Source organism: Exiguobacterium sp. s122, from assembly GCF_018618475.1.
GTDB lineage: Bacteria > Bacillota > Bacilli > Exiguobacteriales > Exiguobacteriaceae > Exiguobacterium > Exiguobacterium himgiriensis.
In genome coordinates this window covers 1-56,050 of record NZ_JACSMD010000002.1, presented here as the reverse complement: position 1 = coordinate 56,050, position 56,050 = coordinate 1, and the positions used below count along the sequence as shown (strand labels likewise).

Genomic DNA, 56,050 nt, shown 5'->3' with positions numbered 1-56,050 from the left:
TTTTCTGTACGCAAAAACCGCTCCATTACATGAAGCGGCTCAAATAGTGTTTCGCCTCAAGCTCAAGTGTCGTGACGCGGTGCGCGTAAAGACAGAGCTTCAAGACGTGAATGATGTTCGGATGAGAATGTCCCATCTTCTCGACCGAGCGTTTCGCCCGGGTATCGAGCAAATCGATTGGACTCGTCGACTTCGCGTATTCGGCGTATAAGCGATAAAAGTCGATTGGGGAGATGAAGTCGTCTTCGTCACGGTCTGGGTTGTTGAAGATAAGTGCGAGCAGCGAGCTCGTCTCTTCGAGCGAGAATAAGTGCTTCAAGTCGTCGAGCAAATAGATGATGGCCGCTTGCTGCAAAGAATACTTTTTGCCGACACGTGGGACGCCGATAATTTTACGGACTTCACGCTTCGTCCAGTTTTGAATCGTCGTTGCCGATAAGTGTTCGCCCGTCAACGTGTTAGCGAGTGCGACGATTTGATTGATAGACAGTCCGTTCTTTTCAATATGAAACAAATGGATTTTACGGAGCTCTTTCGGAAAGTGGTCTCGGACGTCTTCCGGAAATAGGGCGATGGCCCGATCGACGTCCCCAACTTGCATATAGTGAAGGCAGTCCGCCAAAGTTTGAATTGAAGTTGCGTCGCGCATACAGCCACCCTTTCTATAGCCGGCTTCGATCGCCGTCTATACAGTCATTTGACCTCATTCTACCAAATGTTTGAAAAGGAAGCTAGGTTCAGAGCTGATTAAGGTATAATGAAAACGTAGAAAAACTGTAGCTAAAGGTGGTCTATCGATGAATGAATGGGTCAGCTCTATCTTATCAATCGTCATTGTCCTCATTTTCCTCGTCGGACTCGAACAAGTCGGCAAGCGTCTAGGCTGGACGGACGAAACAATTCGGAAAAGTGTACATATCGCGGTCGGACACTGGTCCCTCCTCGCCGTTTGGCTCATGGAGACGTGGTACGTCGCAGCAATCCCGCTCGTGTTCTTCACGTTCGCGAACGCGTTTCTTCTTTATAAGAGTCCGTCACCGGTTCATCAAACCGAGCGGAAATCACTCGGCACCGTCTATTATCCGATTGCGTTGCTCGTCATCTTGTATTTCTTTTTCGAATCAGAACCGATTGCTTTCTTGGCCGGTTCACTCGTCTTAGCATGGGGAGACGGCTTAGCGGCGCTCATCGGACGCAAATACGGCACGGTGACGTATGACTTATATGGTCAAAAGCGTTCGTTCCAAGGCAGTATGGCGATGTTCCTCAGCTCCTATGCCGTTCTCTTTTTATTGTTTTTGTGGGATGATGTTCCACTTTGGCAAGTGGTAACATATGGATTCATTATTTCCATCGTCGCGACGCTAACAGAAGCGATTTCGTATCGTGATTGGGATAACTTTACAATTCCAATTGTCGTCGCTGTTGCCACATCGTTATTGTTGTAAATCATTCACTCGATTGTAAAGAAAACGTTGCTTGTCACTCCCGGCAAACATTTGTATACTGTGATTCGTACTGAAACCATTCAGCAGCGTGCGTCGAAGCGATTCAACGCATTCATTAGATAAAAATAGAACGTAAAGGATTGAGTGAACGCATGAGCTTTTTAAATCAATTATTAACGATTCTCCCAGCCGATCGCGTCAAACAAGACGAGCCCTTGTCGGGACACACGTATACGAAGCTTGGCGGGAACGCAGATTATTTCGTGGCGCCGCACACGTATGAGGAAGTGCAGGCCGTGCTTGAACTCGCACACCGTGAGAGCATGCCGTTCATGATTCTCGGGTTCGGTTCGAACTTGATTGTCCGGGACGGAGGACTCCGCGGGATCGTCTTGAACTTGAATGAGCTGAAGACGATTCGTCGCGAAGGCAATCATGTGATTGCACAGGCTGGAGCGGCCATCATCGATGTGTCGCGCCAAGCGCTCGCGGAAGAACTGTCAGGTCTTGAGTTTGCTTGTGGCATCCCAGGAACGGTCGGGGGAGCGGTCTATATGAACGCCGGTGCCTACGGCGGGGAGACGAAAGACGTGATTGTGAGCGCCGTCGTCTTGACGCCTGAAGGTGAATTGCTCACGCTCACGAAAGAAGAACTCGACCTCGATTATCGCTCGAGTCGCATCGCCACCGAAGGGCTCATCGTGCTCGAAGCGACGTTCGAACTCGAACCGCTCGCGTACGAAGCCATCAAAGAAGTGATGGATGACTTGACGTACAAACGTGAGTCGAAGCAACCGCTCGAGTATCCATCATGTGGGAGCGTGTTTAAACGGCCACCAGGCTATTTCGCAGGCAAGTTGATTCAAGACTGCGGCTTGCAAGGGAAACGCATCGGTGGTGCGGAAGTGTCATTGAAGCATGCTGGGTTTATCGTGAACATTGCCGACGCGACAGCGACCGAATACATCTCCCTCATCCGTCACGTCCAGGCGACGGTGAAAGAGAAGTTCGAGATCGACTTAGAGCCGGAAGTAAAAATCATCGGCGAAGACATCGCCGTCGAGAACGCATAAAAAAGACGCTTGAACGACAATTCGTTCAAGCGTCTTTTGTTTAAGCTTGGAGCTGTTTCGTGACGGCTTCTGAGGCCGGTACGAATGGATACTCGAGGTCACGGGCAACGGCTTCATACGTGACCGTACCATCGATGACGTTCAATCCTTTGAGGAGCGCAACGTTTTCACGGAGCGCTGAGAAGACGCCTTTTTGTGCGCACTCGATAATATACGGCATCGTCGCGTTCGTCAAACCGAGCGTCGATGTGCGTGGGACGGCGCCTGGCATGTTCGCGACCGCGTAGTGCTGAACTCCGAATCGTTCGTATGTCGGTGCGTCATGCGTCGTGATATGGTCAATCGTCTCACAAATCCCACCTTGGTCGATGGCGACGTCGACGATGACTGAGCCCGGCGACATCTGTTGAACCATTTCTTTCGTCACGAGTTTTGGAGCTTTCGCGCCCGGAATCAACACAGCGCCGATGACAAGGTCACTTTCAGCCACTTGTTTAGCGATGTTGTAGCTGTTTGAGATGAGCGTGTTGATCGTATTGCCGAACTGATCATCGATTTGACGAAGACGGGCTGGACTAATATCCATGAGCGTCACGTTTGCACCGAGGCCGATGGCGATGCGAGCTGCGTTCGTTCCGACGACCCCGCCGCCGATGACGGTCACGTTTGCGCGCGGGACGCCAGGGAGACCAGATAAGAGAATGCCTTTTCCGCCGTGCGGTTTCTCTAAGATCTGTGCCCCGATTTGAGCAGCCATTCGGCCAGCAACTTCGCTCATCGGTGTGAGGAGCGGGAGCGTCCGATCAACTTCCACCGTCTCATAGGCGATTGCCGTCATCCCTGAGTCGACGAGTGCTTTCGTCAATTCAGGTTCTGCCGCCAAATGGAGGTACGTGAAGAGGGTTAAATCACGACGGAAGTAACGATATTCTGACGCTTGCGGCTCTTTTACTTTGAGCGCGAGTTCCACATTGTTCCATACTTCGCCTGCCGAATCGACGATCGTCGCACCGGCATCCACGTATTCCATGTTCGAGAAGCCGCTCCCCACGCCAGATTCTGTCTCGACTAATACCTCATGCCCGAGTTCCGTTAACACAGATGCTCCCATCGGCGTCAGTGCGACACGGTTCTCGTTGTTTTTAATTTCTTTCAATACCCCGATTTTCATGATCCGTTCCCCTTTCAAGTCCTTGACACAATTTGTTCACACTTCTAGTATAGACCGTTCCGAAAACGCTGTCTTTATCCCACATTCTAAAAACGAAGACCTTCACCTTGTGAAAAAACACAAAGTGAAGGTCGCGTGTCTCAACGGTATTGGTCGGCTTTAATCGCCAAATAAATGGTGGCCCGGTCAGGGAGCGATGCCCGCGTAATTTGCGTCAATTCTTCAATCCGTCGCACCCGGTACAAGACCGTGTTCGGATGGATGTGAAGATGGGCAGCAACCTGTTTCACGTTCCCGTCAAAGTAAAAGTACCACTCAAGTGTCGTCACAAGCTCGGTCTGATAAGTCTGGTCGTACGCTTTGAGTCGTTCGAGCGTCGGATGTGTCTCAAGGCGAAGCGTGATGCGTCGGGCGAGGTCGGGGACGAGTTGATAGATTCCGATTTGTTCGAACGCCCGGGCGTCCCTCAATTCAAGTGGGAATTTTCGTCGCAACGAAGTGACACGGCGCGCTTCCTCCGCAGCAGAATAGAGCATCTCGCTTTCAAAAAAACGACGACTGATCCCAAGGGTCGGTGTGGCCTCCGGGAACTTGTCTCGTAATAATGTCTCGAACCGCTCGGCCCACTCGAGAAGCATGCCTTCTTCCTCCGCTAACTCTGTTTTCATATAGTGCCAGACAAGCAACTGTTGTCCATCAATCGCTTGCAGGACGACCTCGATGGTTTGCTGGGTTGCCAGTGCATAGAAGAGTCGTTCAGCAAATTGTGGGGTAATCGGTTGTAGACAGTCGATGACTGTCAATCGACTGGCCACGGCAATCGGTGCGAGTTCGTCCAATCGTTCCTGATTGGATGGACTGAGGTTTGGTGTCGCTAACACATCCAAGAAAAACCGTTCGAGCTCGGCATCGATCCGGCGTTCGTGCATCGCGATCGTCATGAGTAACTTCTTGGCAATGGAAGCCCCTTCTTTTAAGACGGTCAGTTCTTGTTCCGAGAACGGCGTGGGTCGGGCCAAACTCCAAATATAGCCGAGCACGTCGTCGTGCTGTTTAATGACGATGGCCGCCCGTTCGCCTAGCCCGACCGCGAGTCGTGCCGGAATGACGACAGGGTCGTCGCTGTCGATAATTTGTCGCAACATCCCACTCTCCCATAAGTCTTCGATGACCGTCTCCGGGACACGGCGACCGATAATGGTCGCGATGCGAGCCGGATCGGTCGAGTCGGGATGGGTGCTATAGGCGAGCAACTGGTGATGGCGGTTCTCAATCGTGATTGGTGCACGAATCGCTTGGCCAATCGCTTCGGCGAGCGTGTCGAGCGATTCATAGGACTTCTGCAAAAAAGGCATGTCGATTCCTCCTCTCTTTTGAGTATACCGTCTCTGTTGTGAAACTTCACAAAAAGATGGGGAGAAGGAATGGACATGCCTGTTTAATTAAATTGGGAAGAAGAAACCGACGACAAGACCGAGCAAGGCACCGACGATGACTTGGAACGGGGTATGGCCGACGAGTTCGTTCAAAATTGGCGTCTCATGCTTGATTCCTTTGAAATAATCGTTTAAAAGGCGCGCCTGGAATCCGACCGCTTGGCGGACACCGGTCGCGTCGTACATGACGATTGTCGCAAAAATCAAGGCGAGGGCGAACATGCTGGAGTCAAGCCCTTCCATTCGTCCGATTACGGTCGCGAGCGCGACGACGGTCGAAGAGTGGGAGCTCGGCATGCCGCCTGAGGCGAACATGATTTGCAGTTCGAAGTCTCTCGTTTTAATGAGTTCTGTCACAAGTTTGGCTGCCTGCGCGATGAACCACGCGAGGAGGGCAGCGAGTAAAGGTTCGTTAAACAGCATCAATTCACTTCCCGTCTGACAATGGTATCTTCACTATACCCGATATAACGTCACCGTAGACGTAAAGATTTCGTCAAAAAAAGCGCCAGTGGCGGAAGCCATCTGACACTTTCTGGTCGATTTTTGTTACCCGACGACGCCTTCAGTTTCCTGAAGTTTGTCCGCGATATTCTCAATGATATAGCGGTTGCGTGGATGCTCTTGACACTCTTTTGAGCATGAGCGCATTTGTTTTGGCTCACACTCTTCACAACAGAAGTGCTGGGCATTACACACCGGGTTGGCACAATTAACGTATCGGACCGTCTTTGTTCCGCAGTGCATGCACGCAGAGACGATCGACGGGTTGACGGCGTTAACCGGGACGTTGATGCGCTCGTCAAAGACGTAAAGCTCACCTTCCCAGTCTTCGCCTTTTGTCGCCTCGTCTTTTCCGTACATGACGACGCCACCTTTTAAGTGGAAAATGTTGTCGTGACCTTGGTCACGCATATATGCTGTAAATTTCTCGCAACGGACCCCTCCGGTACAATACGTGAGAAGGGTTTTCCCTTCGTACAGGTCTTTATTCGCTTCCAGCCATTCCGGCATGTCGCGTGAAGCCTCTACATCGATTTTGATCGCATTTTTGAAATGGCCAAGATCGTATTCATAGTTGTTTCGAACGTCAAGAATGACCACATCATCGCGATGCATCATCTCTTTCCATTCTTCCGGTTCGAGGTATGCTCCGTGTTGCTTCGGCACATCAAACTCGCCGTCGAAGCGCCACGTCACGAGCTCTTTCTTATGACGAACAAAAATTTTCGAGAACGCATGCTTTTCGACTTCATCGATTTTGAACTCGATGTCATGGAATAGTGGGTTCGCTTTCAAATCGTTCATGTATTGCTCGGTCTGTTCCCACGTCCCAGAGCACGTCCCGTTGATTCCTTCCGCAGAAATCAAAATCCGTCCTTTGATGCCGAGGTCCTTGCAATACTTCAGGTGCTCTTGTGTGAGCGCTTCTGGGTCTTCGATGTTGACGTACTTATAGTACAGCAAGACCCGCATTGGTTTTGTTTCCATTTGTGTTACTCCCCTGTGTTCAGTTTTTTGCAGGAAAACGAACGTTGGGTTGTGTCGTTCGACGAACGGACTTGCCTGCAACCACAAGTCCATATTATATGATAGATATCACAGCTACTTTTCGCAAATATTTTTTGATTTTTTTTAAGGCAGGCAGGGGGAAGTGTCCGCTAGCACGAATTCGGGTACAAAGCAGTAATGAAAGCCGAAGGTGGAAATCGATATGCTGACATCACTCCAACAATATATTTTGAACTTGATTGAATGGTTGCAGGCGCTTCCGGGTGGGCCTTGGGCCGGGCTCGGGGCACCCTTCTTAGAAGCGATTTTTCCGTTTCTCCCGCTTGTCTTAATCATTTCAGCCAATGCGGCGACATACGGCTTTTGGCTCGGGACGTTATTGTCCTGGGTCGGTAGCTTGCTCGGGACAATTCTCGTCTTCACGGCCGTTCGTTACGTTTTCCGAAAACCGATGACGCGGTGGCTCGAGAAACATAAGCAAGGGGTCTATTGGCTCGAACGGATTAATCATATGAGTCCAATCTCACTCGGGTTTCTCTATTCACTCCCGTTCATCCCTGTTAGTTTGATCACGTACTTACTCGCCTTGATTCAAATGCCGCTTCGGACGTTCATTTTAGCGGCTGGATTCGGTAAACTGCTCGTCGTATTGATTTTCTCGGTCATCGGTGATCAATGGGAAGAGTTCATCCAAAGTCCGTTCCGTCTGTCGATGCTCGGATTATTGCTCTTCGTCCTATGGGCGATCAGCCGCGGACTCGAGGAACTGCTCAAACGCCGGGCCTTTAAAAAACGAAACGAACAGCTCAAGCAGGAACTTGAGGCAAAACGAACGACCCTTTGAATGCAAAGGGTCGTTTTTGGTCAGGCTTTTTTCTTAAAGCGCGGGAAATTGAACGCAATGGCGAGTCCGCCGCAGATGAATAAGAGGAACGGGTAGAACATGAACGGAACGAGCGCAGGGGAGGCGGTGTTCGTCAACTCGGCGGCGATGAGGAGCTGTGCCCCGTAAGGCAGGAGCCCTTGTACCCCACACGAGAAGATGTCGAGCACGCTTGCCGACTTTTTCCGCTCAATCTCATACGTATCGGCAATGTTCGCTGCGAGCGGTCCCGCGACGAGAATGGAGATTGTATTGTTGGCCGTGGCGACGTTCGTCGCACTGACAAGTCCGGCAATACTCCACTCAGCGCCAGCACGTCGCTGAATCCGCGAAGTAAGGGCGTCACGCAAGTAGGTGAGTCCGCCGTTGTGAGAGATTAGACCGACAAGCCCGCCCATGAAGAGCGTCAAAATTGAAATCTCGGCCATCCCAATCATGCCGTCCGCCACGGCCGTGACGAACGCAGTCACCGACAAGCTACCGTCAAGTAGACCGATGATGCCGGTCAACACGATGCCACCAAGCAAGACGAGAATGACGTTCAACCCAATCAAGGCGAGGGCGATGACGGCGAGATACGGAATAAGTTTATACCAGTCGAACGAAGCAATCTCGACAGAAGACACTGTGCCACTCGATAACGTGGCAAGGAGAACCGTCGTGATGATGGCGGCCGGCAAGACGATCCAAAAGTTCGTGCGGAATTTGTCGCGCATGTTCGTCCGTTGCGTTCGGACGGCGGCAATCGTCGTGTCAGAGATGAACGACAAGTTATCCCCAAACATGGCGCCACCGACGACGGCTGCCGCGGCGATGGCGATATTGACGCCGCTCTCTTCGTGAATCCCGAGTGCGATCGGGGCAAGGGCGGCAATCGTACCGGTCGATGTCCCCATCGCCATCGAGATGAAGGCGGCGATGACGAACAGCCCGCTCAGTAGAAGCGAAGGCGGGAGCAACGTGAGCGCCGCGTTGACGGTCGCATCAATCGCTCCAATCTCACCTGCGACGTTCGAGAACGCGCCGGCAAGAAGGAAGATGAAGATCATGATGATGATGCCTGGGTTTCCGGCGCCTTGGGCAATCCGTTCGACTGTTTGCGTGACGCTACCTTTCGTCATCGCGGCCGCGACAATTAAAGCGATGAGCGCCGCGATGAGTACCGGGAACTTATAAAAGTCGCCGTAGAAAATGCCGGCCCCGATAAAGAAGGCGAGAAAGACGAGTAAGGGCAAGAGTGCCCATTTGTTTGCAGTTGGTTGTTCCAATCGTTTCACCTCATTCATAAAATAAAAAAGAGAGCCCTTCGAAAAAGGCTCTCTCCCATGTAAGAAGCGCCTTTTTCATCTTTCAAGCACGTGCTTGCTGGATTTGGCACAGGTTCCCCGCTGCCGAGACGTCACAGGGCCAGTCCCTCGGTCTCTCTTGATAAAAAAGTCGGATAATTAAGTTATAAGACACGTTCCCTAACCTATCTGTTTCGAACCGGTTTGTCAATAGAAAATCCCTATGCGTTTCGCATAGGGATAGGTTAGGTCGTTAAATATTGATAATGGGCGACTCGGTTACGACCGGCATACTTGCCCCCGACGTAAAGCGCCCGGTCGGCGTTTCGAATCGTATCGTCGAGCCGCTGATCCCCGAATGATCGAATCGTGTCGACCCCGATCGAGGCGGTCACTTGGATGTCGATGCCGTCGACGTGGAACGGTGTCGCTTCAATCTTTTGACGGATACGCTCGGCAATCTCGACGGCTTGGTCCGTGTCGCAATGGTTCAAGAGGAGAATGAACTCTTCGCCCCCGTAGCGAGCCGCAAAATCTTCGTTCCGCAGCGCCTGACGAATCCTACGACCAAACTCTTGGAGGACGCTGTCACCGACCTGATGGCCGTGTGTATCGTTGATTTTTTTAAAGAAATCGATATCGAGCATAGCGACGGAAATGGGGTACATCGATCCATCTGAAATTTGTTGGATGCCGTACTCGTAAAACGCCCGTGCGTTGGCAAGAAGCGTTAGACTGTCCGTCCGGCTCTCGGTGTACAAGCGGTCTCGTTCATGACAGCGGCTAATCGTCCGATTGAACGATTTGAGCAGCTTGACGATTTCACGCTGGATGATGAGCGGATAGCCGTAAGCGTGCTCCCCTGTCATGACGAGCCATGTGCGAATGCCTTCGATTTCCTCGGAACGGACTGAGATAAAACTATGATAGTCGTCATGGAACTCTTCGGATAATGGAGTGTCCCATTCAAACCGCATCTCGTACTCGACGGACGTTTCGAAAGGATGCGACGTTTCGAGTAAGTCGAACACGCGGGGCCGTTCGATTGGTTGGCGTGTCTTCAAGTCGAAGTAGAGGGAGCGATCGAACAAGGTGAATTCGACGAAGCCAGCGTCATATTGATTCAATCGTTCGCATTGGCTTAAAAACACTTCGATCGCTTGGGCTTCACTTTGTGACAAGGAGACGGCCTCTTTCGCCTCATCGTATTGTTCGATGAGCGATTTGAACGCATCTTGTCGACCTTTTTGGATCAACAACCGTTTGATGAAAAACGTCAAAGCGGCGGCGATGCTACTGACGACAAGCAAGTTCGTCTCGCGGAAAAAGGAAGCGGCCAAAATAAAGACGATACTGACGATATACGTGTAAAATGCGATGCTCAAAAAATCACGGACGGGCACATCGACACGGAACCACCAACCGACTTGATACTTTTGAATGACCGTGTTCACGATGATGGCGAGAATCAGGCCAGCGAGCGGGAGGAATGAATCCTGCGTATAGAAACCGAGACCGGTCTGTCCTCCAAGCGCCAAGTAGACACCTGCCGGGATGGCGAGCTCTAACAGAGAGGTGATCGCGTTCCATGGATACGTGAAACGGAAGCGTCGGAGCGCGACGCGCGGCTTCAAGTTGACGAACTGGAAGACGAGCAAGCCGATTTGATTGACGAACAGTGCCGTCTCGAAATCGAAGAATAAAAAGATAATGAGGACGATACTTTCAGAAAATGTGAAATAGACGCCTTTTCGCTCGATTGAGTCCATTTGGAAGATGATGACGAGTAACGCAATCAAGATGAACGGCAACGGCTCAATCGCCGGGACATTCAATACGCCTGTCGCGAACAACGTAATGGTCAACAGAAGAAAGAAACTCCAAATACTCCAACCGAGGGCGGACATCTTAAGGAAATGGTTCATGGCCCCTCCTACTGTGGGAAATCGATGATGTATCGTAAAAATTCGGCATGATGAGGCGACAGTCCTGCCTAATCCTCATCATGGCGGAATTCTAGCATTGAGTCTACAGGAATTATCCTCTATAATGAAATTGCTTTTCAACCACATAGACGAAAGTCGATGAAAAAGAGAGTAACGATTGTTAAGTCAACAAAGCGACCTAGGGATTGGTGAGAGCCTAGGCTGACAGACATCGCGAAACGCACTTTTGAGATGCTACCTGAAGCGAGTAGGCGTAGCCGGGGGACCCCCGTTATCACCGATAAAGCGGTCTGCGTGAAGCAGGCAAGAAGAGTGGTACCGCGGGCCATCCCGTCTCTTTGCATCTGTGCAAAGGGCGTTTTTTTTATGTTGTGAATGAAGATGAAGGAGGAAATAAAATGAGTTATGAACGTAAGTATGCGGAAGCCTTATCCCGTGTCATCGGAGACGAACTGACCGTCGACCAAATCGAGGATTTGATTGAAAAACCAAAACACGAAGCACACGGAGACCTTGCCTTCCCTTGTTTCCAACTCGCGAAAGCGTACCGGAAAGCACCCGTCATGATTGCGAACGACATCGCTGGCGAATTAAAAGATGAATTGTTCACAAAAGTAGAGGCGGCAGGTCCTTATGTCAACGTCTTCTTGAGCCGTGACGTCGTCTCCCAAGAAATCATCAATACGGTAATCGAGGAAAAAGCGGATTATGCGACGCACGCGACTCGTAACGAAACAATCGTAACGGACTTCTCGTCACCGAACATCGCCAAACCGTTCTCGATGGGCCACTTGCGCTCGACCGTGATCGGAAATGCGATTAACCAAATCGCGCGTAAAAACGGATACGATGTCGTCGGTGTCAACCACCTCGGCGACTGGGGCACGCAGTTCGGCAAGCTCATGGTCGCCTACAAGAAGTGGGGGGACGAAGAAGCAGTACGTGCCAACCCGATTGCGGAGCTGTTGAAATTATACGTTCATTTCCATGAAGAAGCGAAGACGCAACCTGAACTTGAAGACGAAGGCCGCGCTTGGTTCAAAAAACTCGAGGACGGAAACGAAGAAGCGACCGAGCTTTGGCAATGGTTCCGTGACGAGTCACTGAAAGAGTTCCAAAAAGTATACGACCTACTTGGTGTCGAGTTCGATAGCTTTAACGGCGAGGCGTTCTATAACGATAAAATGGATCGGATCGTAGCCATGCTTGAAGAGAAGAATCTTCTTGTCGAGAGTGAAGGGGCGATGGTCGTCTCACTCGAAGACGAGAACTTGCCACCGTGCTTAATCAAGAAAAAAGACGGTGCAACGCTTTATGCGACGCGTGACCTCGCGGCAGCCGTATATCGTCATGAGACGTACAACTTCGTCCAAGCGAACTACGTCGTCGGTGGCGAACAGGCGCTTCACTTCAAGCAGCTGTTCTCCGTGCTCCGTAAACTTGGCTGCGACTTCGTCGATGGGATGCACCATGTCCCGTTCGGCTTGATTTTGCAAGAAGGGAAGAAGATGTCGACGCGTAAAGGTCGCATCGTCCTCCTTGAGGAAGTGTTGAAAGAGGCGATTGAAAAAGCGCAAGCAAACATCGCCCAGAAGAACCCGGAACTTGCGAACGCGGACGACGTGGCGCGCATGGTCGGTGTCGGTGCGGTCATCTTCCACGATTTGAAGAACGAGCGCATCAACAACATCGAGTTCGACCTCGATAGCATGCTCAAGTTTGAAGGGGAAACAGGTCCGTACGTGCAGTATACGAACGCACGCGCGAACTCGCTTCTTCGTAAAGGGAATTACGACGGATCGACCTTTACCGGTGCGGACGACGATTACACATGGGGTGTCGTGACGATGCTTAACGCCTTCCCACATGTGATCACACGCGCCCACGAGCGTCGTGAACCATCAATCATCAGCCGCTACGTTCTCGATTTGGCACAAGCGTTCAACAAGTACTACGGCCACGTCCGTGTCTTGGAAGAAGACGCCGGCAAACAGTCGCGTCTCGCCCTCGTCAAAGCGGTGACGATTGTATTGACAGAAGGACTCCGGTTGATTGGGGTTCAAGCACCAGAAGAAATGTAAGCATGACAAAAGGGACCTTTTCTCGAGGTCCCTTTTCTTATGCCTTCATCCGTGTCACGGTCCGTGCTTCGGTATCGTACAAACACCATTCCCGATCGAAAATGATCGCGCCGACGTTGATCACGTAGCGTTTCTTTTTCAATTTGAACGGCGTCCCAATCTCCCAAGGTAACGAGCGACCTTTTCGGTAAATGCCGGGGATATGACTGTGCCCGATAAAGACGAGCGGATATTTCCCTTTGGCGATGATGGGTTCCCAATCCTCGTTCCATTTCACTTGATGACCGTGCAAAAATAGCGCCTCATCGAGTGTCGTCTGTTCCGGCAAGAGCGCGATGCGCGTCTTGATCGGGTGCGCCACGACGAGGACTTCATCGATTCGTTCCTCTTGATTGCCACGCAGGCTCGGGAACGTGAGGAGCGCCTCATAGTCCGGGTCGTACGTGACGACATCTGCCACGTCATGGAAGCGTTCATTCCGCCGCTTTTTGCCGATATGGCACTCGTATAAGTCGCCGAGACAGAGAATGTGTTCGGTCTCGCGCCGGACGGATTCGAGGACGGCTTTCAAATCAGCGAACGAACCGTGTGGGTCACTGATGATGGCGAGTTTCATCGGTAATTCGTGAACTGGGCGTCGACCGACAACTCGAGGTCGCGAACGAGTTGCATGACGGCCTGCAGGTCATCGCGCGACTTGCCCGTGACGCGGATTTGGTCGTCTTGAATTTGTGACTTCACTTTCAGTTTCGATTCTTTAATGGCGTTGTTGATTTTCTTCGCGTCATCTTTGTCGATCCCACTCTTCAACTTCACGCGTTGACGGACGGTGCCGCCGAGGGCGCGCTCGACTTTTTGATAGTCGAGGTTTTTCGTTGGGACGCCACGTTTAATCATCTTCGTGATGAGGACGTCTTTTAATTGCTCGAGTTTATAGTCGTCATCTGAGACGAGGACGAGGTCCCCGTTTTCAAGCGACATCTCACTCTTTGAGCCTTTGAAGTCGTAGCGGTTCAAAATTTCTTTTTCAGCGATTTGAATCGCGTTTTTTACTTCTTCGAGGTTCATTTCTGACACGATATCAAAAGAATTGTCTTTTGCCATGTTTCATCCATCCTTTATAAGGGTTTTGTTATAATGATAGCAGATTTGAAGTAGTGAAGGAGTGAAAGAATGGAACGTACTATCGATCAACAGACAAATGTAGATTTAGACCATATGGCTTATCACGGGAAAGACCTCGGGGTGACGTTTAAAGGCGATGTGATTCGCTTACGCGTCTGGTCCCCTGTCGCAAACAGCATGACCGTCAAACTTTTCCGGACGGCAAAAGCCCGTAAGTTCGAGCGAATGGAGCTTGAGCGCGCCGAGAAAGGGACGTGGGTCATCGAGTTAGACCGGGAAACGTTCGAAGGACAGTTTTACGTGTTCGAGGCGGACGTCGACGGCAAACGTGTTGAGTCGCTCGATCCGTATGCGAAAGTCGTCGGTGTGAATGGCAAGCGCGGTGCCTTGCTTGACCCGTCGTCGCTCCAACCGGACCATTGGGTGAAAGAACGACCGCTCTTCCACTCTTCGCAAGAAGCGGTCATCTATGAAGCGCACGTCCGTGACTTGACGAGCCATCCGGATAGCGGTGTCCTGCATCGCGGTAAATTCCTCGGGCTGACGGAGGTCGGCACGAAGACGCCGAACGGTTACCCGACTGGCCTCGACTACATCACTTCGCTCGGCATTACGCACTTGCAGCTCATGCCGTTCTTTGACTACGGCTCGGTCAACGAGGCGAAAGAGAGTGAAGATAACTACAACTGGGGCTATGACCCGGTCCACTATTTCGCTGTCGAAGGCTCATACGCCTCGTCTGCGGACGACCCGGCCGCTCGGATTATCGAGTTGAAGGCGATGATTCAAGCACTTCATGACCGGGGCATTCGCGTCATCATGGATGTCGTGTTCAATCATACGTATGACGCGTTGACGACACCACTCGGTCAGTTCGTACCGGACTATTATTACCGGTTGAACGAAGACGGCACGCTCGCAGACGGTTCAGGTTGTGGCAACGACACGGCGTCGGAGCGGGCGATGATGCGAAAGCTCATCGTCGAATGCGTCACGTATTGGGCGAAAGAGTTCATGATTGACGGATTCCGTTTCGACTTGATGGGACTGCATGACGTCAAGACGATGAACCAAGTTCGCAAAGCGCTCGACCGCGTCGACCCATCGATTCTCGTCATCGGAGAAGGATGGGACCTCGATACGCCACTCTCCGTACGTAAAAAAGCGAATCAACATAACGCCCGGAAGATGCCGCGCATCGCCCAGTTCAACGATGGGATTCGAGATGGCGTCCGGGGTGACGTCTTCATCGAGGACTTACCAGGCTGGGTGAGCGGCAACCTCGACATGACGGCTGATGTGAAACGCGGCATCGCCGGCGCGGTCACGAGTCAAAGTTTTGCCGATGAGCCGAACCAAGTCGTCAACTACGTGGAGTGCCATGACAACTTGACGCTTTGGGACAAGCTTGCCGTGACGAATCCAGACGATGACGATACGACCCGCCGTCGCCGTCACCGACTCGCGACGTCAATCGTACTACTCGGACAAGGCATCCCGTTCCTCCACAGCGGACAGGAATTCTTCCGCACGAAAGACGGGGACGAGAATAGCTTTAACTCTGGAGAAGTCGTCAACCGATTGGACTGGAGTCGAGCCGAAGTCGAGACGCCGAGCGTCGAGTACGTCAAAGGCTTACTCAGTTTGCGCAAACAGTACCCGTTGTTCCGCCTCGAGAATGCGGAGCAGATTCGAAAACATCTTCGCTTCTTCGATGAGGAAGAAGGTGTGATTGCCTATGAGTTACACCGCCACGTCGAAGGGTATGTGGAACGTCACCTCGTTTACCATAACGGACTCGAGGAAGCGGTCGACGTGAAATTGCCTTCTGGAAAGTTTGAAGTGAACGTGGAAGATCATACGGTCAATTTGACGGCGCCGCGTCTCCTTGAAGACCGACACGTGACGATCGCACCCCTTTCGACGCTTGTCGTAACAGAACGCCGTCCGGATTACAGCAAGTATGCGGTCGCCGGTGGGGCAGCGCTCGCGCTTCTTGGTCTCTGGTACGTCACGAAAAAACGAAAGAATAAACAAAAGTAAGCATAAGAAAAGGAGACGTCATTCCGTCTCCTTTTCATCATGTGACTTGGCTTCGTTTGCTTCGAGTTGCATCATTTTTTGGACGAGGATGTGTCTTGGCATATGCATCAGTTCCTCGAGCGGTACGTTTAATTTCTTGGCAAGTTCGACCGCGGTCTCAGGTGATAGTTGAAGTGGGCGCATTCGCTCCCTCCTTTCACTCCATTCGTTACCGTCAGTATACAGCAAAACGGGATAGAATGAGAATGTGTTCGCGGAACACATTGAAAATCGTCAAACGGTTCGGTCGTTGCTAAGCTTAAACTAGGAAGTGATCAAATGTACAAACAAGTCGCAGACTATCAATTTCATCAGACAGTCGAATGGTTAGAGCGTGTCGGTGGAGGATGGATGTTGTATTTGGCGCAAACCGGTTTTCTATTTTTTGACGAGACGTTTCAAATCCAATGGAAACTCGCGTGGGAATGGACGCCGTGCGCACTTTATATAGAGCCACATGGAAAGAAAGCGGTCGCGATGTTCCGCGATCTGCAAACATACGGAGTCCTTGACCTCAAAGCGGGGACAATGGAGTCCCATCCGATACCACGCGTATTTCACGAGGATTGGTTCAGTAATTTATCGCATTGGAATGGGCATGATTTATTTTTATACTCGGCAGAATCGGATATTGTCGCAGTCAATGTTCAGGACAAGACGTTCCGTTACAGTCGTTACGAAGAAGTCCCGACGTTCGGTGCCGTCATCGACTTGGCTTATCAGCCGGATTATGACTTTGAACGCTTCACGGCGCCGGGTCTTGTCACGTTGTATGATGAATTGAATCGACGCTTTCTCGTCGAGGACGTCGTGGCGAAGGAACGGTGGGTCATCCCGTATGGCGGGGAACGTGATACGGTTATCGTCGACCAAGTCGGAAAGACGACCGCCATTACGTCGGAGACATCGTTTCAGTTGTTTGATCGAGAGCACGAACGGTTTTCTTCTGACGTGTGTGTCGAAAACACATTGTTAAAAGTCATGCTATTAGACGAATCGGGAGATCGACTCGTCGTGTTGTCAACGCCGCGCCGCTTTTGCCATAGCTGGATTCAAGTGTTCGAGCGTTGACGTTCCTGAGCCTCATTCAAGGTTCAGGAATTTTTTATGGAGACTCTGATGAAAGACCGTCAAAACGGGAAGAGTCTTGTGAGATGGAGAGGAGAGGACAAGATGGAACGATTAGGACAGCATTTGGTCCGCTGGCGCTACATAGTCGTCGCGATTTGGACCGTACTCTTGGCAGTATCGGTTTATTTCGGGCTACAGCTTCCGGGCGAATTGAGAGGGAACGGCTTTGCGATTCAAGACGGTCGCTTCGAACAAGTTGAGGATACGTTGAACGACCGGTTCGACCGAGCCGGAGCATCGATGATCGTCTTACTCGAAGGGGGAGACCTCGATACGGTGCTCGAAGACCAGCGCGAGCGACTCGAGGCGGTGAATGGCGTCGATGGCGTCCTCACCCCGAATGAAAATCCAGACGCGCGTGCTGGAGACGTCGCGTATTTGTTGCTCGAGTTTAACGACTACGAGACGGCCGAGGCGTCAATTGAGGACGTTCGGAACGCCTTAATTACGAACACCGATACAGACGTGCGTTTGACCGGGGAGCCGGTATTTGCCGACGACTTGAACGAGGCGTCGAAAAACGACTTGATTCGGGCCGAATTGATTGGGATTCCGGTCGCGCTCGTCGTCCTTTTGCTCGTATTCGGGACACCGCTCGCCGCGTTTATGCCGCTCTTCGTCGGAGTGATCACATTCATCGTGGCCGCCGGGGCGCTCTTCTTCTTCGCCCAGTCGATGGAGCTTTCGATTTTTGTATTGAATGCGGTCGCGATGATTGCCATCGCGCTCGGCATTGATTTCTCGCTCCTGCTCGTCAACCGCTATCGTGAAGAGTTGGCACAAGGGAAGTCACGAGAAGCGGCAATCGTGCGGACGGTCGCGACGGCAGGGCGCTCGATTCTTTTCTCAGGACTCTGTGTATTCGTTGGGTTGGCCGGTTTATTGTTCATTCAAGTGGACGTATTCCAAGCGGTCGCACTCGGTGCGCTCATCGCCGTCGCCGGTGCCGTCTTGTCGGCGCTTACCCTGCTGCCGTCAGCGCTGTATATCGTCGGTGACGCCATCAACAAAGGGCGCCTCATCAAAACGAACGAGGTGCGCTCTGAAGTGCGCTGGCAACAGTTGGCCCGTTTCGTGATGAAACGTCCGGTCGTGATGACACTTGTCGCCTTGTTACTTCTATTGCCGAGTCTTTGGTTCGTCCGCGACTTAGAACTCAATATTCCGGACGCCGATGCACTGCCGACGTCATACGAATCACGTGCCGCCTTAGAGCGCTGGGATGAGGTGTTCGGCGCGACTGCGACGGATGCGGTCCTGTTGTTCGAGACGAACGATTTGACCGAATCGATGATTTTAGATGAACTGGTCGCGTTAACCGACGAGTTGAACGAAGACCCGATCGTCGACAATGTGACGACGTTCTTGACGGCGTCCGGACTTGAGCCAGCCGAATTCCAACAGCTCGCGGAGGTCGCACCGGAGCAACTCGAGGCGTTCGACCGACTCCTAACACTCGATGGAAACACGGACCTCGCGCTCATCAACGTCAGTTTCGACGTACCTCCGAGCGATAAAGAAGCGCAGGCTTTCGTCCGTGATTGGCTGGATAAAGGGTTTGCCGTCGGGGGACCGGCTGCGTTCAACGAAGAGATATATGAGGAGATTTATGACAGCATCCCGTATGCGGTCATCACCGTCATCTTGGCGACGTTCGTCATCCTCATGTGGGCGTTCCGTTCCATCTTGATTCCGATTAAAGCGATCATCATGAACGTGCTCGGTCTCGGCGCGACGTTTGGACTCCTCGTTATCATCTTCGAATCGGGTTACGTGTATGATGCGGAGACGATTAGCATTTTGACGCCGGTCTTTATTTTCTCGCTCGTCTTCGGCTTGTCGATGGACTATGAAGTGTTCCTCGTCTCGCGGATTGAAGAATATTATCGGGAAACCGGGGACAACGATTACGCGACGGAGATGGGACTCGCGAAAACGAGTAAAATCATCACGTCTGCGGCGGTCATCATGATCGTCGTGACTGGTGCCTTCGCATTCACCGGCGTCAGTCCGATTAAACAGCTCGGAGTCGGCATCGCGCTCGCCATCTTTATCGATGCGACAATCATCCGGATTTTACTTGTGCCGTCCTTGATGAAACTGTTCGGAGACTGGAACTGGTGGTGGTTCGGCAAGAAAAATTTACCGAAACGTAACTTACACTAAATATACAGTTAATGAAAGAACGCTGATTTTGTGATAAACTATTCCTATCACTACGCGCAATTTTAGAAAGGAAGGGTTTTATGGACACCGAGAGGACGTGGCCTCTGTTCCAACTGCCGGACTTCTAGCGTTGAATTTTTACAGACGAATCTATGTAAAAATCAACAAACGGAAGATCGGAGATGGAACAGATGGAACCGCAGCTACGACTGAGGATCCTCCTCTCCGTTGAAAACGGGGAGGACAATCGGAATGAAACGAGTTGCTACCATAGTGCTCGGAACGCTGATCATGGCGTTCGGTTATTATTATTTGAATGAACAGTTTGGCTTGGCAGAAGGGGGATTTGTCGGACTATCGTTACTCGGTCGCTATTTGTTTGATATCGATCCGGCGATTTCGATGATCGTGCTCGACATCCCATTCTTTTTAGTCGCTTTGTGGTGGAAAGGTTGGCGCTTCGTCGGACAGGCGGTGCTCGCCGCCGCATCGCTCTCGCTCAGTTATGCAATGTGGGATCGACTCGACTTGCTCACGTTTGATGTGCAAGTGTGGCCGGCCACGCTTTTTGCAGCTATCGCGAGTGGGATTGTCACCGGGTACGGTCTCGGTCTCGTCTTGAAATCCGGCGGTGCGACGGGTGGGGACGACCTGTTCGCGCTCGGCTTATCGAATTGGACCGGAATCTCGGTCGGAACGATTCTCATTGCCTTCGATGTCATCGTCTTGGCGATTTCACTCATCTATTTGCCATTATCGAACGCGCTCTATACGCTTATCGCCGTGGCGATTGCAGGACGTGTCGTCACGAAGATGATGACGGACGATGTAGTCGAACAGACGAAGCCCGCAGTCGTTACCACAAAACTTGCACCAAAAAACGATCTCGCGTGAGATCGTTTTTTTGTTTGCACTCATTGTATTGAATTTGCAATCTGGACTAACTCGTCTTTAGTCAGATCTCCTTTATAATCAATCGCATATTCGACGTTTCCCATTTGCCAACTTACTATTTGAGTATCGTCTATCTTATGGAAATAAGCGTCTGACCCGTCCGCTAAAGTGACGTGCTCGTCCCATGTCGCGACATGATTCCAACCGAGGTCTGTCGTCGCCCAGACGGTCAACTGTTCCGCGTCGTTTTTATAAATGAGACGGGCTTGGTTCAATTGAATCACGTTCGCGTAAGTTTCTGTCGCTTCGAATGGGAGATGAGCTGGCTCCGAAAGCTCAAACGGAACAAAAGCGGTCGTGAAAGCGATGGGAAGAGGGACTGAACTGCGCCCGATGAGTAGTAGTGTGAAGGCGAATCCGAACAGATAAAGAAAGACGCGTCTACTTTTTCTTCGTTCATTTGATGGAAACATACAAGGCTACTCCTTTTTGAACAATTGATTGAATCTACGCTCCTCAGTAACAAAGGTCACAGCTTTTTCATCGCAACGTGCTTTACACTCAATGTAGAAGGAGTGAAGCATAATGAAATGGATGATTCCAAAACAGCACGGTGCCTGGTCGATGCTGATTTTACCATTTTTACTCGGTGGCATCGTCGGCGGCTGGACGCTTGCGCACATCCCGTTCGCCATCGCCTGGCTGTTCGTCTACATGGGTACGTTTTTCTTGTTCCAGTACGTGAAGCAACGGAAAAAGTCGCAAGAACTGCTCCGTACCGTGATCCTCTATCTTGGAATTGCAACTATCGCCGCAATCCCTGTCTTCCTGACTGAATGGCATCTCATTTGGTTCGTCTTTGCGATGATTCCGTTCGGTCTTGTCAACGCGTATTTCGCTAAAATGAAGGACGAGCGCAACGTCTGGAACGACGTCAGTGCCGTCACCTCGTTTTGTATCGGCGGGATGGCCAGCTATTACCTCGGCGCACGCGTCGTGGACGGGACGATGGTGTGGCTATTCGTCTTACCGTACTTCTACTTTCTTGGCAGCATCTTTTACGTGAAGACGATGATTCGAGAGAAGAAGAGCCAAACGTATCGAAACGTGTCGTGGGGCTACCACGTCGTGCTCGTTATCGTCTTCATCGTACTCGGTAATCCGTTACTTGCGTTGGCCTATGCGCCGAGTCTCATCCGTGCGATTGGTTTTTACGGGAAACAAGTCCCGATTATGCGCATTGGCATCATTGAAATCGCGAACTCTGTGTTCGTCCTCATCTGTCTGAGCGCCTATTTATATGTATAGAAGGGGAGACCCTTCTTTTTTAGTTGTTCGATGAGGTGCTCGAGATGACGGCCACAGTCGCAGCAGCTGTCGCGGCCTGTTGCATCGCGAGCAAGTGGGCGAACGTGCCATGAAGCAATAGTTCGCTCGCCTCTTCGGTGATGGTGTCGGCGGCGGTGAGCTGTAGGGCGACAGTCAAGCTATGTGTGTTGAACCAGCGTTGCTTCTCAGTTTCGGCACCGACGATGTCGGTCACGGTTTGAATGGTCTCGTCCGTCGGCTCGGCGATGATGGTGAGTAGGGCGAGCGGTGGTAAATGTTCGTTTCGGACCGTGATCTTTTGTTGCTTTAGCCGCTCCCGCCAGTCGAGGAAACGGGCAACGGCCTCGGTCGGGGCGAGTTCGCTGAAAGCGAGCAAATGCGAGACGAGCTGCAGTTCATTCGAGCGGGACACGTGGACCGTTAACGCTTCGTAGTACGCCTCAATTCGCGCATTCAACCCCTCATGGTCGTCAAACGCTTGGACGAGGACGAGGGCGGACAATAAGTCCTCTTCGCTCGTGAGCCATGGATGGTGTTGTTTGAACGTTTGATAGAGGGCTGTCGCCTCGTCGAGTCGGCGTTCCGGGTCATCGACGTTCAGTAGTTGGCTCGCGATGAACGGCCGCAACATGCTGTAACGAAAATGTTTCCGGTCGAGTAAGGCGTCGAGCCGGAGCGCCTCATCGATGGCCGGCGCGACATCTTCATATTTGGCGTCAAGGAACGACAACCAGACAAGACTGTTCGTTCCACGGAACTTCGAGAACATGCTCGTCTTTTGTTTGAGGGCGGCTTGTGCCTGTTCGAAACGTGCTGGATCGAACGGGGTGTCATGAATGGCGTAATGGATAGCCATCACACGTCGAAAGTCATCCGTGAGCGACCATTTTGTGGCTTGTTTAATTGCTTCGAGCGTCTCAACATACCGGGTATAACGCGTCGTCATAATAAAACCTCCTTTTTCTACCTACGACATGAATCCAAAAAATGTTTCATACGTCTCAATCTCCGAAAGAGAGAAAAGGAAGCGTTTAACTGCTGATGAAGAGGGAATCAAATGCATGTCTATCGATCCTAGTTCTAAGCGGGGAGTGAAACGAAATGGAGAGACGTCCTTACACTTACGCATTTCGGAATTTCGGTTCTGGTTTTTTATTTGGTGTCGGGTTTATCGCATTTGTTGATGAAATGGTTTTCCATCAACTTCTTGCCTGGCATCACTTTTATGATAAATCCACTGTCAAGATTGGTTTGTTTTCGGACGGTCTATTTCATGCCTTTAGTTGGTTCGCCACCGTCGCTTCCTTATTTTTGTTAGCTGATTTACGAAGACGACAGTCTTTTTGGATGAAGAGATGGATAAGCGGGTTGCTCATCGGAGTGGGGTTCTTCCAACTATACGATGGAATCATTCAACATAAGGTTTTTCAACTTCATCAAATTCGTTATGGGGTGAACATCCTTCCGTATGATCTTGTCTGGAACACGGCGGCCGTCTTGATTTTGATTAGTGGCCTTATCCTATTCAGTCAGACGCAAAAACAGAAGAGGGAGAAATGATATGCATTCCCATGTTCATGTTTCTGGGAATGGGTATGAAGTCGCTGTCTTCATCTTGTTCCTAATTGGGTTGATTGTTTATCCGTTCGCCGCCATCATGACGAGTCGCCACTACAAAACATGGCCACTTCATCGATACGTTTTTTGGTTTGCCGGCCTATTGATAGCAGGCTGCGTTTTCATCGGACCTTTTGCAACCTATGCCCATGCCCACTTCGTTGGCCATATGATTGGCCATTTGTTTCTTGGAATGTTGGCACCGCTTCTTCTTGCCTTAGCAGCACCGATGACCTTGCTGTTACGTACGTTGCGCACCGGCACGGCGCGACAAATCACCCGGTTGTTAAAAAGTCGCGTATTACGATTTCTCGTGAACCCAGCTATAACCGCCGTACTGAATATCGGTGGATTATATGTGCTCTACATGACGAATCTTTACTCACTTATTCATGAATCACTCTTGCTGTATGGACTCGTTCATCTGCACGTGTTTTTGGCCGGATATTTATTTACGATTTCAATCATTTATGTGGATCTTACGCCACACCGTTATGGCTTTTTTTATCGAGCGACGATAGTGATTCTTGCCTTGGCCGCTCATAAAATATTGGCAAAACTGATTTATGCACATCCCCCTCTTGGAGTACCGAAAGAGGCAGCTGAGACAGGGGCGCTATGGATGTATTACGGGGGTGATGCGGTCGATTTGATCTTGATCATTATTCTATGTCATCAATGGTATAAAGCCACCGCGCCTCGACAATGTACGCTGAGAAACAATGCTTAACGGTAATAAAAAAAGACGATCCCCGATATGTTCGGAGGGATCGTCTTTTTAGGTGTGAAACGATGATTATTGGACTTGTGTGTAAAGCTTCTGCATGTATTCATTCACTTCATCGGCCGCCTGGAACATCATAAACGAATGTTGCAAGATGATTTCCGGTGAGAAGCCGAGGTCGAGGTCGAGTGTCGAGGCGAGTGTGACGTCACGATCGCTGTCGAGGACACAACGGAAGTATTTGAATTCTTGGTTGAATTCGTTCAACGCGTTCAAAATCGGCAAATCTTCAACGTAGTCCGGTACGTGTGTCACCGTCGCGGCATAAAGCTCGGCATCCGTCGTTTTTTTGTTGAAGGCGATAATCATAACGGGCTGAGCCCCGGATTTAGTCGTTTCACGCGTCAAAAACGTGACGTGCGTTTCAGTTTCACTCTCTTTGAACGTCATGTTGCGTTCAGCGACGAGCGCTTTGAATGATTCCACTTTTTCTTCGAAGTTCACAAAGAAGTCCCCCTTAAAAGTCGTTACTCTAACTTTCCCCCATTTGGCTAGGGAAAGCAAGGGGAACTAGCGTTTCATCAACATTTTGATGGCCTCTTCGACCGTTTCAGACGTATCTTCGCCGTCTTGTTGGGCCGTGATGATGCATTGCTCTAAATTTTTCGCGACGATAATGGTGGAGGCGCGATCAATCGCAGAGCGCGCTGCACTCAACTGAGTGACGACGTCGCGGCAGTCTTTCCCTTCTTCCATCATCCGGATAATAGCACGGATTTGCCCTTCCACCCGTTTCATTCGATTCAATACTTTTGTGTCGTATTGATACTGTTCCATAGGATTCACCTCTATATAAAAATCGTTCAGTAACTCGACTATTTCTTTCGTAGTCTCATCTTAATACGTAGGGGAGTATGTGTCGAGCGACAACCCCCAGGCGTTCACCTAATCAAAACTGAACGAATCAGAAAAACATATCACTTGCCTTATAATACCTAAGGGGGTATATTAATAACGTAGACGTTATTTGTTCGATAAATCACAAAGTTTTTTAACGATTCGATGAAGGCAATTAAATATAGGTAGTAAAAAGGATGGAGATTACCGATGAAAGCATCAGCATTAAAACGGTAACTGGATCGTGGAGTCCCTATACACATCGTGGACGTCCGAGAACGCGACGAGTTTCAAGAAGCACACATTGCCGGGTCGACCAATTATCCACTTTCGGAGATGGCCGAGTGGGTGGACGCGCTCGATCCGAATCAAGAATATATCGTGCTCTGTCGCTCCGGCGCTCGAAGCACGCAAGCAACTTGGCAAATGGAAGCGAAAGGCTATAAAGTGGTCAATATAGAAGATGGCTTGATGAGTTGGCCAGGTGAAATCGTCAAAGGAGGCAATACGCAATGAGTAAAAAAATCGTAATCGTCGGCGGTGTGGCTGGTGGTGCTTCGGCGGCCGCCCGCCTCCGTCGTTTGAATGAAGAGAACCACATCGTTATGTTCGACCGGGGGGAGTACATCTCGTTTGCGAACTGTGGACTACCTTACTATATTGGTGACGTCATTCAAGATCGTCAAAAGTTACTCGTTCAAACCGTCGAAGGGATGAACAAGCGTTTCCAACTCGACGTCCGGAACTTGACGGAAGTGATAAAAATCAATCGTGCCGAGAAGACGGTCACAGTACAGCACGTCCGAACGGGTGAGACGTACGATGAGTCCTATGATGTGCTCGTCTTGTCACCGGGCGCGAAACCGATTCGTCCGAACATCCCTGGAATTGTAGAAGCAAAAGACCTCTTCACGCTCCGCAACATTCCGGACACGGATCAAATCCGTAGCTACGTCGACGACAAAGCGCCGAAGCATGCGACGGTCATCGGTGGTGGATTCATCGGTGTCGAGATGGCTGAAAACTTACGGGAACGTGGTGTTGACGTCACCCTCGTTGAGATGGCGGACCAAGTCATGACGCCGCTTGACCGCGAGATGGTAGCGCCGGTTCACGAACATATGCGCCTCCATGGTGTCGAGCTTCAACTCGCCGACGGCGTCGACTCGTTCTCGGAACAAGGGAAGCGGGTCCATTTGAAGAGCGGTCGCGTCGTCGAGACCGATATGGTCGTCTTATCGATTGGCGTCGTGCCGGAGTCATCCATTGCCACAGAAGCAGGCCTTGAGACAGGAATCCGTGGGGCCATTCGCGTCAACGAAAAGATGCTCACGTCTGACCCGAACATCTATGCCATCGGTGACGCGGTCGAGGTGCTTGATTATATCTTTAAAGAGCCGACGGTCGTTCCGCTCGCGTGGCCGGCCAACCGCCAAGGGCGTCTTGTCGCCGATATCATCAACGGCCGTGACGTCCAATATAACGGGACGATGGGGACAGCTATCGCCAAAGTGTTCGATTTAACAGTCGCCTCGACGGGGTGGAATGAAAAACGTTTGATGGCGGCCGGTAAAGCGTTCGAAGCCGTCCACGTGCACCCGGGTTCGCATGCCGGGTATTACCCGGGAGCGACGCCGGTGTCGCTCAAGCTCTTGTTCCATCCGACGACCGGTGAGATTTACGGCGCACAAGGCGTCGGGATGAACGGGGTCGATAAACGGATTGACGTCATTGCGACAGCGATGAAAGGTGGCTTGACGGTCCTCGATCTTCCGGATCTTGAACTCAGCTATGCACCACCGTTCAGCTCGGCGAAAGACCCGGTCAACATGATCGGCTACGTCGCGTCAAACGTCGTCCTCGGCGATAACGAAGTCGTGCATTGGAACGAGATTGACGAGCTTGTGAAGAACGGCGCGACACTTCTCGACGTCCGTGACGAGTCGGAACACGAACTTGGCAAAATTCCAGGCTCCATCAACGTTCCCCTCAACTCGCTACGTGACAACTTAAATGCCTACAGCAAAGACGAAACGATTTACGTGACATGCCAAGTCGGGCTTCGCGGATATCTCGCATCCCGCATCTTGCGTCAAAACGGATTCAAGGTTAAAAACTTAAGCGGTGGCTACAAGACGTGGTCCCAAGTAAAACGTGATGTTGATGCCACTAAGGCAGGGACGCAAGCAGAGCACGAGACTGCCGCTACAGTAACGGAGGAGGCACCACAAGCGATGACGACTCAACCAATCAAAGACCCGATTGTATTAGATACGTGCGGTCTGCAATGTCCGGGACCGATTTTAGAGGTCAATAAAAAAGTCGCTGAGCTCGGTGAAGGCGAGACGCTTCGCGTACTCGCGAGTGACCCTGGATTCTTTGCGGACATCGAAGCATGGGCGAAGAAAACGGGAAATGAGCTCGTCTCCAAACAGCTCGTGAACGGACGCGTCGAAGCGGTCCTTCAAAAAGGTCAAGGTTCTGCGGCCGTCCAAGTGGGCGCGCCAGCAGGCGACGGCGCGTCGATGGTCGTCTTCAGTGGCGACCTCGACCGTGCGCTCGCATCATTCATCATCGCCCAAGGTGCGGCGGCAATGGGGAAAGACGTCACGATGTTCTTCACGTTCTGGGGACTCAACGTCATCCGTAAACCTGATGCACCGGAAGTGAAGAAGCAAGGCCTCGAGAAGATGTTCGGCATGATGATGCCGTCCCACGCGGGTGAGCTTCCGCTTTCGAACATGAACTTCGGTGGCGTCGGTCAGAAAATGATGAAAAAAGTGATGAGTGACAAAAATGTCCCATCACTTGATCAAATGATCAAGTCGGCTCAGGAGGCAGGTGTCAAAATGGTCGCGTGTACGATGTCGATGGACGTCATGGGAATCAAAGAAGAAGAGTTGATTGACGGCATCGATCTCGGAGGTGTGGCAGTCTACCTCGGGGCAGCCGAAGGCGGCAATTTGAACCTTTTCATCTAAAGCAATCTGGAATGAGGAGCAACCGACATCATGTTGGTTGCTCTTTTTATTGATGGCGTTGTTTTTTGAAAATTGTTGAAAAGGATTGCATTCTTCATTCGTTTTTCCTATAATTCAAAACATGTTAAGAAAGTTGACATAACTTTTACTTATGACTAATCATACTTATGGAGGATTAACAGATGGAGAATATGATTGAAAAGTTTGTTGGGCAAGCGAACGACTTATTGTGGTCGTCAGTGCTCATCATCGTACTTGTCGCTCTCGGTCTTTACTTTACGGTTCGCATGGGCTTTGTACAGTTCCGCATGCTTCCGGAGATGTTCCGTCTCTTATTTAAAGACGGCATGAAACGTGAAAAAGGACAGGTCTCGTCGTTCCAGGCATTCGCCATCGGTACGGCAGCACGTGTCGGTACGGGTAACATCGCGGGTGTCGCAACGGCGATTGCACTTGGTGGTCCAGGAGCCGTCTTCTGGATGTGGCTCATTGCCCTCATCGGTTCAGCATCTGCGTTTGTAGAAAGTACGCTCGCGCAAGTGTATAAAGTCCGTGACGGACGTACGTGGCGTGGAGGTCCGGCTTACTACATGGAGCGTGCGCTCGGCCAACGTTGGCTCGGGATTTTGTTCGCCATCCTCATCACGTTCTCGTTCGGCTTCGCCTTCAACTCGGTTCAGTCGAACACGATCTCGCTTTCGATGAGCAACCAGTTCGGCGTCAGCACGACGACGGTCGGGATCATCTTGGCGCTTGTCACGGCAGCCGTCATCTTCGGTGGGATTCAATCAATCGCCATCTTATCGAGTATCATTGTTCCAATCATGGCGGGCGGATACATCTTGCTTGCGCTCTGGATTATGATTTCAAATGCCTCACTATTACCTAGCGTCTTCAGCCTCATCTTCTCAGAAGGTGTGCTCGGGCTTCAGCAATTGTTCGGTGGCGCAATTGGTGCGATGGTGCTTCAAGGAATTCGTCGTGGTCTCTTCTCGAACGAAGCGGGTATGGGTTCGGCTCCGAACGCAGCTGCGACTGCAGAAGTATCACACCCGGTCAAACAAGGGTTGATCCAATCGTTTAGTGTCTTCGTCGATACGTTGATCATCTGTACGTCGACAGCGATGATCATCTTGTTGTCTGGCGTAGCAGGCTCGGAATCGTTTGCCGGTGTCGAATTGACGCAAGCCGCGCTCACGGCAGAAGTTGGTCCAATCGCGACATCGTTCTTGACGATTGCCATCTTCTTGTTCGCATTCAGCTCGATTCTTGGGAACTACTACTATGGTGAGACGAACATCCAGTTCATCTCAGAGAAGAAGATTTACGTCACGATTTACCGAATCGGTGTCGTCGGGATGGTCCTCTTTGGAGCCATCCGTTCGGCCGGCCTCGTCTGGTCAATCGCTGATGTGTTCATGGGTCTCATGGCGCTCGTTAACTTGTACGCGATTTTCCGTCTCTCGAAAGTGGCGCGTCTCGTCCTTGATGATTATTTGGCTCAACGTCGTCAAGGAGCGGATCCGGTCTTCTATGCGGATTCGATTGAAAACCTGCCAGGACGCGAGCATCTCGAAGCGTGGGAAACGGAATCGGAAGAAGTCAAAACCGGTACGATTCGTTCATAATGTTTAAACCGTCTACGACAACACGTAGGCGGTTTTTTTGCGTCAGAAAGAGGGGAAAACGATAGAAAAGGGGGGCCGTTCACTCATGGAGACGACACATTATATACGCATTTCCCCAGAAGTATGGGTCTCATTTGCCCAAGACCCCGATATGATTATGGATTGGCTCCTCCACGTGCACGCGCAAGGTCGTGACACGTATGACACGTTAACGCTGCCGGGGATCGAACGCTTTCAAAAAGTGCTCGGTCAAATCGAGGTGTATCTTGATGGAGACGATATGTACAATTTAGAGATGGCCGTCATTGGGGAGGAGTTGATTGTCAACGAAGAACAGGCGGTCGTCGTCGGCATCTTGACACCGCAACTGCTCAATATCGTCAAGGACGCACTCGGTGCATTTACGAAAGAAGACGTTACCGACATGGCATTCGTCGATCAAGACGGACTCGACGAAATTTGGTTGAAATGGACGTCGCTTCGCCGATTTTGTGAAGCAGCGGCCGAGCGGGACGAGCTCGTCTTGATTTATTATGAATGAGACGAGTGAGATGGTATGATATTGAAAAAATGGATGGTGATTCATGATGGGTGACTTCTTCTTGACGACAGCGTTCTTTTTTTCATTGATTAGTCCAATCTTCGCTTATCGAACGGGACAGAAATGGCTCGGTCGCTTGAATCTGGTCACATTGATCGTATTTATTTTAAGCTTCGTTACCGTGCATGGGTTCGTTCAATTCCATACTTGGTTACTTACGGCTATGTACGCGCTCTTTTATATCAACTTGGTGTTCGCCATCATCACTAGTTCCATGTTTCTACATGATCGACATCCGCGTGCCTCGCTCGTCAAAATCATCGGTCTCGTCAGCGGAATTTTTCTCGCGAGTCTATTGGCACTCTACACGTTAGCGCTCTATGACGTTTGGTGGAAGATGGTGATCGGGGCGACGATCACAACTGTGACACTGTACGTGACGGGCGTCTTGTTGCTTCGTTTGAAACAACTCGATCGTCAGCCAGAAATATAAAGAACGCTCGGTGCCTAAGGCATCGAGCGTTCTTCTCCGTTATTTCAGTGCGATTTCGAGCGCTTTGACGTTTTCACGCATCAAGTCGAAATAGCTTTGTTCCAGCTGCTCTTTCGTGACAGACTCTAAGTTGTAGATGGTCACCGCTTCGGCGCCAATCTCGTTTTTCACGACTTCCGCGACTTTCGGTGTCACCGTGTCTTCAAATGCGATGTGCGTCAAGTCGTGGGCACGCGCTTCTTCGATGACACGTTTCAACGCTTGTTGAGACGGCTCTTCAGACGGAGTCAATCCGGCGATTGGGAGCTGTTCGAAACCGTAACGTTCTGCGAGGTAGCCGTATGCCGCATGTGTGACGAGAAGCTGTTGCTTCGAGCCGGCGTCGACCGCTGCCTGGAGCTCGGCGTCGAGTGTCTCTGCTTCTTCTTTAAAAGCGCTCAACCGGTCGGCAAACTCGTCTTTGTAGTCAGGTGCCTGGTCGGCGAATGAGGCCTCGACCGCTTCTGCCATCGAGACGGCGTTCATCGGATCGAGCCAGACGTGCGGGTCGTATTGACCGTGGCTATGCCCGTGCTCGTCCTCTTCATGAGCATGTGCATCTTCTTCGTGCCCGTGCTCGTCCTCTTCATGAGCATGTGCATCTTCTTCGTGCCCATGCTCGTCCTCTTCATGAGCGTGTGCATCTTCTTCGTGCCCATGTGCGTCTTCTTCATGGCCGTGGTCATCAGCACCGTGAACATGGACCGTCTTGTCGGCATCGAGTAACGTGACGTTTTCGGCCGTTTTGACGAACGTGACATTTTCGTTCGCGAGGCTGTTCTCCATCGACTCGACGTAAGGCTCGAGGTCGTGCCCGACCGTTAAGAACAGATCTGCTTCTGCGATTTGTGTCATTTGACGTGAAGTCGGCTCGTATGTGTGCGGATCAGCACCGGGCGGGATGACCATCTCGACGCGGACACGGTCGCCACCGATTTCTTCTGCGATCGACTTCAAGGCGAACGTCGATGCGTAAACGGTCAATTGATCGCTCGTCTCCTCCGATGCGTTGCTGTCTCCATTGTTGGCACATCCGCCTAAAAACAGTGTCCCGGCAGCGGCGACACTAAGTAACTTTTTATTCATGGGTTTCTCCACCTGTCCTCTCTCTGAAAAACATTAAACCGTAACGGTTACGTTCTGTGATTGCGCCTTATATTATAGGCGGCAGGTTCGCGCACGTCAAGTCCAACTTCCGATGGATGGAATTTTGATAAAAAGGGAATATGATTAAAAAAAGAACGAGGAGTGGATGTATATGAGAAAGGAGACCGCCTGGTTCGTCGGCGGAGCCGCTCTCGCGGCGGCTACTGCGGCCGGTGCCACGGTATGGAATCAGTACGGTTCCCTCGTGCGCTGGCAAGAGCCTGAACTTCCGGTTCAGCACTCGACTCGCAAACGACGAACGCACACGTACAAAATCATCGATGACCACCCGCTCCAATTTGATGTGTATTACCCGACGGGAGATGGCCCGTTTCCCGTCGCCGTCTACGCGCACGGCGGGGCGTTCGTTCGAGGTAACCGCGGGATGGTGACGTTGTTCCATCCGTTGCTCGATCACTTTTTGGCGAAAGGCTTCGCGGTCGTCAGTATTGATTATCGGCTGTTTGAAGACGGAGTGTACTTCCCGGACAACATCGTCGACGTCTCGGATGCACTCAGCTATTTGAAGCAACATGGTGATTTGCTCAATCTCGATGTCGACAAGCTGATCGTCTGGGGCGACTCGGCCGGAGCTGCATTGATGCTTGCGACGGCGCTTGATCGGGAGAAACAGTTCATCGGTGAACTCGGGGCAGACGTCCCGCCGGTTAAAGGGGTCATCGCGCTTTATCCGCCGACGAATTTCTTATTGTTCAAATTCGTTCAGACATGGCTTGCCCATCTCAAGTTTTATGAAGGTAGCCGAGAAGAATGGCGTGAATTGATGGTGAAATGTTCCCCGGTGACGCATTTATACGATGACGCCCCACCGATTTTACTGCTACACGGTAAGAAGGACCCGATTGTTCCATTCGGACAAGCGCTTCACTTCGTTGAACATGCGAGCGAAGTCGGTGCAAACGTCCAACTCATCTCATTTCCAAATGGCACACACTCCTTAGCAAGCTTTCTCCAATCCGACAACCCGATCAAAGAAGAAAAACTGATGAGCCGCATCGATCGGTTCATTGACGACGCCCTCACATGACGTTGCGCTTTTCTGAAAAGATGTTACCATGGGAAAAGGTTTTAGAGAACAAAAAGGAGTGACTAGCGTGACAGAGCTTTGTTTGGTCCGACATGGTCAGACCGATTGGAATTTTAATGAAATCATTCAAGGACGGGAAGATATCCCGCTCAACGCGCTCGGACATCGTCAAGCCGAAGAGAGCGCGGCCTTTTTAAGTCAAGAAACATGGGACGTCATCGTCGCAAGTCCGTTAGCGCGCGCCGTCGATACAGCTCGCTATATCGCCGAGGCGTGTGGCATTGACCCGGCAAACATCGTCATGGACGCGCGGTTCATCGAGCGCGAATTCGGAGCGGCGTCGGGGCAGCCGGTCCCGGGCATCTATGAAGCGGTGCAAGCCGATGACCAGACCCGTGTCCCAGGACTCGAATCAGAAGATGAGATGCGCGCCCGGGTGCGCGAAGGGATGGAGCATCTCGTGAAGACATACGAAGGAAAGCGCGTCATCGTCGTCTGCCATTCCCATGCGATCAAGGCGGCGTTATCGGCGATCGATGAGACGTATACGTTCCGTCATGCGATGCGTAACGCCTGCTCGAACTATATCGAACACCAGGACGGACGCTTCATCGTCAAAGCGGTGAACGTGGCCGACCACATCACAAACGAAATCGTTATGAAGTGAGGAGAGGCACATGTCGACATTGCTCTGGATATTCATCATCGCATCATTTGTCGTCGCGTTCATTGGGCTGATTTACCCGGTCATCCCGAGCGTGTTGTTCTTATTCATTGGATTCTTGATTTACGGCTTCGGCTTCTCGTTTGAGCCGCTCACGTGGACGTTTTGGCTATGGCAAATCGTCTTTCTCGTCTTCTTGTTCGCCGTCGATTATATCGTCACGCGGGCAACGGTCGATAAACGGGGCGGTTCCGAGCGGGCGAAATGGGGGGCGACGATTGGGCTCATTGCCGGTCCGTTCATCTTTCCGCTCGTCGGTGTTTTAATTTTCCCGTTCATCTTTGCGTTCTTGGCCGAGCTCACGCTTGGTAAGTCAACACGGGAAGCTTGGAGTATCGGTGTCGGGACCGTACTCGCCTTTTTAGGGAGCACGCTTTTAAAAGTCGTCGGCATGACGATGATGGTCATCCTGTTTTTCATCTATATTTGAAGGCGAAGGCAACTTCTTCGTCTTTTTTGGTTGCGGATCTTAAAAAAACGGGGAAAGAAAAACAGGACCGTCCGATTATTCGAACGACCCTGTCTTGACGAGCTGGGTGAAGGCGGAGCGGCTAAATGTTTGCTGATGTTCAACTTGTTTTTCAAAGAAGGAAGGCTTTAACTCGCTGCCGGTTACCCCGTCGGCAATGAGGGAGTCGAGTACTTGCTTCGTCGGGTCGTGTTTCGGCAACAACATCAGACCTTCCGCGACGAACGTGTGGTGGTTCGAGAGTGAGCGTTCGCTCGTGAATGTGAGCGCGATGGCTGCGGGGCGGTTGCTAGGAGACGTAATGATCGCCTCGGCAAGAAGTAACATCCGTTTGTTTAAATAATGATGGAGTGTGACGGCGAACTCGGTCGGTACGAGCATCTCGAGTAACCATTCGTTGTCGTGTTCTTTCGAGATGATCAACCCGTCGACAAGTTCGATTGGGAGGTTCAACTCGTTGCCGTACTCGTCTTGGACGAGTCGGACTTGGACGAGGCGAAACGTTTTCATCGAATCAATCCCTTCCACGGTTTCTTTAGAACATCTTAACATAGTCTGATTGTGAAGATGTGTTACGATAACGTGGGAGCAACAAGGTTCGCGAGTAAAGGAGGAGGCATCAGAATGAGTTGGATTGTAGGGATTATCGGATATTTCGTGATACTGGCCATCGTCTATTATGGTGTCCTTTTCTTCAAGGTAAAACAACAACGGAGTCGGGCTGGTTATCGCATCTTCCTCTTACTGTCGGGACTTTTCTTGATGAGTGGAAGTGACTATATCATCGCCTTGTTCCAAGGGGACACCGAGGCGACATTTTGGCAACGGACTGTCTATTTCGTCTTAATCTTGATTTCTCTTTCTGTGGCGCTTTACTTTCGGAGAAAAGAAGATCAACACCATGCGCATGAGATGACGACCGCATGAAAAATGAGGCTGTGGGATTCCCACAGCCTCATTTTTATTTCGGGATTCGGGTTTGGCGAATCATCTCGAGCTTCAAGTCCCACAGCGGTTGGCTGAACGTCACAGAGTACACTTCCGGTAGACGGAGACGTTTATACTCTTCCCATAAGCCGTTCATCTGCTCACGGTGGTAGTCACGAATCTCTTTCGCGCTCGGAAGCGTATAAACACGCTCACCCTCTAAAAAGATGGGGACGAGCAAACGCTTGACGCTGAAGTTGCGCGTCTTGATCTTAAACGCTGGATCGCGCACATCGATGAGTTCGATTTCGGAATATGACTCGACCGGCTCATCCGATAAGGCGATGTAGTCACCTTTGAACTTTTTCGTGTCGTTGTCGATGATGCGATACAGTTCTTTCTTGTGCGGTGTCGTCGTCTTCACTTTCGAGGAAGATACTTTAATGACCGGTTTCAAGTTGCCAAATTCATCCTCGCGGGCGACGAGTTTATATACCATGCCGAGAGCAGGTTGCTCGTAGGCCGTGATGCCGCGCGTCCCGACGAGGAACGTGTCAGCCTCGGCTCCTTGCATCCGCAAGTCTTGGATGACGTATTCGTCAAGATCTCCGGACACGACGATTTTGACATAGTCGAGACCCGCTTCGTTGAGGGCTTTCCGGGCCCGTTTCGACAAGTAAGCCAAGTCCCCCGAGTCGAGACGGACCGATTTCAAGCGGTACCCGTTTGCCTCGAGTTCTTTTGCGACGGTGATCGCGTTCGGGAGGCCTGACTTGAGCGTGTCATACGTGTCGATCAACAGGCTCGTGTTATCCGGATACATCTCAGCGAACGAGCGGAACGCCGTCAATTCGTCGTCATGGAATTGGATATCTGCGTGCTCCATCGTCCCGCCCGTCGGGACATCGAAATCACGTCCGGCTGAGACGAGACTCGTCACGTCAAATCCAGCAATATAGGCGGCGCGTGTGCCGTAATAGGCGGCGTCGACTCCTTGCGCGCGGCGAGCTCCGCCTTCGAGCAATGTCTCGTTCGGTGCCGCTTGGCGAATGCGCGCATATTTCGTCGCGATGAGTGATTCGTGGTTGGCGATATTCAAAAACGCCGTCTGGAACAGCTTCGCTTCAAAGATGGTCGATTCGATGCGGACGACCTGTTCGTTCGGGAAGATAATCTCGCCTTCGCGTACGCTATAGAGTGAACCAGTGAATTTGAAGTTGCGTAACACGTCCGCGAACGCATCCTCAAAGTCGAGCTGCTCTTTCAAATAGGCGATGTCTTCCTCGGTGAACGAGACGTTCTCTAAGTAATGGACGATGTTTTGTAACCCGGCGAAGACGACGTAGCCGCCACTGAACGGGTTCGAACGATAATATAAATCGAAGACGACTTTTTCGTTATGTCGTCCTTGTTTCCAGTAAATGTACATCCAACGTGGGAGGTAAAGGTCTGTGTGAAGCGCTAAATTCCGATGTAACATAGTCAGTTCCTTTCTGATTTCATGTCACTTCCCGGTAACGGTAGCTCCGAGCGTTGTGACAAAATGTTCGAGCGCCCATTCATGGCCGATCGGGTTAAAGCTTTGTACCGCATCTGCGTGGATGACCATCTTGTAGCCGAGGTTATACGCGTCTACCGCGGTATGCAAGACGCAAATGTCTGTACACACCCCGACTAGATGAATTTCCGTAATACCGCGTTCCCGAAGCCGAAGGTCGAGGTCGGTCCCGGCGAAGGCGCTATACCGTGTCTTGTCAATCCAATGGTCAGCCTGTTCGGCAGCCGTTTTGACAGCACCGTATAAATCGCGTCCTTCTGTCCCACGAATGTTATGGGGTGGGAAGAGTGTCGTTTCCGGATGATACGTGTCACCGGCGTCGTGCACATCGTTCGCGATGACGACATAATCTTCTTTCGAAAACGTTTCAATCAACTGGACGATTCGGTCTTCAATCTCTTGCCCAGGTTTCCCACAAGTCAAACGACCTGTATCTGCGATAAAATCGAACGTATAGTCAATCACGATTAATGCGCGCATAGGAGGTCTCCTCTCAAGTACAGATTAGTTGGCTATCCTTCTTATTCTAAATCATTTTGCATGAAGCGAAAAAGATTATTTTTCATCTGTCTCGGGTAGTAAGTGTAAGTAGAACTGTTAGCGAAAGGGGAATGAACCGATGTTGTTGTCATCTACAGAACTATCGGAACAATTATCGCGCTTGAACGGTTGGGACGTCGTGGATGGGGAACTGCAAAAGACATATCGTCTCGACACGTTTCCGGAGGCGATTCAATTCGTGCACCTCGTCGCCGATTTGGCCGAGTCGCTCGATCACCATCCGAACATCTTAATCGAGTACCGTAACGTCACGCTCACCGTATCGACGCACGACGAAGGCGGCATTACGGAGAAAGACATCATGCTCGCGAAAGGGTGTGAGGAGCTTGTCTAACTTGTATATGACGTTCGCCTCCGGCAGTGTCGCCGAGCGGTTCCGGGAACATCCGGACGTGCTCGTCGCGAGCGGCAATGAGACGATTTTACTCGCTGAAGGGAACAAGTCTCCGTTTCAAAGCGGAAAGACGTTTCAAATCGAAGAAGCGGAAGGACAATTCGCATCCAAAGGGAATATTCTCTATGCGAACATCCCCGTGGATTCGAATGCGCGCTCACTCCTCTTCCATCGCCTGTTGACCGAAAAATCGCGTCTTGGCGCCGGGCATGATGGCTTCACGGCGTTCCGTCTCGGTGTCGACCCGGACGACAACCATGGCATCGTGCTCATCCAGTTCGCCGAAGCCGGCAACAAGTTTCGGGATTCGACGGACTATGTCTTGTTCCAAGAATGGCTCAAAGATGCCGTTGAACAAAAAGGGGCAGGCCCAATTATAAAACACTATGTCGTCACGGAAGCGGATAACCTATAATAAAAGATAACGTCACGTTAGGGGAGGATTTTTAATGAACAAGAACTACTTTTGGATGGGTTTGGCCGCTGGTGCCATCATCGGAGCAGGTGCGTCACTTCTCCATCGCGAGACTCGCGAGCAACAAGTACGTCAGCTGAAAGGGTTAAAGTCACGCCTTAAGACGTCGGACACATCGACACAAGCACATTCGGTCGGCCTCCAAGCATCACCGAAAGGGAGCTTGAAAGACCGTGTCATGGATTTGAAGGCGCTCTATGAAGAGAACCAAGACACAATCCAAAACCTCGTGGAAGACGTCAAAGATTTAGTGGACGCCCTTCAAGAGGCTCGTCATAAAAATCAAATCTAATGCGTATGGCCAAGCGGAATCCGCTTGGCCATTTGTTATTCCTGCTTATATTCTTTGTCGGTTCCGTCCGTGAACGTGACGTCTACTTCGATTTTTTTAGCATCGTCCGCGATGTTGAACGCGGCTTTGATTTGATTCAACACGTCCTCATCCGGTGTGTCCTGGTCGAAGTTTAATTGGCCGAAGACCGGATCGAGTTCTTGCATCGCCTCGTCCCCACGCAAATTTTGGTCATCTTCTTTTCGTTCATAAGAAGCCTCGGTCGAGTCGTTCTCTGCCTCATAGTCGACTTTGATGGCGTCGTCGACGTCCGTATAGTCGACCTCAAGTTCAAACTTTTCAAACGTATACATCGAATTGTTCTCTGTATTCGCCTCGTCCTCAACCGGTGCGTCACTCGGTTGGTTCGTGACTTCATCAGACGATCCGCACCCGGTCATCAAAAAGAGTGATGCTGCAATCGGAAGTGCCCATTTCAAACGTTTCATTCTACCATTCCTCCTTGAACAATCAACCTAATCCGTTCATTCCCTTGTCGTACAAAAACTATGCTTCGATCGACCTGTTTTCCGCCATCGAAGAACTCCCCCTGAATAATTTGTATAAAAATACAATTGACAGTATAAATATACGTATGGTTTAATCGGATTATTCTTTTGAGGAGGTACGACAGATGATCACGTGTGGAATCGTCGGTGTGACGGGATACGCCGGCATGGAACTATTGAAACTGATTACGGCGCATCCGAACTTACGGTTGATGCAAGTGATGAGCGACTCGAGCGCGGGGGTACGATTGACTGAGTTGTATCCATGGATGGAGACGGACGCGTTGCGGCTTGAACCGTTTCATCCGGAAAACCTGCATCAAGTGGACGTGCTGTTTCTTGCGACGCCGAGCGGGGTGTCATCCCACTACATTCAGCAGTTAAACGCATTTGAAGGAGTCGTCGTCGACTTGAGTGGGGACTTACGTCTTTCAGGCGAGGCGTATACGACGTGGTACAACAAAACACCGGTTCACGCGGATATCCAGGCGAAAGCCGTTTACGGGTTAACCGAATGGAATCGCGAAGCATTGAAGACGGCGGACTGGATTTCAAACCCGGGGTGTTACGCGACGGCCGTGTCGCTCGGTCTTCTGCCGTTTCTAACAGATGGCTTGATCGAGCCGGACGAGATTATCGTCTCCGCATGCTCGGGCATTACCGGTGCCGGCAAAGCCTTGAGCACGAAGACGCATCACGCTCGCTCAAATGAGAACGTACAGCTATATAAGATTCACACGCATCAACACATTCCAGAGATTGAACAGACGATTCACCACGTGACAGGGGTCGAGACGACCGTCTCCCTTTCCACGCACCTTTTACCAATCAACCGGGGCATCATGGCGACGATGCACGTCGTCCCAACGATTGATCAGACTGAAGCGGAATGGATTGACCGATTGAGCCGTGTGTACGAACAAGAACCATTCATTCGGGTGCAACAAGGAGAGCCTGAGATTCGAACGGCCGTCGGGTCGAATTATTGCGATCTCTGGGTGTATAAAGACGACCGGACCGGACGGCTCACAATCGTCTCGGTCATTGACAATATGCAAAAAGGGGCAGCTGGACAGGCGATTCAAAACGTCAACGTCCGGTTCGGATTCCATGAGGCGCTCGGGCTAACTGCCCAACCACAGTACATATAGGAGGGATCGCATGACAGATTTAACGATGAGTCCACCGGTGAGTCTCGTGTCACCGAAAGGGTTTCACGCAACAGGCGTACATGCCGGATTGAAACGAAAACGTAAAGACTTGGCGCTGCTCGTCTGTGAACATCTAGCGAGTGCGGCGGCCGTCTACACGACCAATCAATTTCAAGCGGCGCCAATTCAAGTGACGAAACAAACGCTACAAGCATCAAGCGGAAAGATTCGCGCCGTCCTCGTCAACAGCGGGAACGCGAACGCCTGCACCGGCGACCAAGGATTGACGGACGCCTATGCGATGCGAGCGAAAGCAGCCGCGCATTTAGGGATTGAAGAGGATGAAGTCGCGATCGCTTCGACTGGGGTCATCGGGCAATTGTTGCCGATGGACACGCTCTTAGCCGGAATCGAATTGTTGGCGCCTGAGTCGGATGCGGCACAGGCCGGGGCGTTTGCTGAAGCAATTTTGACGACAGACACCGGAGTGAAGACGACCGGGGTCCGTTACGCGGATGGCGACACGTTCGTGACGGTCGCCGGGGTCGCCAAAGGCTCCGGTATGATTCATCCAAATATGGCGACGATGCTCGGGTTTGTGACAACCGATGCCGTCATCGCGCCAGAACTGTTACACGTCGCACTGAAACAAAGCGTTGACGCCTCGTTCAATAACATCACCGTCGACGGGGACAGTTCGACGAATGACATGGTGCTCGTCATGGCGAGCGGCGCTTCCGACACAGAAGAAATCAAGGCAGGAACAGATGCATATCATCGATTCACAAAAGCGTTGACGGACGTTTGCGAGGACCTCGCCAAACAAATCGCACGTGACGGAGAAGGTGCGACGACGCTAATTGAAGTGAACGTCGTCGGGGCGAAGACAGACGAGATGGCCCGTATCATCGCGAAACAGGTCGTCGGATCCTCGCTTGTGAAGACAGCGGTCTATGGTAAAGATGCGAACTGGGGACGTATCATCGCAGCTGTCGGGGCGACGAAAGAACCGATTGACGTCGGTCGGGTCGACATCCATATCGGCTCTCAACTCGTCTTATCGAAAAGTGTGCCGGTCTGGTTCGACGAGACACTCGCCTCAACGGAGATGGGGCAAGACATCGTCGCCATCCGAATCGACTTAAACGACGGAACGGGGACAGGTAGTGCCTATGGCTGCGACCTTACGTACGATTACGTCAAAATCAATGCGAGTTACCGGACATGAGCGTGCGGAAAGTCGTCAAGCTCGGCGGGAGCGTCTGGGACACGCTACACCCGGATTATATGACGGAGTGGAAGAACTGGGTCGAAGCCGGAAATGAATTGATCTTATTGCACGGTGGGGGACCGAGATTGTCGGCTTACTGTGAGAGCCAACAGATCAAGCCCGTCTTTCAAAACGGACGTCGCGTGACAACGGAGGACGTGTTGACGGGGGCGACGCGTGTCCTCGCGGGGGAGATGCAAACAGAAATCGTGACGGCGCTCGGTCGGTCTGGTGTGAATGCGGTCGGATTATCGGGTGTCGACGGACAGATGCTCACCGGACGTGAAATTAAAGACCTCGGGGCCGTCGGAGAAGTCGAGGCGGTGGATGCGTCACTGATCGAGTTACTCGTTCAACACCACTACGTGCCGGTCGTGACGTCGATTCTCTCAGGAGAAAACGGTGCGCTCAACTGTAATGGGGACGATTGTGCCATCGCGGTCGCTTGCGCCCTTGAAGCCGATCACTTCGAGATGATCACCGACGTGCCCGGCATTCGTGTTAACGGTACGTTCCATGAGACGTTGACCGTAAACGAGATGCAACAAGCCATTGAATCGGGAGACATTTATGGGGGCATGATTCCAAAAACAGAGGCACTTCGCTCTGCGCTAAGCGGTGGTGTCGCGCTCGCCATCATTCGAGACGGGAACAACCCGACAGCACCAGGGACACAATTAAAGGAGGGGCACCATGAACGCACTACTTCCCACTTATGGGCAACGAGCCATTGAGATTAAACAGGCAGACGGATCGTACGTGACGGACACGACGGGGAAACAATACCTCGATTTCGTCATGGGCATCGCCGTCTGCAACACCGGACATCGCCATCCAGCTGTCCTTGAAAAGATCGAGGCACAACTTGGCCACGTTTGGCATACGTCCAATCTATATACAATTAGTGGCCAGGAACGTGTGGCGGAGAAACTCGTCGCCGGTACACATTTGACACATGCCTTTTTCTGTAACAGCGGGACAGAGGCGAACGAGGCGGCATTCAAGCTGATTCGAAAATGGACGGGCAAGACGAAAATCGTCTCATTCACAAAGTCGTTTCACGGACGGACATTCGCCATGCTCGGCGCGACTGGACAAGATAAAGTGAAGGCCGGTTTCGGTCCGATGGTATCCGATTTCGTCCACGCACCGTTTAATGACAGCGCGGCACTCGACTTCATCGATGACGAGACGGCAGCTGTCTGGCTTGAAGTCGTTCAAGGGGAAGGTGGCGTCGTCGTCGGTGACGTCGCATGGCTTACGGCATTACAAGCGAAAGCGGATGAACATGGGGTCAAAGTGGTGATCGATGAGGTGCAGACCGGGATCGCCCGAACTGGCACCCGATTCGCCTTCGAACAGACCCCGCTCAAGCCAGATGTCGTCACGCTCGCAAAAGGGCTCGGTAGCGGATTTCCGGTCGGTGCGCTCGTAACGGCACCTGGGGCGGAAGCCGTATTTGAAGCCGGTAGCCACGGGTCGACGTTTGGCGGAAACCCACTCGCCATGGCTGCGGCCGAAGCGACGCTTGCTGTCTTGTTCGAAGATGCAGCGCTCAGCCACGTCCAAGCGATGGGTGCATATTTGAAGTCGGGACTTGAACGTTTTGTCGACGGGGACACGTTCACCGATGTACGTGGGCTCGGTCTCATGCTCGGTCTCGTCGCAACAAAACCGGTGGCCGATTTGATCAATCAACTACGGGAAGCGGGACTTCTCGTCGTCGCGGCCGGACCCGATGTGATTCGGTTCTTGCCGTCACTTCTCGTCAGTCAACAAGAAATCGATGACGCGCTCGCGATCATCGAACAGGTCGTCACAAAGGAGCTGGTGCAATGAACGGGACATTGACGTTACAAAACGGAATGACGTTTAACGGGACATGGGAGACGAGTGCGCGTCTTGGAAAAGGGGAAGTCGTCTTTTTCACCGGGATGACCGGTTATCAAGAAGTGTTGACGGACCCATCGTACGCTGGACAAGTCATCGTCTTCACGTATCCGCTCATTGGACAATATGGTCTCGAGGCCGGTGCGTCTGAAAGTGCGGATATTCAAGTGGCTGGCGTGATTGTACAGACGCTCGCAGGAAACGGACAGTCAAACGAATTAAAAGACTGGTTGGAACATGCGGGAGTTCCCGTCTTGTCTGGAATTGATACGCGCACGCTCGTCCACACGCTCCGTCAAGAGGGTGATCAGTGGGGACTACTCTCCAATGATGCAAGCGACCAAATTAACGGAGACTTTTTACAAATTACGGAGACGGTCACGACCGCGAAGCCGACACAACTCGGGGTAAGTGAAAAAGGGCACATCGTCTGTCTCGATTTCGGGGTGAAGTCCTCGATGGTCGAAGCGATGCTCGCGCGCGGCTACGCTGTCACGACGTTGCCATACGATACGTCGGCAGTGTCCATTCATCACTTGAAGCCAGACGGCGTGCTCATCTCAAACGGACCGGGCGACCCGCGTGATTTGATGGACCGGATTGAGACGATCCGTGAAGTGGCGCTCCGTTACCCGACGCTTGGAATTTGCATGGGGCATCAGCTCATCTCATTGTCGTTTGGAGCGACGATTGAGAAGCAGACCTATGGCCACCGGGGTTCAAACCACCCGGTACGAAATATCCTGACAGGCGAGGTATGGATGACGTCGCAAAACCACGGGTACGTCGTCACGCGCGATAGTCTCGAACGGACGCCACTCGAGCTGTTGTTTGAGAACGTGAACGATTTATCTGTGGAGGGCACAAAGCATCCGACGGCACCGATTTTAACCGCGCAGTTCCATCCAGAAGCAAGCCCTGGACCAAAAGAGGCGCAGGCGTTATTCGATCAATTCGATGAAATGATTCAACAAGGGGTGAACGTATATGCATAAAAAAGTACTCGTCATCGGCTCCGGACCGATTATTATCGGTCAAGCCGCTGAGTTCGATTATTCGGGCACGCAAGCGTGTCAGGCGCTTCGAGAAGCAGGATGTGAGGTCGTCCTGTTCAACTCGAACCCGGCGACGATTATGACCGACCCGGGTATGGCTGACAAGACGTACATCGAGGCGATGACACTCGAGAAAGCTGAGATGATTATCGAGGCGGAACAGCCGACACACGTGCTCGCGACCGTCGGCGGACAGACCGCGCTCAACTTGGCACTTGCGCTCGATGAGGCCGGGGTGCTCGAAAAGCACGGCATCGCGTTACTTGGAACGTCACTTGAGACGATTCGTGACGGCGAGGACCGGGAACGCTTCAAACAAAAAATGCATGAACTCGGCGAACCGCTCCCAGTGAGCACGACGATTGAGACGCTCGATGAGCTCGATGCGTTCATCAAAACAGCAGGTGTTCCGCTTATCGTCCGTCCAGCTTTCACCCTCGGGGGGACAGGGGGCGGCATCGCGACAACCGTGGCAGATGCCTACGAGATGGCACGGCGCGGCCTTGAGGCGAGCCCGATCTCGCAATGTCTCGTCGAAAAGAGTATCGCGGGCTTCAAAGAGTTCGAGTACGAAGTGATGCGCGACAAAAAAGGGACGTGCATCATCGTCTGTAATATGGAAAACATCGACCCCGTCGGCGTGCATACAGGCGATTCGGTCGTCTTTGCCCCGGCCCAGACATTGTCGGATACGATGCACCAAACGTTACGGAGCGCAGCGCTTCGCATCGTCTCCAGTCTCGGTGTCATCGGTGGCTGTAACATTCAATTTGCCGTCCATCCGACTGAACCGACCTATTATGTCATCGAGGTCAATCCGCGTGTGTCACGGAGTTCGGCACTCGCTTCGAAAGCGACCGGCTATCCGATTGCGAAGATTGCGACACGTCTTGCCCTCGGTGAAGGATTGGATGATTGCTTGAATCCGGTGACGAACGGGACGATGGCCAGTTTTGAGCCGACGCTCGACTACGTGACGGCGAAAGTGCCGTGTTTCCCGTTCGACTTGTTCAAAGGGACAGACCGTGCCCTCGGTCCACAGATGAAGGCGACGGGTGAGAGCATGGCGATGGGAAAAACGCTTGAAGAGGCGCTTCAAAAAGCGTGGCGTGGTGCTGGCATTGAACAGGCCCCACTCTATCCGCTGTGGATGAAGCAAGCTAATGCGGATACGTTGTGGCAGGAAGTGCTCGCCCCGACGGACCGTCGCCTGCACGCCTGCCTCGCGCTCATGGACCGCGGTCTCGTATCGCGCCGTGAACTCGAGGACAAGACAGGGATTGCACCGCACTTCATGGTGATGCTCGAAGCACTCGTCACGATGACCCAATCCGACGACTTGTTAACGGAGACGAATTTGTCACAGGCGAAACGCCTCGGGTTCACCGATGCACAAATTGCAGCCCTCTCAGGCGTCACGATGGAAGACGTAACGCAGCTGCGTTCGTCGCTTGGCATTCACCCGGTTTATCATATGGTCGACACGTGCGCGGCCGAGTTTGAAAGCCAGACCCCTTATTTTTACGGGACGTGGCATGGAAAGACGGAAGTCAAAACGAGTACGGCCAAAAAAGTAGCCGTCATCGGGGCGGGTCCGATTCGTATCGGCCAAGGCATCGAATTCGACTACAGCTCGGTCCATGCCGTCTGGGCGCTTCAACGACAAGGCATCGAGGCCATTATGATCAACAACAACCCGGAGACGGTCTCGACCGACTTCACGGTCGCCGACCGCCTTTACGTCGAACCGCTCACGCTAGAGGACGTCACGCACGTTCTTGAAGCGGAAGGGTGTCATGACGTCCTCATCCAATTCGGTGGCCAGACTGGGATTGCGCTCGCCCATGGACTCGAAGCGGCGGGATATCACTTGCTTGGTGCATCGGCTGATGTCATCGACCAAATGGAAGATCGGGACCGCTTCTATGCGTTTCTTGATGAGATTGGTGTGGCGCACATCCCGGGAGAAGAAGTCGGGACGGCCGCTGGACTTTACGACGCGGTCGACCGGATCGGCTTTCCCTGCGTCGTCCGGCCGTCTTACGTCATCGGTGGGAAAGGGATGCATATTTTACAATCAAAAGCCGACCTTGACCGCATCGCCCCGGACCTCGCCTATCCGCTCCTCGTCGATCTATACGTCGCCGGGCGCGAACTCGAGGTCGACTGTGTGACGGACGGTCAGACGGTCTATGTACCAGCCATCTTGGAACAAATCGAGGCGGCCGGGGTTCACTCCGGTGACTCGACGATGGTCATGCCGCCAGTCGAGACGACTGAAGCCCATCAACAGAAGATTGACAAGATGACGAAGCAGATTGGTCAGGCACTCGCGTATCGCGGGGCACTCAACATCCAGTTTGTCTTGAAAGATGACACGATTTACGTCCTTGAGATTAACCCACGGGCGTCACGGACTGTCCCAATCGTCAGCAAAGTGACTAGTGAGCCGCTCGTAGAATGGGCGACGCTCGCCGCGCTTGGTCACGCGCTTGAAACAATCGTACCGGATGAGCGGAAACAACTGACCGGTTATGCCGTGAAGACCCCGATTTTCTCGAGCTTGAAGTTACCGGGGGTCGACCCGCTCACGGGACCCATCATGCGCTCGACAGGGGAGACGCTTCAATTTAGTCCTACGCCAATCGTCGCGGAACGGTTCTGTTATGATGCGACGACGACACGTGTGATGGCGCGGCAACAAACTGTATACGGAGAAGGATGGGAAACGTTCGGTGACCTGCCGCTCGACGCGACCATCGACTTCCAACACGTCGCCGTTTTCTTCTCGAACGTGCCGGCTGAACATATGATGCGGGAGGCGGCGGTCCGAAACGGCGTCCACGTCATCTCGGAGAAACACCTCGCCCGTTACTATCAAGCGACGGTCGACACGACGGCGTTGCCCGTCCGCTCGTTACAAGCGATGCACACAAAGGAGGAATTACCGTTATGACGACAAAGACGTTTAAGCACATGTTGACACTCGAGGAATTGACACCGGCGGATTTAGATGAACTGATTCAATTGGCGATCGACGTGAAACGGGACCCGGCGGCCTACAAGACGACGCTTGCCGACAAGAAAGTCGCTTTGTTGTTTGAGAAGGCGTCAACTCGCACACGCATTTCGTTCGAGGTCGGGGTCGTCGAGCTTGGCGGCTACCCGCTCTTCTTGAGCGGAAGTGATCTTCAAATCGGACGTGGGGAACCGATCACGGATACGATTCAAGTGATGAGCCGTTACGTCGACGCGCTCATGATTCGGACATACGCCCATGAGACGGTTGAGACGCTTGCGACGGCAGGGTCAATTCCGATCATCAACGGGTTGACGGACACACATCATCCATGCCAAGTACTCGCCGACTTGTTGACGATTGAGGAGACGTTCGGTTCGCGCCAAGGGAAAGTATTGACGTATATCGGTGACGGGAACAACATGGCTCACTCGCTCATGCTTGGTGGTGCATTAAGTGGCATGCAAATCCGCATCGCCTCGCCGGAAGGTTATACGGTCGACGAGACGATTTATAACAAGGCCGTCGCGCTTGCGGAGACGACCGGCGGCAGCGTCACGCTATATCATGACCCTGTTGAGGCAACAGTTGGGGCAGACGTCGTTTACACGGACGTGTTCGCCAGCATGGGGCAAGAGCAGGAAGCGGAAGCTCGCCTCGCTCACTTCACTTCGTTCCAAGTGGACGACGCGTTAATGGCATCGGCCCAGGACGACGCAATCTTCCTGCACTGTCTTCCGGCTCATCGCGGCGAAGAAGTGACGGCGGATGTGATTGACGGCCCGCAGTCGCTCGTCTTCGACCAAGCCGAAAACCGGCTCCATGCCCAAAAAGCACTCATGATCACATTGCTCGCCTAACGAAAAGGAGCCTCGCCGACTGGCGAGGCTCCTTTTGTCATAAGAAACGTGCGAACAGACCGAAGACGGCAAGTCCGATAATCACGTAAAAAATCCATTTCCCTTCACCTGTATGGATGATGGGCGGTGCGTACTTGCGCGGCTTGTACTTCCCGTATCGGAGCGGTCGTGCATACGGCACGGCATAGCGCGACAATGGATAAGCGAGCAAGAATCCGGCGAGGAATCCGTACACGTGACCCCAGAGTGAAACGTTCGAACCGATTAACGTGAAGACGGCGCTGATGGCGACGAAAATGAAGACGAGTCGCGCGTCTTGGCTATCGATCAGCGTCCGACGGAAACGTCCGATGAACACGTAGAAACCAAGAATCGCTAAAATCGCACCCGATGCACCGGCTTGTAGATAGAACAGTTGGCTCACGGTGAAGTATGTGAGCAAGTTAGCGATGGCGCCGGCAACGAGATAGAACAGGGCGAAACGAACATGGCCGACCATGCGCTCCATCGCCGGACCGAAAATGATGAGGGCGAACGAGTTAAACAGCAAGTGCCCTAGCCCTAAATGGATGAAGTTGGCCGTCACGAGTCGATACCATTGCCCCTCTGCGAGTGCGAGATGGAACGACCCACCCCGTGCGACAATCTGCAGCCCCGGCATCAAAGAATCGATGACAAACACGACTAGTTGGATTACAATGAACAGCGTTACGAGCGGGTATGCTCGGATGAACGTTTGAACATTCTCAGTACGACTAAACATAGCATCACCTCTTTCCTCAATTGTATAAGGAAACGAGTGAAAAAGGAAAGGAGCGAGTGTCCTGTGATTGTAGGAATCGGCATCGATCTCGTTGAACTCGAGCGCATTGCTCGCTCGATCCAAAAGACGCGGTTCATGGAACGGCTCTTGACCGAAGCGGAACGTGAACTCGCGTCAAATTATCCGGAACACCGTCGCATCGAATTCGTCGCCGGCCGTTTCGCCGCAAAAGAAGCGTATGCGAAAGCAGTCGGGACCGGCATCGCTCGCGGATTGTCGTGGCAACAGATTGAAGTGTTGCCCGACGAGACAGGACGGCCAGTCATGACGGCACCGTCGCCGGGACGGATTCATGTCAGCATTAGCCATAGTGAACAATACGCCGTGGCCCAAGTCATCATTGAAGAGGGGGATTCCGATGTATCGTCCAAGTAAAATTGAAATTGACCGGGCAGCGATTGCGCATAACGTGAAAGAGGTTAAGCGTCGCATCCCACAACAATTGATGGCTGTCGTCAAAGCGAACGCATACGGGCATGGCGCCGTCGAGGTCGCGACGATTGCGCTCGAAAACGGAGCTACGATGCTCGGGGTCGCTTTGCTTGAAGAAGCGATCGAACTCCGCGAAGCCGGTATCGAGGCACCAATCCTTGTCATGGAAGCACAGTTTCCTGAATCGGCAGGTGTCGCAGCAAAACACGACGTCATCCTCTCCGTCTTCTCGGCGGCTTGGCTCGAAGAAGCGAAGATGCATCTGAACGACCGGCCGCTCACCGTGCATATAAAAGTGGACACTGGAATGGGGCGTCTCGGTCTACGGACTCGGGAAGAACTCGATGCGCTCCTTGAAACGGCTGATGACCGCTTTGTCCTCGAAGGTATCTATACGCATTTTGCGACGGCCGATGAGCCGGATAGTGCACTCTATCATGAGCAGCAAATCCGTTTCGATCGATTGATGGACGGGCTCGCTTCGCGCTTTCGGTATATCCATACGTCGAACTCGGCCGGGGCAATCCGTATGGCCGGTGAGGACGTGCCCTATAACTTAGTCCGTGTCGGCATCGCCATCTATGGGCTTTATCCGTCAAACGAGATGGCATCGTTTTACACCTTTTTACGACCGGCGTTCACGCTGAAGAGTAAACTCATGCAAGTGAAACAGCTTGAAGCCGGGCAGACCATCAGTTACGGGGCGACATACACGACGACAGAAGATGAGTGGATCGGAACGGTGCCGGTCGGTTACGCAGACGGTTGGATTCGAAAGGCGAGCGGATTCGAAGTCGATGTCAATGGCACACGTTGTCCGATTGTCGGGCGTGTCTGCATGGACCGTTTCATGATTAAACTGCCAGAAGAAGTCCCGATCGGTACCGACGTGACACTTATCGGGGGTCCGGTGCCAATCGATGAATTGGCGGCACATTTAGACACAATCAATTATGAAGTCGTCTGTCAGTTGACGAGCCGCTTGCCGAGACACTATGTGTGAATCAGAAAACGTGTGAAATTATCTGAATTCTTTCTCGAATCCTCTATATTTTCCCAAACTCGCGTGTTATATTGATAAAGAACGCGGGAAAAAACATTCCGCCAGTCCATTGAAACGATTCTGGAGGTGTAAGATGTTGAAACAGCGAACAGCGGGTGCATTGGCGTCCGTTCCAGATCGGTTCTCGCAGCATGGGGGTCCGATTTCGATGAAAGATCGTGAATCATTGTCATTGAACGATGTAGTGACGTACTTGTCCAAAGAAATTGCTGATCGACAACAAGCACTGCGTGAAGAATTGGCGAAAGGCTATCAAGAGATGGCCGCGTTTAATTTGAATATGGCAGAAGAGATGCTGATGATTGAGACGGAAGCCGAACATGCTCTCTTACGTCAAGTAAGCGGGGTGTGAGCGGAGTGATCGTAAAGCGTGGTGACGTGTTTTATGCGAATCTGTCGCCCGTAGTCGGTTCAGAGCAAGGTGGAGTTCGTCCGGTCCTCGTCATTCAAAACGATATCGGCAATCGCTTTAGCCCGACCGTCATTGTCGCTGCGATTACGGCTCAGATCCAGAAAGCAAAACTGCCGACTCATGTGGAAGTGTATCAAGTCAAACACGGGCTCGAACGAGACTCGGTGATTTTGCTTGAACAGATTCGAACGATTGATAAACGTCGTCTGACGGACAAGGTGACACATCTTGACGATGAGACGATGCACAAAGTGGACAGAGCGCTAGAGATTAGTATGGGATTAATCCCGCTCTAGCTTACATATGAACAGAACCGGTACATGGGTATCGGTTTTTTTTCAAAAATTAATAAAAATTTAGGTTTAAGATTATGAAACAAGGGAATTATATTTAATCGTACTCGATTTTTCTGTGCGCAACTTTAGGAGGGAATAACGATGGATTTAGCGATTCGCGAGCAAGTCATTGGAGATCAATTACACCTTTACGTATCCGGAGAAGTGGATACATATACCGCTCCCAAACTGAAAGAAGTCTTGCATCCGGCAATCACGGAGCAAAACGTCGTCGTTCATTTGGATGAAGTGGATTATATGGACTCAACAGGTCTCGGCGTTTTCGTCGGTGCCCTTAAAATAGCAACACGCAATGAGAAAGAGTTGTCGCTCGTCGGGGTAACCGATCGTGTCAATCGTCTCTTTGAATTGACTGGCCTTCACAAATTGCTCTCGATTAACACGAATGTAAGAGGTGGCACGCAATGAGTAACATCGAACAGACGGTGATGACGTTCCCGGCCAAACCAGAGTATGTCGGTGTGGTCCGTTTAGTCGTGTCAGGAATCGCGAATCGTATGGGCTACACATACGATGAGATCGAAGACATTAAAATCGCAGTCTCGGAAGCTTGTGGTAACGCTGTTCAACATGCATATGATGACCAAGAAGGTGAAGTGAAACTCACGTGTGGCGTATACACGGATCGTTTAGAGATGACGATTGAGGATTCGGGCAAGACGTTTGCCGATGATGTGAAACGCCAAGCGGCTCCAGTCGAAGAGACGACTGAAATCGAATCGCTTCACGAAGGAGGACTCGGTCTGTTCCTCATTGAAGCGTTAATGGATGACGTCTCGATCAACAAAGACAGTGGTGTCAAAGTGACGATGACGAAACTCCTTAACAGGGACGAGGTGGATCAGAGTGCCAGCAAAATCTCAACAACGCCATCACAGTGATGATGAAGTACTAGAGTGGATTGAACGCTATCAGCAGGACGACCAAAACGAGGAAGTCCAGATGCTCCTGATCAATCGCTACTCGGACCTCGTCGAGGCGCTCGCTCGTAAGTTCTCCCGTGGTCGGGCCATCCATGATGATCTCGTCCAAGTCGGGATGATTGGACTGCTCGCAGCGCTCCGCCGTTTCGACCCAGAATTCGGACGTAGTTTTGAATCGTTTGCCGTCCCGACGATCATCGGGGAAATCAAGCGATTCATTCGTGACAAAACATGGAGCGTCCACGTGCCCCGTCGCATTAAAGAACTCGGGCCAAAGATTAAGAAGACGGTCGAAGAGTTGACGACGGAGCTTCAACGCTCACCGCGAATCGACGAGATTGCCGATCATCTTGGGGTCTCTGATGAAGAGATTCTTGAGACGCTCGAGATGGGTAAGAGTTATCAAGCTCTCTCGGTCGATAGCTCGATTGAAGCGGATAATGAAGGTAGCACCGTCACGCTACTCGATCTCGTCGGTAGTCAAGAACGGGGTTACGAGTCCGTCGATCAGCGACTCATTCTCGAAAAGGCGTTCAGTGTATTGAACGAACGAGAACAGGCCATTTTAGAATGTGCCTACTATAAAAACATGAGCCAAAAAGAGACGGGCGAATTGCTCGGCATCTCGCAGATGCATGTATCACGCTTGCAGCGTCGTGCCCTCGAGAAGTTACGTGAGGCCATCAAAGTGCCGCTCAATGAAGTGTTTTCTAGCGATGACTGAGGAGTCATCGTTTTTTTGTTGTTCTCTCTTTGCTACACTTCATAGTAGAGACTAGAAAAGGAAGTGATTCGTTTGATCACGAAAGTCGCAAAAGCACTCCAAGTAAAAGAGAGTCAAGTCGAGACGGTAAAACAACTCGCCGCTGACGGGGCGACCATCCCGTTTATGGCCCGTTACCGTAAAGAGATGACGGGAAACCTCGACGAAGTCGAAATCAAAGCGATTCTTGACGCACTACAATATGAAGAGAACTTGCAGAAACGAAAGAGCGACGTGCTCGCGAAACTAGAAGAACTCGAGAAGGCGACGCCGGAATTGGCACGTGCGCTCGAAACTGCGACGACGCTACAACAAGTCGACGACATCTATTTGCCGTACCGGCCGAAGCGACGGACGAAAGCCGAACAAGGTCGCGAGAAAGGGTTGCAGCCGCTCGCCGACTGGTATCGTAACCCGTCCGCTTATTCGTTGAAAGACGCACAGCAGCTTGCCGGAGAGACACCGCTCGACGAAGCATTACCGTTCGTCCAAGCGATTATTGGGGAAGAGTGGGGCGAAACAGCGTCGCTTCGTCAAACACTGCGGACCCGTGTCCGGAAAGAAGCGCTTCTTCGGTCACAAAAGAAAAAGCAGGCGGAAGATGAGAAAGAGATCTTCGCACAGTATTACGAGTACGAAGAAAAAGTTGCCGGGATTGTTCCGCACCGTGTCCTCGCTTTGAATCGCGGAGAGCGGACGGACGTTCTTCAAGTCAAACTCGTGTTTGATGAGACGACGTTCATGAACCAGGCGTTACGTCCGTTCGAACGATTACCGGCCGAGAAACGTGAACTCGTCACTTTAGCTATGAAAGAAGCGTACAAAAAATCGGTATTTCCAGCGATCGAACGCGAGATTCGCGGTGAATTGACCGAGACGGCTGAAGAGCAGGCGATTGACGTCTTCGCTAAAAACTTGAAGCAGCTCTACATGCAACCGCCTCTTCGGGAAGTCGTGGTGCTCGGGATTGATCCGGCGTATCGGACCGGTTGTAAATGGGCCGTTGTCAATGAGATTGGAAAAGTCGAAGAAGTCGGTGTGTTTTATCCGACGGCACCGAAGCACGACGTCGCGGGTTCCGAAAAAGTGCTCGCCTCACTCGTGAAGAAGTATCCGATTTCTGTCATTGTCATCGGAAACGGTACCGCGTCACGCGAAACGGAGCAGTTCGTTTCGGACTGGTTAAAAAAAGCCGAGCGTGAGATTGCGTATGCAATCGTAAACGAAGCTGGGGCGAGTGTGTATTCGGCTTCAGAAGTCGCACGTACCGAATTTCCAGAGCTGAAGGTCGAAGAACGGTCTGCCGTCTCGATTGCGAGACGGATTCAAGACGCGATGGCCGAACTCGTCAAAGTTGATCCGCAATCTGTCGGGGTCGGCCAGTATCAGCATGACGTCAGTCAAAACAAACTGAAGGCTTCGCTCGAATTCGTCGTCGAAAGTGTCGTTAACATGGTCGGGGTCGATGTGAACCGGGCCTCGGAATCGCTTTTGACGTATGTATCAGGCTTAAACAAGACGACGGCGAAGAACATCGTGGCGTATCGCGATGAGTTCGGACGGTTCGATACGCGGAAAGAAATCAAAAAAGTACCGCGCCTTGGTGCCAAAGCGTTTGAGCAAGCTGCCGGCTTTTTACGAATCACGAACGGCAGCGACGTGCTCGATCAGACTGAGATTCACCCCGAGAGTTATAAGCTGACACTCTCACTATTGAAAGAACTCGGTGTCTCGAAGCAAGCGGTCGGGACGGCCGAACTGCGGGACCGATTAAAGACTGTTGATGCGAGTGCGCTCGGTGAAAAGTTGGGTGCCGGACTACCGACGATCGAGGACATCCTGAAGTCGCTCGCAAAACCGGGACGCGATCCGCGCGAAGACATTCAAAAACCGTTGCTTCGGACTGACGTCATGAACTTAGAAGACCTTCAAGTTGGGATGGAGTTCCAAGGGACGGTGCGGAACGTCATCGACTTCGGGGCGTTTATTGATATCGGCGTCAAACAAGACGGGCTTGTCCATATATCGAAACTGTCGAACCGTTACGTAAAGCACCCGCTTGATGTGGTCGCGGTCGGAGACATCGTGACGGTCTGGATTGAACAAGTTGATGTGAATCGCGGACGGATTAGTTTGACGATGCTCGCGCCTAAGAATTGAGGATGGGCATATAAAGAAGAAAGTCGGGGTTGAGCAAAATGAAATCATTTTGCTCAACTTTTTTTAAGAAAAAGTGTTGACGGTCTTTTTGGACCGTGCTATCTTATAGAAGTCGCCGAGAGACGGCATGCGAAATTAAAGCTTTTCTAAAAAAGTGATTGACAGGTTTCTGGTTTGCGGTTACAATTTAAATCGTTACTTCGATAAATTCAAGCAACGTTCCGCAATAGCTCAGTGGTAGAGCAACCGGCTGTTAACCGGTAGGTCGTAGGTTCAAATCCTACTTGCGGAGCCATTTTATTTTGGAGACGTACCCAAGAGGCTATAAGGGGCTCCCCTGCTAAGGGAGTAGGCTGGGAAACCGGTGCGAGGGTTCGAATCCCTCCGTCTCCGCCACTTAACTTTTAGAAAAACATTCCTGGCCCGTTGGTCAAGCGGTTAAGACACCGCCCTTTCACGGCGGTAACACGGGTTCGAATCCCGTACGGGTCACCATCATATGGAGGATTAGCTCAGCTGGGAGAGCACCTGCCTTACAAGCAGGGGGTCGGCGGTTCGATCCCGTCATCCTCCACCATTCAAATAAAGCGTAATCTGGTCTCGTGGTGTAGGGGTTAACATGCCTGCCTGTCACGCAGGAGATCGCGGGTTCAAATCCCGTCGAGACCGCCATTTACGTTGGGCTGTAGCCAAGTGGTAAGGCATCGGATTTTGATTCCGACATGCGAAGGTTCGATCCCTTCCAGCCCAGCTTTTTATTTGAGTCATTAGCTCAGTTGGTAGAGCATCTGACTTTTAATCAGAGGGTCGCAGGTTCGAGCCCTGCATGACTCACCATTTTTATTCCTCGTAACACTTTATACGCTGCGGTCGTGGCGGAATCGGTAGACGCGCTAGGTTGAGGGCCTAGTGGTGGTTAACACCGTGGAGGTTCAAGTCCTCTCGACCGCACCAATACGCACCCTTAGCTCAGCTGGATAGAGCGTTAGACTACGAATCTAAAGGCCGGGAGTTCGAATCTCTCAGGGTGCACCATTTTTATTATGGGCCTATAGCTCAGCCGGTTAGAGCGCACGCCTGATAAGCGTGAGGTCGGTGGTTCGAGTCCACTTAGGCCCACCATTTTAACTGACGAACTTTGAAAACTGAACGATGAGGCAAAAAAGTTTTACAATTTTTGAATGAAGCGCAAGCTTCGTCATTTTCAAGAGCTATATCAAATTCTTTGGAGAGTTTGATCCTGGCTCA

The 56,050-nt window shown here is 51.7% G+C and carries 58 protein-coding genes, 10 tRNA genes, 1 riboswitch and 1 other annotated feature; of the genes, 48 read left to right on the top strand and 20 right to left on the bottom strand.

The genetic code is table 11. The annotated features are described in order from the left end of the window. Positions 1–25 precede the first annotated feature (25 nt). Positions 26–649 carry a DUF1836 domain-containing protein gene (locus tag KNP92_RS10990; RefSeq protein ID WP_214840458.1) on the bottom strand — a complete coding sequence of 208 codons (624 nt, stop codon included), beginning with the start codon at positions 647–649 and terminating at the stop codon, positions 26–28. A gap of 148 nt (positions 650–797) precedes the next feature. Here KNP92_RS10990 and KNP92_RS10985 point away from each other — a divergent pair, with 148 nt between their 5' ends. Then, positions 798–1,448 carry a diacylglycerol/polyprenol kinase family protein gene (locus KNP92_RS10985; RefSeq protein WP_214840456.1) on the top strand — a complete coding sequence of 217 codons (651 nt, stop codon included), beginning with the start codon at positions 798–800 and terminating at the stop codon, positions 1,446–1,448. 152 nt (positions 1,449–1,600) lie between these two features. Continuing rightward, complete coding sequence (murB, locus tag KNP92_RS10980; protein WP_214840454.1) at positions 1,601–2,521, top strand: UDP-N-acetylmuramate dehydrogenase; 921 nt, start codon at positions 1,601–1,603, stop codon at positions 2,519–2,521. 40 nt (positions 2,522–2,561) lie between these two features. On the opposite strand, the gene ald is transcribed toward murB, so the two are convergent. From ald to trhO, 4 genes are all read right to left on the bottom strand, one after another. Further along, positions 2,562–3,692 carry an alanine dehydrogenase gene (ald, locus tag KNP92_RS10975; RefSeq protein WP_214840452.1) on the bottom strand — a complete coding sequence of 377 codons (1,131 nt, stop codon included), beginning with the start codon at positions 3,690–3,692 and terminating at the stop codon, positions 2,562–2,564. A gap of 140 nt (positions 3,693–3,832) precedes the next feature. Further along, complete coding sequence (locus KNP92_RS10970) at positions 3,833–5,047, bottom strand: PucR family transcriptional regulator (RefSeq protein ID WP_214840450.1); 1,215 nt, start codon at positions 5,045–5,047, stop codon at positions 3,833–3,835. A gap of 87 nt (positions 5,048–5,134) precedes the next feature. Then, positions 5,135–5,551, bottom strand: a complete 417-nt coding sequence (locus tag KNP92_RS10965) for a divergent PAP2 family protein (protein ID WP_214840449.1) — start codon at positions 5,549–5,551, stop codon at positions 5,135–5,137. Positions 5,552–5,677: 126 nt separating this feature from the next. Further along, positions 5,678–6,619 (bottom strand): oxygen-dependent tRNA uridine(34) hydroxylase TrhO, encoded by a 942-nt coding sequence (gene trhO, locus KNP92_RS10960; RefSeq protein ID WP_214840448.1) that lies wholly within the window; start codon positions 6,617–6,619, stop codon positions 5,678–5,680. Positions 6,620–6,842: 223 nt separating this feature from the next. On the opposite strand from trhO, the gene KNP92_RS10955 reads away from it, so the two are divergent. Next, positions 6,843–7,484 carry a TVP38/TMEM64 family protein gene (locus KNP92_RS10955; protein ID WP_214840446.1) on the top strand — a complete coding sequence of 214 codons (642 nt, stop codon included), beginning with the start codon at positions 6,843–6,845 and terminating at the stop codon, positions 7,482–7,484. Positions 7,485–7,504: 20 nt separating this feature from the next. Here the strand turns inward: KNP92_RS10955 and KNP92_RS10950 are convergent, their stop codons facing one another. Both KNP92_RS10950 and KNP92_RS10945 read right to left on the bottom strand, forming a co-directional pair. Continuing rightward, complete coding sequence (locus KNP92_RS10950) at positions 7,505–8,791, bottom strand: Na+/H+ antiporter NhaC family protein (protein WP_376778114.1); 1,287 nt, start codon at positions 8,789–8,791, stop codon at positions 7,505–7,507. Positions 8,792–8,863: 72 nt separating this feature from the next. Next, positions 8,864–8,958, bottom strand: a riboswitch (SAM riboswitch). Positions 8,959–9,054: 96 nt separating this feature from the next. Beyond that, entirely contained in the window at positions 9,055–10,734 is a 1,680-nt protein-coding gene (locus KNP92_RS10945; RefSeq protein WP_251136556.1) for a GGDEF domain-containing protein, read from the bottom strand. 150 nt (positions 10,735–10,884) lie between these two features. Continuing rightward, positions 10,885–11,096 (top strand) — a binding site (T-box leader). A 57-nt stretch (positions 11,097–11,153) separates the two neighbouring features. On the opposite strand from KNP92_RS10945, the gene argS reads away from it, so the two are divergent. Continuing rightward, on the top strand, positions 11,154–12,836 hold the full coding sequence (gene argS, locus KNP92_RS10940; protein WP_214840442.1) for an arginine--tRNA ligase: 1,683 nt from the start codon (positions 11,154–11,156) through the stop codon (positions 12,834–12,836). Positions 12,837–12,873: 37 nt separating this feature from the next. Here the strand turns inward: argS and KNP92_RS10935 are convergent, their stop codons facing one another. Beyond that, positions 12,874–13,452 (bottom strand): metallophosphoesterase family protein, encoded by a 579-nt coding sequence (locus KNP92_RS10935; RefSeq protein WP_214840440.1) that lies wholly within the window; start codon positions 13,450–13,452, stop codon positions 12,874–12,876. After that, positions 13,449–13,940 carry a YajQ family cyclic di-GMP-binding protein gene (locus KNP92_RS10930; protein ID WP_034804297.1) on the bottom strand — a complete coding sequence of 164 codons (492 nt, stop codon included), beginning with the start codon at positions 13,938–13,940 and terminating at the stop codon, positions 13,449–13,451. The genes KNP92_RS10935 and KNP92_RS10930 overlap by 4 nt, the downstream gene beginning before the upstream one ends. Positions 13,941–14,009: 69 nt before the next feature. On the opposite strand from KNP92_RS10930, the gene pulA reads away from it, so the two are divergent. Beyond that, positions 14,010–16,004 (top strand): type I pullulanase, encoded by a 1,995-nt coding sequence (gene pulA, locus KNP92_RS10925; RefSeq protein ID WP_214840438.1) that lies wholly within the window; start codon positions 14,010–14,012, stop codon positions 16,002–16,004. A gap of 18 nt (positions 16,005–16,022) precedes the next feature. On the opposite strand, the gene KNP92_RS10920 is transcribed toward pulA, so the two are convergent. Beyond that, positions 16,023–16,187, bottom strand: a complete 165-nt coding sequence (locus tag KNP92_RS10920; protein ID WP_214840436.1) for a YycC family protein — start codon at positions 16,185–16,187, stop codon at positions 16,023–16,025. 135 nt (positions 16,188–16,322) lie between these two features. Here KNP92_RS10920 and KNP92_RS10915 point away from each other — a divergent pair, with 135 nt between their 5' ends. From KNP92_RS10915 to KNP92_RS10905, 3 genes are all read left to right on the top strand, one after another. Beyond that, positions 16,323–17,114 carry a hypothetical protein gene (locus KNP92_RS10915; protein WP_214840434.1) on the top strand — a complete coding sequence of 264 codons (792 nt, stop codon included), beginning with the start codon at positions 16,323–16,325 and terminating at the stop codon, positions 17,112–17,114. Between the two features lie 102 nt (positions 17,115–17,216). Continuing rightward, positions 17,217–19,340 carry an MMPL family transporter gene (locus KNP92_RS10910; RefSeq protein ID WP_214840432.1) on the top strand — a complete coding sequence of 708 codons (2,124 nt, stop codon included), beginning with the start codon at positions 17,217–17,219 and terminating at the stop codon, positions 19,338–19,340. Between the two features lie 252 nt (positions 19,341–19,592). After that, positions 19,593–20,234 (top strand): YitT family protein, encoded by a 642-nt coding sequence (locus KNP92_RS10905; RefSeq protein ID WP_214840430.1) that lies wholly within the window; start codon positions 19,593–19,595, stop codon positions 20,232–20,234. A 20-nt stretch (positions 20,235–20,254) separates the two neighbouring features. Here the strand turns inward: KNP92_RS10905 and KNP92_RS10900 are convergent, their stop codons facing one another. After that, on the bottom strand, positions 20,255–20,707 hold the full coding sequence (locus tag KNP92_RS10900; RefSeq protein WP_214840428.1) for a DUF4367 domain-containing protein: 453 nt from the start codon (positions 20,705–20,707) through the stop codon (positions 20,255–20,257). A gap of 112 nt (positions 20,708–20,819) precedes the next feature. Here KNP92_RS10900 and KNP92_RS10895 point away from each other — a divergent pair, with 112 nt between their 5' ends. Then, entirely contained in the window at positions 20,820–21,542 is a 723-nt protein-coding gene (locus KNP92_RS10895) for a YwiC-like family protein (RefSeq protein ID WP_214840426.1), read from the top strand. A gap of 19 nt (positions 21,543–21,561) precedes the next feature. Here KNP92_RS10895 and KNP92_RS10890 read toward each other — a convergent pair whose 3' ends face one another. After that, entirely contained in the window at positions 21,562–22,509 is a 948-nt protein-coding gene (locus KNP92_RS10890; protein WP_214840424.1) for a DUF4003 family protein, read from the bottom strand. A gap of 155 nt (positions 22,510–22,664) precedes the next feature. Between KNP92_RS10890 and KNP92_RS10885 the strand changes: the two genes are divergently transcribed. Both KNP92_RS10885 and KNP92_RS10880 read left to right on the top strand, forming a co-directional pair. Continuing rightward, on the top strand, positions 22,665–23,123 hold the full coding sequence (locus tag KNP92_RS10885) for a DUF2243 domain-containing protein (protein WP_214840422.1): 459 nt from the start codon (positions 22,665–22,667) through the stop codon (positions 23,121–23,123). 1 nt (position 23,124) lies between these two features. Then, entirely contained in the window at positions 23,125–23,910 is a 786-nt protein-coding gene (locus tag KNP92_RS10880; protein WP_214840420.1) for a cytochrome c oxidase assembly protein, read from the top strand. A gap of 66 nt (positions 23,911–23,976) precedes the next feature. Here the strand turns inward: KNP92_RS10880 and KNP92_RS10875 are convergent, their stop codons facing one another. Continuing rightward, on the bottom strand, positions 23,977–24,408 hold the full coding sequence (locus KNP92_RS10875; protein ID WP_016509669.1) for a type III secretion system chaperone family protein: 432 nt from the start codon (positions 24,406–24,408) through the stop codon (positions 23,977–23,979). A gap of 66 nt (positions 24,409–24,474) precedes the next feature. Beyond that, positions 24,475–24,741 (bottom strand): metal-sensitive transcriptional regulator, encoded by a 267-nt coding sequence (locus KNP92_RS10870; RefSeq protein WP_214840418.1) that lies wholly within the window; start codon positions 24,739–24,741, stop codon positions 24,475–24,477. 324 nt (positions 24,742–25,065) lie between these two features. Here KNP92_RS10870 and KNP92_RS10865 point away from each other — a divergent pair, with 324 nt between their 5' ends. The 5 genes from KNP92_RS10865 to KNP92_RS10845 all read left to right on the top strand — a co-directional run bounded on the left by KNP92_RS10865 (position 25,066) and on the right by KNP92_RS10845 (position 30,444). After that, positions 25,066–25,317, top strand: a complete 252-nt coding sequence (locus tag KNP92_RS10865) for a rhodanese-like domain-containing protein (RefSeq protein WP_260564207.1) — start codon at positions 25,066–25,068, stop codon at positions 25,315–25,317. Further along, on the top strand, positions 25,314–27,782 hold the full coding sequence (locus KNP92_RS10860) for a CoA-disulfide reductase (RefSeq protein WP_214840416.1): 2,469 nt from the start codon (positions 25,314–25,316) through the stop codon (positions 27,780–27,782). Before KNP92_RS10865 ends, KNP92_RS10860 begins: the two co-directional genes overlap by 4 nt. 182 nt (positions 27,783–27,964) lie before the next feature. Next, positions 27,965–29,410 carry an alanine/glycine:cation symporter family protein gene (locus KNP92_RS10855; RefSeq protein ID WP_214840414.1) on the top strand — a complete coding sequence of 482 codons (1,446 nt, stop codon included), beginning with the start codon at positions 27,965–27,967 and terminating at the stop codon, positions 29,408–29,410. A gap of 85 nt (positions 29,411–29,495) precedes the next feature. Beyond that, complete coding sequence (locus KNP92_RS10850; protein ID WP_214840412.1) at positions 29,496–29,951, top strand: DUF1877 family protein; 456 nt, start codon at positions 29,496–29,498, stop codon at positions 29,949–29,951. Between the two features lie 46 nt (positions 29,952–29,997). Beyond that, positions 29,998–30,444 (top strand): hypothetical protein, encoded by a 447-nt coding sequence (locus KNP92_RS10845; protein ID WP_214840411.1) that lies wholly within the window; start codon positions 29,998–30,000, stop codon positions 30,442–30,444. 39 nt (positions 30,445–30,483) lie between these two features. Here the strand turns inward: KNP92_RS10845 and KNP92_RS10840 are convergent, their stop codons facing one another. Next, complete coding sequence (locus KNP92_RS10840) at positions 30,484–31,569, bottom strand: metal ABC transporter solute-binding protein, Zn/Mn family (RefSeq protein ID WP_214840410.1); 1,086 nt, start codon at positions 31,567–31,569, stop codon at positions 30,484–30,486. A 172-nt stretch (positions 31,570–31,741) separates the two neighbouring features. Here KNP92_RS10840 and KNP92_RS10835 point away from each other — a divergent pair, with 172 nt between their 5' ends. From KNP92_RS10835 to KNP92_RS10825, 3 genes are all read left to right on the top strand, one after another. After that, positions 31,742–32,677: an alpha/beta hydrolase gene (locus KNP92_RS10835; protein ID WP_214840409.1), complete on the top strand. Its 936-nt coding sequence runs from the start codon at positions 31,742–31,744 to the stop codon at positions 32,675–32,677. 67 nt (positions 32,678–32,744) lie between these two features. Beyond that, positions 32,745–33,344 (top strand): histidine phosphatase family protein, encoded by a 600-nt coding sequence (locus tag KNP92_RS10830; RefSeq protein ID WP_214840408.1) that lies wholly within the window; start codon positions 32,745–32,747, stop codon positions 33,342–33,344. 10 nt (positions 33,345–33,354) lie between these two features. Continuing rightward, a complete protein-coding gene (locus KNP92_RS10825; RefSeq protein WP_214840407.1) occupies positions 33,355–33,831 on the top strand; it encodes a DUF456 domain-containing protein in 477 nt (158 codons plus the stop codon). A 75-nt stretch (positions 33,832–33,906) separates the two neighbouring features. On the opposite strand, the gene KNP92_RS10820 is transcribed toward KNP92_RS10825, so the two are convergent. Continuing rightward, positions 33,907–34,380, bottom strand: coding sequence for a YwpF family protein (locus tag KNP92_RS10820; protein ID WP_214840405.1), 474 nt, complete (start codon positions 34,378–34,380; stop codon positions 33,907–33,909). Positions 34,381–34,494: 114 nt separating this feature from the next. On the opposite strand from KNP92_RS10820, the gene KNP92_RS10815 reads away from it, so the two are divergent. Continuing rightward, the gene (locus KNP92_RS10815; RefSeq protein WP_214840403.1) at positions 34,495–34,797 is read left to right on the top strand and encodes a hypothetical protein; all 303 of its coding nucleotides are present in this window, start codon (positions 34,495–34,497) and stop codon (positions 34,795–34,797) included. Between the two features lie 34 nt (positions 34,798–34,831). Here the strand turns inward: KNP92_RS10815 and KNP92_RS10810 are convergent, their stop codons facing one another. Both KNP92_RS10810 and KNP92_RS10805 read right to left on the bottom strand, forming a co-directional pair. After that, entirely contained in the window at positions 34,832–36,277 is a 1,446-nt protein-coding gene (locus KNP92_RS10810) for a nicotinate phosphoribosyltransferase (protein WP_214840401.1), read from the bottom strand. A gap of 24 nt (positions 36,278–36,301) precedes the next feature. Continuing rightward, a complete protein-coding gene (locus tag KNP92_RS10805; protein WP_214840399.1) occupies positions 36,302–36,835 on the bottom strand; it encodes a cysteine hydrolase family protein in 534 nt (177 codons plus the stop codon). A 139-nt stretch (positions 36,836–36,974) separates the two neighbouring features. On the opposite strand from KNP92_RS10805, the gene KNP92_RS10800 reads away from it, so the two are divergent. Genes KNP92_RS10800 through KNP92_RS10790 form a run of 3 tightly spaced genes read left to right on the top strand, consistent with a single transcriptional unit; the run spans position 36,975 to position 38,077 of the window. Next, on the top strand, positions 36,975–37,250 hold the full coding sequence (locus KNP92_RS10800) for a 4a-hydroxytetrahydrobiopterin dehydratase (RefSeq protein ID WP_214840397.1): 276 nt from the start codon (positions 36,975–36,977) through the stop codon (positions 37,248–37,250). Continuing rightward, a complete protein-coding gene (locus KNP92_RS10795; RefSeq protein WP_251136554.1) occupies positions 37,243–37,725 on the top strand; it encodes a hypothetical protein in 483 nt (160 codons plus the stop codon). The genes KNP92_RS10800 and KNP92_RS10795 overlap by 8 nt, the downstream gene beginning before the upstream one ends. A gap of 34 nt (positions 37,726–37,759) precedes the next feature. Continuing rightward, positions 37,760–38,077 (top strand): hypothetical protein, encoded by a 318-nt coding sequence (locus tag KNP92_RS10790; protein ID WP_214840395.1) that lies wholly within the window; start codon positions 37,760–37,762, stop codon positions 38,075–38,077. 35 nt (positions 38,078–38,112) lie between these two features. On the opposite strand, the gene KNP92_RS10785 is transcribed toward KNP92_RS10790, so the two are convergent. Beyond that, on the bottom strand, positions 38,113–38,565 hold the full coding sequence (locus KNP92_RS10785; RefSeq protein ID WP_214840393.1) for a YusW family protein: 453 nt from the start codon (positions 38,563–38,565) through the stop codon (positions 38,113–38,115). 185 nt (positions 38,566–38,750) lie between these two features. Between KNP92_RS10785 and argC the strand changes: the two genes are divergently transcribed. Genes argC through argF form a run of 7 tightly spaced genes read left to right on the top strand, consistent with a single transcriptional unit; the run spans position 38,751 to position 47,870 of the window. Continuing rightward, complete coding sequence (gene argC, locus KNP92_RS10780) at positions 38,751–39,776, top strand: N-acetyl-gamma-glutamyl-phosphate reductase (protein WP_214840391.1); 1,026 nt, start codon at positions 38,751–38,753, stop codon at positions 39,774–39,776. A gap of 10 nt (positions 39,777–39,786) precedes the next feature. Next, positions 39,787–41,004, top strand: a complete 1,218-nt coding sequence (argJ, locus tag KNP92_RS10775; RefSeq protein WP_214840389.1) for a bifunctional glutamate N-acetyltransferase/amino-acid acetyltransferase ArgJ — start codon at positions 39,787–39,789, stop codon at positions 41,002–41,004. Beyond that, positions 41,001–41,780 (top strand): acetylglutamate kinase, encoded by a 780-nt coding sequence (gene argB / locus KNP92_RS10770; protein WP_214840387.1) that lies wholly within the window; start codon positions 41,001–41,003, stop codon positions 41,778–41,780. The genes argJ and argB overlap by 4 nt, the downstream gene beginning before the upstream one ends. After that, on the top strand, positions 41,740–42,885 hold the full coding sequence (locus tag KNP92_RS10765) for an acetylornithine transaminase (RefSeq protein WP_214840385.1): 1,146 nt from the start codon (positions 41,740–41,742) through the stop codon (positions 42,883–42,885). Before argB ends, KNP92_RS10765 begins: the two co-directional genes overlap by 41 nt. After that, on the top strand, positions 42,882–43,931 hold the full coding sequence (locus KNP92_RS10760) for a carbamoyl phosphate synthase small subunit (protein WP_214840383.1): 1,050 nt from the start codon (positions 42,882–42,884) through the stop codon (positions 43,929–43,931). The genes KNP92_RS10765 and KNP92_RS10760 overlap by 4 nt, the downstream gene beginning before the upstream one ends. Then, positions 43,924–46,947: a carbamoyl-phosphate synthase (glutamine-hydrolyzing) large subunit gene (gene carB / locus KNP92_RS10755; RefSeq protein WP_214840381.1), complete on the top strand. Its 3,024-nt coding sequence runs from the start codon at positions 43,924–43,926 to the stop codon at positions 46,945–46,947. Before KNP92_RS10760 ends, carB begins: the two co-directional genes overlap by 8 nt. Then, positions 46,944–47,870, top strand: coding sequence for an ornithine carbamoyltransferase (gene argF / locus KNP92_RS10750; protein WP_214840379.1), 927 nt, complete (start codon positions 46,944–46,946; stop codon positions 47,868–47,870). The genes carB and argF overlap by 4 nt, the downstream gene beginning before the upstream one ends. Before the next feature lie 37 nt (positions 47,871–47,907). Here argF and KNP92_RS10745 read toward each other — a convergent pair whose 3' ends face one another. Further along, a complete protein-coding gene (locus tag KNP92_RS10745) occupies positions 47,908–48,633 on the bottom strand; it encodes a rhomboid family intramembrane serine protease (RefSeq protein WP_214840377.1) in 726 nt (241 codons plus the stop codon). 63 nt (positions 48,634–48,696) lie between these two features. On the opposite strand from KNP92_RS10745, the gene acpS reads away from it, so the two are divergent. The 18 genes from acpS to KNP92_RS10655 all read left to right on the top strand — a co-directional run bounded on the left by acpS (position 48,697) and on the right by KNP92_RS10655 (position 55,924). Beyond that, positions 48,697–49,068 (top strand): holo-ACP synthase, encoded by a 372-nt coding sequence (gene acpS / locus KNP92_RS10740; RefSeq protein ID WP_214840375.1) that lies wholly within the window; start codon positions 48,697–48,699, stop codon positions 49,066–49,068. Further along, positions 49,052–50,128 carry an alanine racemase gene (alr, locus tag KNP92_RS10735; RefSeq protein ID WP_214840367.1) on the top strand — a complete coding sequence of 359 codons (1,077 nt, stop codon included), beginning with the start codon at positions 49,052–49,054 and terminating at the stop codon, positions 50,126–50,128. The genes acpS and alr overlap by 17 nt, the downstream gene beginning before the upstream one ends. A gap of 133 nt (positions 50,129–50,261) precedes the next feature. After that, a complete protein-coding gene (locus tag KNP92_RS10730; RefSeq protein ID WP_214840365.1) occupies positions 50,262–50,540 on the top strand; it encodes a hypothetical protein in 279 nt (92 codons plus the stop codon). A 5-nt stretch (positions 50,541–50,545) separates the two neighbouring features. Continuing rightward, complete coding sequence (locus KNP92_RS10725) at positions 50,546–50,896, top strand: type II toxin-antitoxin system PemK/MazF family toxin (RefSeq protein ID WP_016510516.1); 351 nt, start codon at positions 50,546–50,548, stop codon at positions 50,894–50,896. 141 nt (positions 50,897–51,037) lie between these two features. Further along, complete coding sequence (locus tag KNP92_RS10720) at positions 51,038–51,364, top strand: STAS domain-containing protein (RefSeq protein WP_034808704.1); 327 nt, start codon at positions 51,038–51,040, stop codon at positions 51,362–51,364. Beyond that, positions 51,361–51,837, top strand: coding sequence for an anti-sigma B factor RsbW (gene rsbW, locus KNP92_RS10715; RefSeq protein WP_211780050.1), 477 nt, complete (start codon positions 51,361–51,363; stop codon positions 51,835–51,837). Before KNP92_RS10720 ends, rsbW begins: the two co-directional genes overlap by 4 nt. Further along, positions 51,803–52,603 carry an RNA polymerase sigma factor SigB gene (sigB, locus tag KNP92_RS10710; RefSeq protein WP_034808700.1) on the top strand — a complete coding sequence of 267 codons (801 nt, stop codon included), beginning with the start codon at positions 51,803–51,805 and terminating at the stop codon, positions 52,601–52,603. Before rsbW ends, sigB begins: the two co-directional genes overlap by 35 nt. Positions 52,604–52,675: 72 nt before the next feature. Then, positions 52,676–54,802: a Tex family protein gene (locus tag KNP92_RS10705; RefSeq protein ID WP_214840363.1), complete on the top strand. Its 2,127-nt coding sequence runs from the start codon at positions 52,676–52,678 to the stop codon at positions 54,800–54,802. A gap of 220 nt (positions 54,803–55,022) precedes the next feature. After that, a tRNA-Asn gene (locus KNP92_RS10700) sits at positions 55,023–55,097 on the top strand. A 9-nt stretch (positions 55,098–55,106) separates the two neighbouring features. Next, a tRNA-Ser gene (locus tag KNP92_RS10695) sits at positions 55,107–55,198 on the top strand. Positions 55,199–55,222: 24 nt separating this feature from the next. Next, positions 55,223–55,297, top strand: a tRNA-Glu gene (locus KNP92_RS10690). A gap of 6 nt (positions 55,298–55,303) precedes the next feature. Further along, positions 55,304–55,379 (top strand) — tRNA-Val (locus KNP92_RS10685). 19 nt (positions 55,380–55,398) lie between these two features. Then, a tRNA-Asp gene (locus KNP92_RS10680) sits at positions 55,399–55,474 on the top strand. A 7-nt stretch (positions 55,475–55,481) separates the two neighbouring features. Continuing rightward, positions 55,482–55,553 (top strand) — tRNA-Gln (locus tag KNP92_RS10675). A gap of 10 nt (positions 55,554–55,563) precedes the next feature. After that, positions 55,564–55,639, top strand: a tRNA-Lys gene (locus KNP92_RS10670). 29 nt (positions 55,640–55,668) lie between these two features. Then, positions 55,669–55,756, top strand: a tRNA-Leu gene (locus KNP92_RS10665). Between the two features lie 4 nt (positions 55,757–55,760). Continuing rightward, a tRNA-Arg gene (locus tag KNP92_RS10660) sits at positions 55,761–55,837 on the top strand. Between the two features lie 10 nt (positions 55,838–55,847). Then, a tRNA-Ile gene (locus KNP92_RS10655) sits at positions 55,848–55,924 on the top strand. Positions 55,925–56,050: the final 126 nt, after the last annotated feature.

Bases quoted from the DNA above. Each gene is read 5' to 3' on its own strand.
- KNP92_RS10870 (WP_214840418.1), bottom strand. From the start codon at position 24,741: ATGGAACAGTATCAATACGACACAAAAGTATTGAATCGAATGAAACGG.
- carB (WP_214840381.1), top strand. From the start codon at position 43,924: ATGCATAAAAAAGTACTCGTCATCGGCTCCGGACCGATTATTATCGGT.
- KNP92_RS10900 (WP_214840428.1), bottom strand. From the start codon at position 20,707: ATGTTTCCATCAAATGAACGAAGAAAAAGTAGACGCGTCTTTCTTTAT.
- trhO (WP_214840448.1), bottom strand. From the start codon at position 6,619: ATGGAAACAAAACCAATGCGGGTCTTGCTGTACTATAAGTACGTCAAC.
- KNP92_RS10890 (WP_214840424.1), bottom strand. From the start codon at position 22,509: ATGACGACGCGTTATACCCGGTATGTTGAGACGCTCGAAGCAATTAAA.
- KNP92_RS10745 (WP_214840377.1), bottom strand. From the start codon at position 48,633: ATGTTTAGTCGTACTGAGAATGTTCAAACGTTCATCCGAGCATACCCG.
- KNP92_RS10935 (WP_214840440.1), bottom strand. From the start codon at position 13,452: ATGAAACTCGCCATCATCAGTGACCCACACGGTTCGTTCGCTGATTTG.
- argC (WP_214840391.1), top strand. From the start codon at position 38,751: ATGATCACGTGTGGAATCGTCGGTGTGACGGGATACGCCGGCATGGAA.
- alr (WP_214840367.1), top strand. From the start codon at position 49,052: ATGTATCGTCCAAGTAAAATTGAAATTGACCGGGCAGCGATTGCGCAT.
- KNP92_RS10760 (WP_214840383.1), top strand. From the start codon at position 42,882: ATGAACGGGACATTGACGTTACAAAACGGAATGACGTTTAACGGGACA.
- KNP92_RS10855 (WP_214840414.1), top strand. From the start codon at position 27,965: ATGGAGAATATGATTGAAAAGTTTGTTGGGCAAGCGAACGACTTATTG.
- KNP92_RS10920 (WP_214840436.1), bottom strand. From the start codon at position 16,187: ATGCGCCCACTTCAACTATCACCTGAGACCGCGGTCGAACTTGCCAAG.
- KNP92_RS10845 (WP_214840411.1), top strand. From the start codon at position 29,998: ATGGGTGACTTCTTCTTGACGACAGCGTTCTTTTTTTCATTGATTAGT.
- argS (WP_214840442.1), top strand. From the start codon at position 11,154: ATGAGTTATGAACGTAAGTATGCGGAAGCCTTATCCCGTGTCATCGGA.
- ald (WP_214840452.1), bottom strand. From the start codon at position 3,692: ATGAAAATCGGGGTATTGAAAGAAATTAAAAACAACGAGAACCGTGTC.
- rsbW (WP_211780050.1), top strand. From the start codon at position 51,361: ATGAGTAACATCGAACAGACGGTGATGACGTTCCCGGCCAAACCAGAG.
- pulA (WP_214840438.1), top strand. From the start codon at position 14,010: ATGGAACGTACTATCGATCAACAGACAAATGTAGATTTAGACCATATG.
- KNP92_RS10970 (WP_214840450.1), bottom strand. From the start codon at position 5,047: ATGCCTTTTTTGCAGAAGTCCTATGAATCGCTCGACACGCTCGCCGAA.
- KNP92_RS10850 (WP_214840412.1), top strand. From the start codon at position 29,496: ATGGAGACGACACATTATATACGCATTTCCCCAGAAGTATGGGTCTCA.
- KNP92_RS10895 (WP_214840426.1), top strand. From the start codon at position 20,820: ATGAAATGGATGATTCCAAAACAGCACGGTGCCTGGTCGATGCTGATT.
- KNP92_RS10880 (WP_214840420.1), top strand. From the start codon at position 23,125: ATGCATTCCCATGTTCATGTTTCTGGGAATGGGTATGAAGTCGCTGTC.
- KNP92_RS10835 (WP_214840409.1), top strand. From the start codon at position 31,742: ATGAGAAAGGAGACCGCCTGGTTCGTCGGCGGAGCCGCTCTCGCGGCG.
- KNP92_RS10810 (WP_214840401.1), bottom strand. From the start codon at position 36,277: ATGTTACATCGGAATTTAGCGCTTCACACAGACCTTTACCTCCCACGT.
- KNP92_RS10885 (WP_214840422.1), top strand. From the start codon at position 22,665: ATGGAGAGACGTCCTTACACTTACGCATTTCGGAATTTCGGTTCTGGT.
- KNP92_RS10955 (WP_214840446.1), top strand. From the start codon at position 6,843: ATGCTGACATCACTCCAACAATATATTTTGAACTTGATTGAATGGTTG.
- KNP92_RS10945 (WP_251136556.1), bottom strand. From the start codon at position 10,734: ATGAACCATTTCCTTAAGATGTCCGCCCTCGGTTGGAGTATTTGGAGT.
- KNP92_RS10965 (WP_214840449.1), bottom strand. From the start codon at position 5,551: ATGCTGTTTAACGAACCTTTACTCGCTGCCCTCCTCGCGTGGTTCATC.
- KNP92_RS10800 (WP_214840397.1), top strand. From the start codon at position 36,975: ATGTTGTTGTCATCTACAGAACTATCGGAACAATTATCGCGCTTGAAC.
- KNP92_RS10790 (WP_214840395.1), top strand. From the start codon at position 37,760: ATGAACAAGAACTACTTTTGGATGGGTTTGGCCGCTGGTGCCATCATC.
- argF (WP_214840379.1), top strand. From the start codon at position 46,944: ATGACGACAAAGACGTTTAAGCACATGTTGACACTCGAGGAATTGACA.
- KNP92_RS10825 (WP_214840407.1), top strand. From the start codon at position 33,355: ATGTCGACATTGCTCTGGATATTCATCATCGCATCATTTGTCGTCGCG.
- KNP92_RS10860 (WP_214840416.1), top strand. From the start codon at position 25,314: ATGAGTAAAAAAATCGTAATCGTCGGCGGTGTGGCTGGTGGTGCTTCG.
- KNP92_RS10930 (WP_034804297.1), bottom strand. From the start codon at position 13,940: ATGGCAAAAGACAATTCTTTTGATATCGTGTCAGAAATGAACCTCGAA.
- KNP92_RS10805 (WP_214840399.1), bottom strand. From the start codon at position 36,835: ATGCGCGCATTAATCGTGATTGACTATACGTTCGATTTTATCGCAGAT.
- KNP92_RS10910 (WP_214840432.1), top strand. From the start codon at position 17,217: ATGGAACGATTAGGACAGCATTTGGTCCGCTGGCGCTACATAGTCGTC.
- KNP92_RS10815 (WP_214840403.1), top strand. From the start codon at position 34,495: ATGAGTTGGATTGTAGGGATTATCGGATATTTCGTGATACTGGCCATC.
- KNP92_RS10915 (WP_214840434.1), top strand. From the start codon at position 16,323: ATGTACAAACAAGTCGCAGACTATCAATTTCATCAGACAGTCGAATGG.
- KNP92_RS10720 (WP_034808704.1), top strand. From the start codon at position 51,038: ATGGATTTAGCGATTCGCGAGCAAGTCATTGGAGATCAATTACACCTT.
- argB (WP_214840387.1), top strand. From the start codon at position 41,001: ATGAGCGTGCGGAAAGTCGTCAAGCTCGGCGGGAGCGTCTGGGACACG.
- murB (WP_214840454.1), top strand. From the start codon at position 1,601: ATGAGCTTTTTAAATCAATTATTAACGATTCTCCCAGCCGATCGCGTC.
- KNP92_RS10765 (WP_214840385.1), top strand. From the start codon at position 41,740: ATGAACGCACTACTTCCCACTTATGGGCAACGAGCCATTGAGATTAAA.
- argJ (WP_214840389.1), top strand. From the start codon at position 39,787: ATGACAGATTTAACGATGAGTCCACCGGTGAGTCTCGTGTCACCGAAA.
- KNP92_RS10785 (WP_214840393.1), bottom strand. From the start codon at position 38,565: ATGAAACGTTTGAAATGGGCACTTCCGATTGCAGCATCACTCTTTTTG.
- KNP92_RS10820 (WP_214840405.1), bottom strand. From the start codon at position 34,380: ATGAAAACGTTTCGCCTCGTCCAAGTCCGACTCGTCCAAGACGAGTAC.
- KNP92_RS10905 (WP_214840430.1), top strand. From the start codon at position 19,593: ATGAAACGAGTTGCTACCATAGTGCTCGGAACGCTGATCATGGCGTTC.
- KNP92_RS10730 (WP_214840365.1), top strand. From the start codon at position 50,262: ATGTTGAAACAGCGAACAGCGGGTGCATTGGCGTCCGTTCCAGATCGG.
- KNP92_RS10985 (WP_214840456.1), top strand. From the start codon at position 798: ATGAATGAATGGGTCAGCTCTATCTTATCAATCGTCATTGTCCTCATT.
- KNP92_RS10840 (WP_214840410.1), bottom strand. From the start codon at position 31,569: ATGAATAAAAAGTTACTTAGTGTCGCCGCTGCCGGGACACTGTTTTTA.
- KNP92_RS10990 (WP_214840458.1), bottom strand. From the start codon at position 649: ATGCGCGACGCAACTTCAATTCAAACTTTGGCGGACTGCCTTCACTAT.